Raw genomic sequence first — 57,671 nt, 5'->3', positions numbered from 1 at the left:
TTAATTATTTAAAGACGAATCGCGTGAACAAGAAGATTGAAAAGCTAACCGATCATGTGATTATTTGTGGCTTTGGCCGAAACGGAGAACAAGCGGCGCTGGAGCTCATGGATCATAATCAACATTTTGTTATTATCGAAAAACGCGATAATGTGATTGAGCGCATTCGCGAAGATCCCAATCTGCTATATGTTCGCGGCGACGCTACTCACGAGGATGATTTAAGGTTGGCTCGAATCGACCATGCACGTGCATTGATTGCCACAACACCAAATGATGCCGATAATGTGTTTGTCGTGTTAACCGCGCGAAGCATGAATCCTAACTTGTTGATCATTAGCCGTGCTTCGGAGATTGGTTCGGATATGAAGCTTCGCCGGGCAGGTGCAACCAATGTGATTATGCCCGAACGCATGGGAGGACAACGTATGGCTCGGTTGGTTACTCAGCCTGATGTAGTGGAGTTTGTTGAGTATGTTCTGCTTCAGCGAAATAAATCGGTAAGCCTCACAGAGGTTCCCTGTAGTAGGATGGCTGAGGAGTACGAAGGAAAAACCATTGCTGATTTACTAGTGGGAAATGTGACGGGAGCTACCATTGTGGGACTGAAGAATTTCGAAGGAAAATATGTCTTCAATCCGGGCCCCGGGCATATGCTCAATCGGGGCGATAAATTATTCGTTTTGGGTTCGCATGCGCAGGTAACCAAATTACAGGAATTTCTGGAGCAGGAGCCTGAATCGCTTTAGCGGTTGTTAGTCAAATGGTTTAAATGAAATATTCGCAAATAAAGATTACAGTTTTTCAATATTTTTCTTTACTTTTGGGGCTGATTTTTGCAAGTAATGTTACACTGTTGTTATCGCACTCGAATACTGCGGTGTAATAATTGTATCACAAGATTTATTTTAAGAAAATGTATTTAACATCAGAAAAGAAAACAGAGATTTTTGAAAAGCACGGTAAAAGTGCAACCAACACAGGTTCAACCGAAGGTCAGATTGCGTTATTCTCATACCGCATTAGTCACCTGACTGAGCACCTGAAAAAGAACCGCAAAGACTACAGTACACAGCGTGCACTGATTCGTCTGGTTGGTAAGCGCCGTTCATTACTCGATTATCTGAAAAGAAAAGATATTGAGCGTTATCGTGCGATTCTGAAAGAACTTAATCTTCGTAGATAAACGAACGACCTTAAAAGGCAATTTTCGAATTGCCTTTTTTGGTATTTTTAAAAAGCCCCACCCATTTGTTTTAAACTTATTAATTGTTTGAAGAAGAGATTATGTATAAAGCTATTGAAAAAACAATCGATCTCGGTGATGGAAGGTCCATCACCATCGAAACCGGAAAATTAGCAAAACAAGCAGACGGATCGGTTGTGGTTAAAATGGGTGATACAATGTTGTTAGCCACTGTTGTTTCGGCAAAGGAAGCTAAAGAAGACGTTGATTTCATGCCCTTGTCGGTTGACTACCGTGAAAAATTTTCTGCTGCGGGTCGTTTCCCTGGTGGTTTTCTAAAGCGTGAAGGACGTCCTTCGGATGACGAGATTTTAGTAGCTCGTCTGGTCGACCGCGCTCTGCGTCCCCTGTTTCCGGAAGATTATCATGCTGAAACGGCTATGATGATTTCCCTGATTTCAACAGGGAAAGATGAAATGCCGGACTCGTTAGCGGGATTGGCAGCCTCTGCAGCAATCGCTGTTTCCGATGTGCCTTTTGAGTGTCCTATCTCAGAGGTTCGTGTAGGTCGTGTTGATGGAAAACTTGTCATCAATCCTTCGTTGGAGCAGTTGGAAAAGGCTGATATCGATATTATGGTGGGGGCATCGTATGACAACATCATGATGGTAGAAGGTGAAATGGATGAGGTTTCCGAAGATGAAATGCTGGAAGCCATCAAATTTGCGCACGATGCCATTAAGCAACATTGTAAGGTTCAGGAAGAACTGGCTGCTGAGCTTGGGGTGGTAAAGCGTGAGTACTCACACGAAACAAACGACGAAGAGTTGCGTGAACTGGTTAAAAAGGAAACTTACCAGAAAGTATACGATGTAGCTCGGGCAACGATACAGAACAAACAGGAACGTTACGAAGCCTTCGATAAGGTTAAGGAAGAGTTTATTGAGAAATACAGTGAAGGAAAAGAGGAAGAAGAGGTTCCGCTTAGCTTGATTGGTCGTTATTTCCACGATGTGGAAAAAGAAGCTGTACGCCGGATGATCCTAGATGAGCAGATTCGTCTCGATGGTCGTAAAACCAATGAAATTCGTCCTATCTGGGGCGAGGTTAATTACCTGCCGGGAGCACACGGGTCCGCGATTTTCACTCGTGGTGAAACACAGTCGTTGACTAGTTTGACGCTGGGAACTAAAATGGATGAGAAGATTATCGACAATGTAACTGTTCAGGGACGCGAGCGTTTCTTGTTGCATTATAACTTCCCACCCTTTTCTGTTGGTGAACCACGTACACCAAGAGGTGTTTCACGCCGTGAAATTGGTCATGGTAATTTGGCTCACCGTGCTTTGAAAGGAATGATTCCGGAGGATTTCCCTTACATCATGCGTATTGTGTCCGATATTCTTGAATCGAATGGTTCGTCGTCGATGGCGACTGTTTGTGCGGGAACAATGGCCATGATGGATGCCGGTGTAAAAATGAAGCGCCCGGTTTCAGGAATAGCCATGGGATTGATTACCGATAAGGATTCAGATAAATTTGCTGTCCTTTCCGATATTCTGGGTGACGAGGATCACCTGGGAGATATGGACTTCAAGGTAACCGGAACAGAAAAAGGAATCACCGCTACCCAGATGGATATTAAAGTTGACGGACTTTCATATGAAGTGATGGCTCAGGCACTGCAGCAAGCCAAAGAAGGACGTGAACACATCCTGGGTAAGATTCTTGAAGTGATTGACGAACCTCGTGAAGATTACAAACCAAATGTACCACGAATCGTGACCATCACCATCCCGAAAGAGATGATTGGTCCGGTTATTGGTCCTGGAGGAAAAATCATTCAGCAGATTCAGGAAGATACCCAATCGACCATTGCAATTGAGGAAGTTGATGATTTGGGAATCGTTGAAATCAGTGCACCCAACCGCGAAGCAATTGATGCTGCGTTGGAGCGTGTGCGGGCAATTGTTGCTGTTCCTGAAGTAGGTGAAGTCTATAAAGGTAAAGTGAAGTCAATCGTTTCATTCGGAGCCTTTGTGGAAATTATGCCCGGTAAAGAAGGTTTGCTCCACGTTTCGGAATTTGATTGGAAACGTGTTGAGAATCCAGCCGATGTGCTGAAAGAAGGCGACGAAGTAGAAGTAAAACTACTTGAGGTTGACCAACGTACAGGTAAACTGAAACTTTCGAGAAAGGTATTGCTGCCTCGTCCGGAGCGTACCGGAAACGAGAACGATCGGGGTGGTCGAGGCGACAGAGGCGACCGCAGAGGTGGTGATCGTAATCGTGACCGTGGAGACCGTCGTCCGCCGCGTCGCGAAAACAATCGATAGATGTATATTCATACTATATTTAAGAGCCCGGGTGACCGGGCTTTTTTTATCTCTGCCAGTTTTTTCTATATTTAATCAATCTTTTTTAATACATGGAAACGAAAGAATCAGCGTGGCTGAATGAGACAGAGGAGCTTTTCCGTGAAAACCTGAAAGGTATTTCGGAAAAGGATATACGGTTTTACCGTTTGGAAGAATTTTGGCGCAATATCCAACGCCTGGATCAGTTTTCGAAAGATTGTCCGGTTTGCAGGGAAACGCATGCTAAGGTGAGGGAAACCGTTGCCGGCATGAATGATGCAGTGAAGCATCCGGGGAAGAGGAGGCGTAAATTCGACAGAGCGTTGTCCACACTGGCCTCACATATGACCGAGGAACACGGATTTCTTCCACCTTATTATTTTACCTACAGGTGGTCAGCGCTCGGTTTGCCAGCCGGTGCGTTGGTGGGAGCCTTGATTGATTTGGTGTTGTTTCATGGACAGAAATGGGGCTTCATTGTTGGAGGAACCATTATTGGAATGTTGATTGGATACGTGCTCGGAGGTCGGAAAGACAATAATATGAGAGCGAAAAAGAAGCTTCTTTGAGGATTTTTTTAGGGGAATAATCATTTTAACTAACTTTTTTATTCGTTTAAGTTGCAAATAATTAAACCTTTGTGTACTTTTTGTGTTTCTTTTTATACCAGACAGACATTAAATGTTTAGTAATTAAACTTAATACTTAACTTGTGAAAGGGACCATACTACTCGCAGGTCTGGCTTTTTTTGCCTTTTCCTGTACGAACAATCAGAAAATCAAATATCCTGTGGCGCACAAAGACAATGTTGTTGATGATTACTTTGGTCATAAAGTAAGTGACCCATATCGTTGGCTGGAAGATGATAATTCAGAAGAGACAGCCCAATGGGTAAAAGCAGAGAACAAAGTAACCAATGCTTTTCTCGCCAAAATTCCCTACCGGGATAATATTCGAAAGCAACTGACCAACCTCTGGAATTATCCCAAATATTCGGCTCCTTTCAAAAGGGCAGGTAAGTATTTTTATTACAAGAATGATGGATTGCAGAATCAAAGTGTACTCTATGTTCAGGATAATTTAAATGCTGAACCGAGGGTATTACTTGACCCAAATAAACTGTCTGATGACGGAACAGTAGCGCTTAGTGTTGCACGTGTTTCCAACGACGGAAAGTATCTCGCCTATTTTGTGGCCCGCTCAGGTTCCGATTGGAATGAAGGGTATGTTTTGGATATCAATACCGGAGAGAAGTTGTCTGATCATTTGCAGTGGATTAAGTTTTCTGGCATTGGATGGGATGGTGATGGTTTTTACTATTCCAGGTACGATAAACCTAAGGCGGGTGACGAGTTGAGTCAGTCCAACGAGTATCATAAGGTGTATTATCATAAGGTCGGCACACCTCAGTCGGATGATAAAATGGTATACGATACGCCGGAGCATCCCAAACGGCTATCAGATGTAAGTGTAACGAGAGACGAAAAAATTCAATATCTCACCGAGTACGAGGCGTCTATTGGTAACTCGCTTTATGTGAGGATGAATAATGAAAGGAATGGAAAGTGGAAGCCGGTTTATACTTCGTTTGACAAAGAGTTCCAGGTTATAGATGATGTGGATGGGCAGCTACTGGTGTTGACCAATTACAAAGCACCTCGATACCGGTTAGTTGCGGTAGACCCAAAACATCCGGAGGAAACTAACTGGAAGGAAATTATCCCTGAATCGGACGATGTGTTAAGCAATGCATCGGTCGTTGGAGGCAAAATATGCGCTTCCTATATGAAAGATGCCCATACCGTTCTGCAATTGTTCCAGCCCGACGGAAAACTAACCGGGAACATCGAGTTGCCAGAAATGGGAAGTGCATCGGTGCTGATTGGCGAGAAGAACGATAATGAAGCTTTCTACACGTTTGAATCATGGACGATGCCGAATACCATCTATCAATACGATGTGGCAACAGGCGAGTCGAAAGTATTCAGGCAGCCTGAGTTGAAATTCAACCCGAAAGAATTTGAAACCCGGCAGGTGTTTTACGCCAGCAAGGACGGAACCAAGGTTCCTATGTTCATTTTCATGAAGAAGGGAACGAAACTCGATGGAACGAATCCTGCGCTGTTATACGGGTACGGTGGATTCAATATTAGCCTGACGCCGTATTTCTCTCCGGCACGAATGGTGTTTCTGGAGCAAGGCGGTGTTTATGCTGTCGCGAATTTGCGAGGAGGAGGAGAATATGGCGAAACATGGCATGAAGCCGGCACCAAAATGCATAAACAAAATGTATTTGACGATTGTATCGCCGCAGCGGAATATCTGGTCGAAAAGAAATACACCGATACCAACCATCTGGCTTTGATGGGGGGATCGAATGGCGGCTTACTCGTTGGCGCTGTCATTAATCAGCGACCTGATTTATTCCGCGTTGCGATTCCGCAGGTGGGAGTGATGGACATGCTGCGTTATAATAAGTTTACCATTGGCTGGTCGTGGGCCGGTGATTATGGTACCAGCAGCGATAGCGAGAAGATGTTCAAGTACCTGTATGCTTACTCTCCGTATCATAATATCAAGAAAGGAGGACACTATCCGGCGATTCTCGCGTTGACAGCTGATCATGACGATCGGGTAGTGCCGGCGCATACCTTTAAATATATGGCGCGGATGCAGGAGTATAACGATGGTAAAAATCCAACGTTGGTTCGCATTGAGACCAAAGCGGGACACGGAGGTGGAAAACCAACGTCGAAGATAATAGACGAGTACACCGATATCTGGTCATTTGTGTTTTACGAAATGGGGGTTGAGCCAAAATTTAATTGACCCTTCGCAAATTATTGGATATCTTTCCCGGAATTTTTACCCCGGTTTTGTATGAATATAAGTTTTTTGGTCATAGAAGGTAATATAGGGTCGGGAAAGACCTCATTATCAAATCGGATAAGTCAGGATTTCCAGGCTAAACTGATTCTCGAGAAGTTTGCAGATAATCCGTTTCTGCCGAAATTCTATCAGGATCAGGAGCGGTATTCTTTCCCTCTTGAGTTATCCTTCCTGGCCGAACGATATAATCAGTTGAAGCGGGAGCTTTCTGATCGCGATCTTTTTCACCAGTTGACGGTGGCCGATTACTTTTTTATGAAATCGCTGATTTTCGCTCAGAATACACTCGCCGAAGATGAGTATCAGTTGTATCGTAAGTTCTTTGAAATCATATATGATAAACACCCCAAGCCTGACTTGTATGTGTATCTTCATCTTCCTGAGAATCGTCTGATTGAAAATATCAGGAAGAGAGGACGGGATTACGAGCAGGAAATCGACGAAAAATATCTCAAAAAAATTAGTGAAGGATATTTTCGCTTTTTCCGTCAGCAAAATGACTTCCCGATTGTTATTATTGATACCCGGAATATTGATTTCGTGGAGAGCCAGGCTGATTATGAAAAACTAATTGATGTTATTTTTCATAAGTCCTATAATTTGGGGGTAAACAGAGTGATATTATAATTAGATTCAATAATAAAAAAACGTTCTAAAGCTTTTCTTAATTAACAAAAGATTTTACTTTTGTGAAAAGTGTCGAACAATTGGTTTTGAAAATTAATAAAGGTTCATCATGAAGAAAATCAATTTTAAGGCTGTTGCTGTGTTCTTCGTTGGCGCGATGATGCTGTCAAGCTGTGCCAGTCTGCAGAAAATGAAGAAGAATGCCGATAAGATCAACTACACGGTTACTCCTGAAGTGCTTGTAGCAAAAGGTGGTAACGTTGATGTTGAGATTCAGGGTCGTATTCCTGAAAAGTACTTTAATAAGAAAGCTACCATTACAGCTACTCCAGTTCTGACTTATCAGGGCGGAGAAAAAGCGTATGCTCCTTACAAATTGCAGGGAGAAAAGGTTGAAGCTAACAACAAAGTGATTAGCTACAACAACGGTGGAACTTTCTCATATAAAGGTAGCGTACCTTATGTAGATGGAATGCGTAAATCTGATTTGGTTGTTCGCATCACCGCTTCACAAGGAGACCAGACTTTGGATTTCGATCCGGTTAAGATTGCTGACGGTGTAATTGCAACATCTACTTTGGTTAAAGACCAGCCCGCTTCAATCGTAGGTATTCAGAAAGAAAAGAATACTACTGGTGTTTATGACCCGACAATCGATAAATTTCAGCGTGTCGTACCCGATCAGTACAAAGCAGATTTGATGTATCTCATCAACAGTTCATATGTTCGCGGTTCTCAGTTGAAGAAGGAAGATATGGATAAGTTGAACCAGTATATTAAAGACGCATTTGAAGCAGATCGCAAAGATCTGAAAGGCGTTGAGGTTTCAGCTTATGCTTCTCCGGACGGACCTGAGAAGTTCAACACCAAGTTGGCTGAAAAACGTGAAGGTTCAGCTACCAAAGTTGTTGACAGAAAACTGAAAAAAGATAAAGTTGAAACTGAAGTTACCGGAAAATACACTCCGGAAGACTGGGAAGGTTTCAAAGAATTGATGCAGAAATCCAATATCCAGGATAAAGAAATGATTTTGCGTGTACTTTCAATGTACCAGGACCCGGAAGTTCGCGAGCGTGAGATTCGCAACCTGACTGGTCCGTTCCAGGAAATTGCAAAAACAATTCTTCCGAAACTGCGTCGTTCAAAAATTATTGCCAGTGTTGATTTGATTGGCAAGACCGATGAAGAAATAGCCAATCTGGCAGACACCGATCCTTCTAAACTCAACCAGGCAGAATTGCTTTATGCTGCTTCTCTTACTGAAGACCTAAACAAGCAGAAAGCAATTTACACCAGCTTCACTCGTCAGTTCCCGGAAGATTGGCGTGGATTCAACGACCTCGGTGTTGTTGAAATGAATCAGGGTAACACCAGCGACGCTCAGTCGAACTTCGAAAAGGCAGACCAGCTGGATCCGAAGAACCCAATCATTCAGAACAACCTAGGTGGAGTAGCACTGGTGAACGGAGATCTGGACAAAGCTCAGGAACTCTTCAGCGCAGCTAGCGGTGCCGGTCAGGAAGTGAACTACAACCTGGGTACAGTAAGTATTCTGAAAGGTGACTATGATGCTGCGGTTAAGTACTTCGGTGATGGAACTTGTGTCAACAAAGCTCTTGCTCAGATGCTTACCGGCGATAACAACGGAGCACTCCGCACATTGAACAACCTGAAGAGTGAGACCGCACTGGCTGATTATCTGAAAGCTATCATCGGTGCACGCACTGCCAAGACAACTTTGTTATACGATAGCCTGAAAGCTGCCGTTAGCAAAGATGCCAAGTACAAAGATATCGCGAAGGTTGATCTCGAATTCTCGAAGTACTTCAACGACGAGCAGTTCAAGTCAATCGTAGAGTAAGACTCAACTGAAAATATTTCAGAAACTATTCCGGAGTAGTGTGAAAACTACTTCGGAATAGAATTTCTGTATCTGCATTTTTACAATTCTACTCTGGTAAAACCTTTATTTCTTTCAAAGAAAAAAGTGGATTATCGTGCTTAGTGCACAATGAATCCACCCTGAGATTGTTGTATATGTTCGGTATATTATTTTATTTACCGACGCATTTTATTGCAGATATCCCATAATACGATACCTGCGCTCACCGAGATATTGAGTGAGTGCTTGGTCCCGTATTGTGGGATTTCTATGTTTTCATCGCACATGTCGATGATTTGTTGTTGTACACCTTTTACCTCATTGCCGAAAACAAGAGCTAATGGAGTGTCAGCATTCGCTTTAAAATCAGGCAATAAAGTGCTGTTCTCCACTTGTTCCACTCCGGCAATTCTATAGCCTTCATCTTTTAGTTTTTGAACAGCCTCTTCGGTGTGCTTAAAGTATTCCCAATCGATTGATTTTTCAGCACCTATAGCTGTTTTATGAATCTCTTTGTTTGGCGGCGTGGCTGTAATTCCGCAAAGAATGATTCTTTCAATACGAAGAGCATCCGAGGTGCGAAATACCGAGCCCACATTGTTTCCGCTCCTGATATTGTCTAAAACAACAGTTACCGGGAGCTTATCCGCCTCTTTAAACTCATCGACAGATAATCTCCCCAGTTCATTTGTTTTCAGCTTTCTCGTCATCTACCAATCTACTTTTTTCCGTCCCACAGGCATCGTCATACATCGGGCACCGCCTCCGCCCCGGCTCAGTTCCGAACCCGCAATGGTAATGACCGCTTTCTGCGATGCATGAATATCTGCTTTGTTTTCGATGATATCCTGAGCTTTAATGATGTCGTAACCGTTCTTGCTCATCTCCTCAATGGTGTAGTTATTTCGTTCGTAACCAATTACTTTCCCGGGTGCAATGGAGAAGAAGTTTGCTCCGCTGTGCCATTGTTCCCGTTCCATCGTCCAGTCATCCTTGGTTCCCCCGCACTGAATCGGTTTCATATCCATGCCCACTTCTTTCAACGCCTGTAGTAGGTCTTCGTGCAGTTTGATGCTGGTTACCTCGCCGTTATCGATGGTAATGTGAATGGTCTGGTATTTATTGTTTCCAAGAATCAGGGGCTCATAAACCATTACTTCATCCTTGTTCAGGAATGTAAAAGTCATATCGAGGTGTATGAATGATTCAGGCGTATGTGGCAATTCCTGGACAATGATATGCTTGGCGGATGTTTTCTTCTCTTTGATGGATTCAATCAAATAATCAATTCCTTGCGAAGTCGTACGAACACCCGTTCCGATCAGTATTACATCGTCTCTGGCAATTTCCACGTCACCGCCTTCGATGCTGGCCAACGGACTCGATGGAATGTTTTTAATGGGAACGATTGGGTTGATGGTCTTCACTCCGAAGAGCGGATGATCTTTGAAGATTGCCTCCATAATTAAGGCTTCGCGGTCGCGCACGGGGCTCGCCATTTTCCCAATCAAAACCTCGTCATAGACAGTCATTGAAGCATCGCGCGTGAATAAAAAGTTGTGTAGCGGGCGAAGGGCGAAGCGCTCTTTGCTCAGAAATTTAGTCAGGTTATCGCGTTTTAAAATAGAACCTTCAATCAACTGCCGGGCCAACTCTTCTTCCGGGAGGTCATACAAAGCTGATATTTCGCAAAAAGCATCTTCACGTTCGCAGATGCGATTGATAATTCGCTCTTTTGCATGCGAATTTTGAAGGGTTTGAGTCAGCAAATCTCTTACTTCAAAGGTGGTCGCAACCTTTTCCAAAACGCCCTTTAACTGAGCATATTCCTGTCTTGCAACCGATAAATTTAGTATGTCACTGTAAAGGGCACGCTCGGCATTTTGTGGAGTCATGTTTTCTACCTCCTGCCCGGGAGTGTGTAAAATAACTCCCTCTAATTGCCCGATTTCCGAGCTGACATTTACGTTAAATTTTTTCATTGACTTTATATAAATATTGTCTTGTCATTTGTATTAATGTGAGACAAATATAATTAATATGAGTGGACTGAATTTTGTGGGAAATATGTTTAGCAATGTCTTTTATTGTGTCATTTTCTTTTGTTGATTGTTATTTTTATACGGTAAAGAAGGAGGATGAGTTGAAAAAGTGGTTGTACATTTTCGTTTTTCTGTTCATTGGGGTAGCCGGACACAGTCAGGTGGTTTTAGTACCTCCTGAGTTGCCGGATTCACTTGCCGGAAGAGTCGATTCCATTCCTCATGTGGTACTCGATCCGATTCAGATTAAGCCACATAGCAGGAGGTATTACCGTAGGCAGCAACGGCGCTATAACCGGATGGTGCTAATTGTGAAGAAGGTTTACCCGATGGCTAAATTGGCTGCTAAGAAGCTTGAGGAGTACAACAAGGTGTATGTCACATTAAAGACTGACCGGCAGCGGAAAAAATATATCAAGCAGGTGCAGGAAGATTTGATGAATGAATACGGCGATGAGATAAAACATATGAAAATTTCGGAAGGGAGAGTTCTCATGAAGCTGATTGACCGTGAAACAGGGCATTCGTCGTATCAAATTATCAAGGAGTTCCGAGGCGGTTTTACCGCATTTTTCTGGCAGACGGTGGCCCGGATATTTGGTAACGATCTGAAGGTTCGTTATAACCCTTACGGGGAAGATTGGATGATTGAAAATATCGTGCAACAAATCAACCAGGGAACGATATGAGCAAACGTACATTCATCGCCATACATATCCGTCCTGAAGAGAAGTTGCTGACGTTCATACGCGAGCTGCATGGGAAATTGAGTAAAAGCAGAATAAACTGGGTAAATCCGGAGACAATGCATTTAACGTTGCGCTTCCTGGGAAATACTACAAAAGAACAAATTGGGAAAATTCTGAAAGAAGCCCCCGGCATATTTAATCAAAGGACACCTTTCGACGTGGTGCTGAAAGGATTCGGAAAGTTTGGTTCAACAGAAAATCCCAAGGTTTTGTGGATAGGCCTGGAGGGAAATGAAGCCCTGTCGGAACTCGCTGTAGAAACAGGACTGCTGGTACAGGGAGCCGGTTTTGAGGGGGAAGAGCGGGCTTTTCGTCCACACCTCACACTAGGTCGTGTTAAATGGCTCAAAGAGGCGGAAAATTTGAAGAAAATACTCGATGATTATCGAGAGGTAGTTTTTCACCGAATAGTCGTAAATGAAGTGGTTTTCTACGAAAGTATACTGAAACCTGCCGGCCCCGTTTACCGCCCGATCCAGAAATTCAGTCTGAAAGGCTGAAGTCTTTTATTTCCCTCTTCCTTGCAGAATATTAATGGCTGTGTAGATGATGATTTTGAAATCTACATACAAACTCATGTTTCGCAAATAAATGAGGTCGTATTGCAGGCGTTCAATCATCTGTGTCACATTTTCTGCGTACCCGTATTTCACCTGTCCCCAGCTGGTAATTCCCGGACGAATGCGTAACAAATGGCGATAATGGGGGGCCGATTCCTCAATCTTCCTGATATAAAAAGCGCGCTCAGGACGGGGACCAACCACAGACATCTCACCTTTCAACACATTGACAAATTGAGGTATTTCATCGGCATGCGATTTTCGGAGGAACCGGCCAAACGGAGTTATTCGTTCATCGTTGTGGCTGGATAAGTCGGGTCCGTTTTTCTCTGCATCATTGTACATGCTTCGGAATTTGTACATGATAAACGGTTTCCCATAGCGTCCGATGCGTTCCTGCCGGTAAAGAATAGGGCCCGGCGATGAGAACCTCACACCAATGATACAGCCAAGGGATAATGGAGATAAAACAATCAGTCCAATAATCGAAATAAAAATGTCGAGCAAACGCTTGATGTTCATCTGCCAGGCCGGCATAATTCCATTTGAAATCTGAATCAAGGGACTGGAATAAACCGTCGTCATCTTTACTGCTCCCGAAAGAATGTCATAAATATCGGGGATACCGCGAATGATGATGTTCCGACCCGCCAACCGGTTAATGATGTCGTTCAGTTTTTTATGGTCCGACGATTCGGTGGCAATAATGACCTCTTCGATTTTGTGTTGACTGATGATTTTCGGGATATCATCTAAGTGTCCCAAAACTTGTTCTTGTGGCACTTCAGTTTCGTCGTCTTCCTCATCTGTTGCAACGTATCCCACCACTTGATTCCCGGTAGGGACAGGTTGCGATTCCAACTCACGGGTAATACGGTGAGCAACTTCGTTGGTCCCTATAATCAAGGTTGGGAAGCCGATACGTCCGGTTTTGAACTGGTGTACCATGATGGTGGAAATGCTCAAACGGGGAACATATGTAAGTACAAATTGAATTCCCAGTAGTGCCAGAATATGCTTGTAGTAGAAAGTATAGTCGGGGATATAGTCGTCGAGCAGAAACATAAAAAAGATGAAAAGTGAGCCCAGTATTGCCGAAAAGATAGTTTGTCCCAACTCCAGCAGGCGCGACTTTCGCAGTACATCGTTGTAAAATCCCGAAATGGTATACAGGCCGAGCCAGAAGAGTGGAATTAAAATAATTCCTAGATAAAACTGGCGGGTAAAATCGATGGTATGGTTTTGCCCGAAGATTAAAGCCTCGGCATAATGTTTCCGGTACAAGTAAAATAATATCCAGGCGCACAGAGCGGCTAAATAGTCAGAGACAATATAACTGGCAAGGAACTTTCTCCTTTTCATTTGAGTGATGAGGTTAGGTTTCTATTGGTTTTGTGAATTTCGGGCTTTCAAATTACAAAACGCCTGGATTTAAAAAAACTTATGCAAATGAATACAAAATTTGACTAGATGGAAACGGATTTGAGCCTGAGTTGCTCTTTTATCCGGTCGAGCAGAAAAACAACTTCTTTCTCTTCCTCCAGTGAGTGAGTCGAAAAGTCCATGTTGTCAATGCTTACCAGGAAGTTATCGATTTGCTGAATCAGAAGTTCGTTGGCATCTGACCCGGAAAAAGAAAAGGTTCGGTTTTCGGGAATTAGTTCCAGGTGATTGGCCGAAAAATTAGCATCCATCAGGCCGCCGTTACGGAAAACAAGCAGCCGGGATGATTCGGCAGAGGCGAGGTTGCTAAAATTCATTGACGCCACCATTCCATCGGCGAAATCCAGATGGATATCGACAAAGTCTGTCGATATCGATAAAAAGTTACCTCCGGCTACCGCCATTTCGGTTATTTCGGTTGGATTTAATTTCAAAATAATCCGGATGAAGCAGCGGATGTGAGTAGAAAGATCTTCGTTCGACCGGGTCGAGGCGTATTCGCTTTTTACCATTCGGGGAAACTGGTTGAGCTGGAACAACTGCTTCGTCAGTGGTAAGTACAACTGGTCGGCTCGCACGACAATTTGGGTGCCGGCTTCGTGGGCCAGTTCGATTAACTGCTGCTGTTGTGTTATCGTCAGCTGGTCGATTGTTTCGATAAAGAGGTGACATGAGTTCCGAATGGCGAAGGTCAGGTATTCAAAATGGCAGAATTCCGGATCGAGAACGAACAGAACATCGGAGATCAGCGGGATTACGTCGCTCTCATATAGGCTGAAATGGGCATGTTCACTGGCATCCCACTTTTGATGATTATCAAAAACATACCAGTGTAATTTCTTCTTATCAGGTAATTTCCCGATAAGGTGTTTCGTTGATTGGGGGGGTAAAATAATTCCGGGTTTCAGCATATACACAAATGTACATAGGCTAAGTGTATGGAAGAATCCCTTGGCGGTCTTATTTATCAACCATTTTTGTTGAAAAACCCACAATTGAAAGGTATTTTTGTTGGCGAATTTGAAAAGCAAACGCCCCTTGGAAGATAATTACCGACATCGTGGTCTGCGACGAAAGCTGGTTAGCGAGATTCAATCGAAAGGAATAACGGATGCCAATGTGTTGGAATCCATCGGTAATGTACCTCGCCATCTGTTCATGGACAGCAGCTTTGTGCAGTTTGCCTACCGGGATAAAGCATTCCCGATAGGTAAGGGGCAAACTATTTCGCAGCCATATACGGTCGCTTTTCAAACGCAGTTGCTCGAAGTGAAAAAATTCGACAAGGTGTTAGAGGTCGGTACCGGTTCGGGTTACCAGGCCGCCGTACTTTGTGAGATGGGAGCTACGGTTTTTACCATCGAACGTCATCGGGAGCTCTACGAAAAGGTAAGAGCATTGTTACCCTCCATCGGCTACGAACCGATGTTTTTTCACGGAGACGGTTATGCCGGACTGCCAACCTATGGTCCATTTGACAAGATAATTGTTACGGCCGGAGCTCCCTATATTCCGGAAGCTCTGCTGGAACAATTAAAGGTCGGCGGACGTATGGTAATTCCGGTAGGCTCACAGCATCACCAGGAAATGAAGCTGGTGGTGAGGGTGTCGGAAACGGAGTACAGAACAGAAGATAAAGGAGGTTTTATTTTTGTCCCGCTCGTTGGCGGAAAATCAGGATAATACAAGAAAGCTATGATGGAAATTCGAAAGTTTACATTTAATCCGGTAGCGGTAAATACCTATGTGGTATGGGATGAAACAGGTGAGTGTGCCATAATTGATGCGGGGTGTTCGAAGCCTGCTGAAGAAGCAGCTCTTGCTGGTTTCATTGAGGAAAAAGAATTAAAGCCGGTCAAACTACTGAATACTCATGGCCATTTCGATCACGTGATTGGGAACGGTTTTGCTGCACGTCAGTGGGATTTGGAAGTGGAAATGCATAAAGACGACAATTCACTGGTCTCGAATGCGAAAGAGCAGGGAGGAATGTTTGGCATTGCGATGCACCAGCCTCCGAAACCAGCCAAATTCTTCGAAGAAGGTGATGAAATAACGTTTGGAAACACTACGTTGAAAGTCATCCATGTTCCGGGACATTCGCCGGGCGGCGTGGCATTTCACAATGCAAAAGAGAAAATATTGATTGCTGGTGATATCCTCTTTTATGGTTCTGTCGGTCGAACTGACCTTCCGGGAGGGGAGCACGAAGCGTTGATCACTGGCATCAAATCGAAATTACTGGGACTTGATCCGGCCACGAAAGTGTTTCCCGGACACGGACCGGAAACAACGATTGGAGACGAAATAAAAAACAATCCTTTTCTGCAGTAAAAACGGTTTGGGATTAAGGAAAAATATCATGTTTTCCTATTACGGAAGACCTTAAAATTGTGTCGGGATATAATAAACTAAAATTGACTAGCGATGGCAATCGATAAATTTGTCAACCGCCATATAGGACCCCGCGAGCATGACTTAGACGAGATGCTTCGGGTTATCGGCGTAAAATCAATGGACGAGCTGATCGATCAGACTGTTCCGTCCAATATTCGTTTGGAAGAATCGTTGAATTTGCCCAACGGTTTGACCGAACGGGCTTATTTCAAAAAAATAAGAAAACTGGCTGCCAAAAATAAGGTCTTCAATACCTACATCGGAATGGGGTACTACGACACAATAACCCCGGCAGTTATTCAGCGCAATATTCTCGAAAACCCGGTTTGGTACACTTCCTATACGCCTTACCAGGCAGAAGTTTCGCAGGGACGTCTCGAAGCATTGTTGAATTTCCAGACAATGGTTTGTGAAATGACAGCCATGGATTTGGCGAATGCTTCATTACTCGATGAAGCTACCGCTGCCGCGGAAGCCATGTCGATGATGTATGCTACCCGTAGTCGTGGAAAGCAGAAAGCCGGAGCGAATGTTTGTTTCGTCGATGAAAACGTCTGGCCGCAAACTCTCGATGTGTTGCAAACCCGTGCCGAGCCGCTGGGAATTGAATTGAAAGTTGGTGATTTTTCACGCGATAAGATTGAAGAGAATTGGTTTGGAGCCATCGTGCAATATCCCAATTTGAAAGGTGAAGTCGAGGATTATAGCAACTTCACCAGCCGCCTGCACGACAACGATTGTAAAATTGCGGTTGCGTCCGATCTGTTAGCGTTGGCTTTGATTACGCCTCCGGGTGAATGGGATGCCGATGTGGTGTTTGGTTCCGCTCAACGTTTTGGAGTTCCGATGGGATATGGTGGACCTTCTGCTGCTTTCTTTGCCATTAAGGAAGATTACAAACGTTATATGCCTGGCCGCATTATCGGCGTGTCGAAAGACGCTACCGGAAAGCTGGCCTTGCGAATGGCGCTGCAGACCCGTGAGCAGCATATCAAGCGTGAGCGCGCAACTTCAAATATCTGTACAGCACAGGCACTGCTGGCGACAATGGCCGGAATGTATGCTGTTTATCACGGACCGGAAGGCATTCGCGGTATTGCCGACAGAGCTCACAGCATTGGTGTTTTGCTGGCAGATGAGATTACCAAACTTGGATACAAGCAGGAAAATGCCAATTTCTTCGATACCATTCGTATTTCGCTTCCGCGACACGTGAAGAAAGAAGATATTGAGTGGCTTTCGCTTGATTTGGAGATGAACTTCCGTTATTTCGAATCAGGTGAAGTGGGCCTGAGTATTGATGAAACGACCAACCTGGAGGACATTAACTGGATTTTGGAAGTTTTTGCGAAGGCAGCTAACAAGCGGATTCCGGTTATCGAGGAGATTCCTGAGAATTCGAAGATTGATAAGAAATACAGTCGTAAATCGGAGTACCTGGGGCAGGACGTCTTCAACAAGTATCGCTCCGAAACCGAGATGGCACGTTACATCAAGCGGTTAGAGAAAAAAGATATTTCGCTGGTACATTCCATGATTTCGCTGGGCTCGTGTACCATGAAGCTGAATGCGGCTACTGAAATGATTCCGCTAAGCTGGATTGAGTTCAACGGAATCCATCCGTTTGTGCCGAAAAACCAGGCGATGGGTTACCACGAAATGATGGAAGAACTGCGTCGCGATTTGTCTGAAATTACTGGTTTCGATGATATTTCGCTGATGCCGAATTCGGGTGCTGCAGGCGAATACACCGGTTTGATGGTGATTCGTGAATACCATAAAAGTCGTGGAGAAAGTCATCGTAATGTGGTGTTGATTCCTTCTTCAGCACATGGAACCAACCCGGCCAGTGCAGTGATGGCAGGTATGAAAGTGGTGGTAGTTCCTTGCGATGAAAAAGGTAATATTGATCTGGAAGCTCTTCGGGCGAAAGCTGAAGAATACAAAGATAATCTGTCGGCCTTTATGGTCACTTACCCGTCAACGCACGGAGTTTTCGAGTCGGCGATTGTTGAAATGTGCGACATCATTCACAAAAATGGTGGTCAGGTGTACATGGACGGTGCCAACATGAACGCCCAGGTTGGATTGACCAATCCGAAGCGAATCGGTGCCGATGTTTGCCACCTGAACCTGCATAAAACTTTCGCCATTCCGCACGGTGGAGGTGGACCCGGTGTTGGCCCGATTGGTGTAGCTAAGCATCTGGTGGAATTCCTGCCTTCGCATCCGGTGATGAATAACGGACACGTAGGTTTGCATGCTGTTTCAGCGGCTCCGTGGGGAAGTGCTTCGGTGTTGCCCATCACGTACGGGTACATCAAAATGCTTGGGGCTGACGGCCTGACGCAGGCAACCAAAATTGCTATTTTGAATGCCAATTACATTGCTTCGCTGCTGAAAGACAATTACGGTATTTTGTATACCGGCGAAAAAGGTCGGGTGGCACACGAAATGATTTTGGAATGTCGTCACCTGAAGACCTCGGCTGGTGTTACCGAAGCCGATATTGCCAAGCGATTGATGGATTATGGATTCCACGCGCCCACGCTCTCATTTCCGGTACACGGAACACTGATGGTAGAACCGACAGAGAGTGAATCGAAAGAAGAGCTCGATCGTTTCGTCGAAGCCATGAACAGTATCTTCAGTGAGATTAAGGAGATTGAAGAAGGCAAAGCGGATGCAAATGATAACGTACTGAAGAATGCACCGCATACAGCTGAAGTATTGATGACCGATGACTGGAAGCACAGCTACTCTCGTGAAAAGGCAGCCTATGCACTCGAATGGCTAAGAGATAATAAATTCTGGGTGCCAGTCAGCCGGGTTGACGATGCTTATGGCGATCGGAACCTGATTTGTACCTGCGAACCACTGGAAAGTTATATGGAAGAATAAACTCATAAATCCGGGGAAACTTCCCCGGATTTATTTTGCTAACCTATGATAGTATTTCCTAACGCCAAAATAAACATCGGCCTGAATATTCTGCGAAAGCGGGACGACGGTTACCACGAACTGGAAACCGTATTCTATCCGTTGAAACTACAAGACGGTTTGGAGTTTATTGAGAACCATGCCGGAGAAGTTCGTTTCAGCAATAGTGGAATTGAAGTTGGTGGTGCCGCGGAGAATAACCTGGTGGTGAAAGCGTACCGAATGCTGGCGGCCGATTACTCGTTGCCGGGAGTCGATATTCATCTGCACAAAGCGATACCGTTTGGAGCAGGTCTAGGCGGTGGCTCCTCCGATGCTGCTTTTATGCTCAAAGGCCTGAATGACTTTTTCGGGCTGAATATCGCCTCAGGGACGTTGATGTCGTATGCAGCAAGGCTTGGTGCAGATTGCCCTTTCTTCCTTGAAAATATCCCCTCGTTTGCGTCCGGAATCGGAGAGAAGCTGGAGACTCTTCCGCTGAGTTTAGCGGGATGGCATCTGTTGCTGGTGAAACCTCCGGTTGAAGTAGGAACCAGGGAAGCCTATGCCGGAGTTCATCCCGGGATACCTGAAGTTCGTTTGAGAGAGGCCATCCGGCAGTCGGTCAATAACTGGCAGGAAAGCGTTGTCAACGATTTTGAAACCGGAATTTTTAGGCGTTTTCCCGAAATCGAAGCAGTTAAAGAAAAGCTGAAGGAGCGGGGAGCCGTTTACACCTCCATGTCGGGGAGTGGTTCGTCGGTTTTCGGATTATTCCGTGCTGAGCCTATGTGGCGTGATATCGATTTCCCGGAAGGGAGCTTTCTCTGGACGGAAGTATTCTAGTTTTTGTCTATAGGGGAGGTCAGCTGCGAATCGTTCCGGATGCGTTGCTTCGCGTCCGGCGTGAGTTGCTACAGGTCGGTCGTGCATTGCTTCAGGTGCGTGACGTGTTGCTACAGGTCCGTTATGGATTTCTTCGCGTCAGTCGTGTGTTGCTACATGTTGGTTATGCCTTGCTATCGATAGGATTGGCTGCTTTTGCCTGAAAACTTATCTGTCGTTGTGAAAGTGAGTGGTAAGAATTTTGAAAGGGGATTTATTCCCCGGAAGGGAAAAATAAAAAGCTGCCCCGATTGAGGCAGCTTTTGTTGTTTATTCGATGGTTACCATGATAACATCTTTGGCAATCCTGACACCTTCTTCGACGTGAATCTCTTTTATTTTTCCATCGAAGGGCATCTCGATTTTATTCTCCATTTTCATGGCTTCAAGAATCAGAAGGCATTCACCTTCTTTTACTTCTTGTCCGGGGGTTACACACATCTTTAAGACGGTTCCCGGAATATAGGAACGAATCTCATTCGGATTTGGGCGTTCCCATTTTTTTCGAGTTTCAAACTTCTTTGTGTAGAGTGTTTTATATTTGGCACTATTCACCACAAAGGTTTGATATTTTGGTGTACTTTCTTCCATTTTGAAAGGATTTGGTTAACAGAAAATCCCGTTTTAGAACGGAGGAATACCATGTTTCTTCGCCGGACGGGCATCCACTTTGTTGTCGGAAAGTGACAGCGAGTGAATCAATCGGGCACGGGTTTCAGCCGGCTCAATTACTTCGTCGATGTAGCCTTTGGCAGCGGCCACAAACGGGTTGGCGAATTTCTCTTTGTACTCTTCGATTTTCTGTTTCCGAACTTCGTCCGGATTTTCTGCTTCAGCAATTTCCTTACGGAAGACGATATTGGCAGCACCTTCTGGTCCCATCACAGCAATCTCGGCAGTTGGCCATGCGAAAACAAAGTCGGCACCCAGGTGGCGCGAGTTCATTGCAATGTAACCTCCACCATATGCTTTACGCAGAATAACGGTGATTTTCGGAACGGTCGCTTCGCTATAAGCATACAACAGTTTGGCTCCGTGGCGAATGACACCAGCGTGTTCCTGATCGACGCCAGGCAGGTAACCAGGCATGTCTTCGAGAGTGACAATCGGGATGTTAAATGAGTCGCAATAGCGGATAAAACGAGCGGCTTTATCGGAGCTGTCGCAATCGAGTACCCCGGCCAGGTATTTGGGCTGGTTGGCCACAAAACCCACAGTCTCGCCTTTGATACGTCCAAAACCGATAACGATGTTGCGAGCGAAATTCTCCATAATCTCGAGGAACTCGCTACTATCGCTTACCGCGCGAATGATATCGCGGATGTCATACGGACGCCTCGGATCGGACGGCACAATCTCTTCCACATTGAGTGAAGAGGTTGGTTCCTGTGGCGGGAATTTCCGTGCTTTCTGCGTATTATTCCACGGAATAAATGAAATCAGGCTTTTGATCTGGTCGAAGCATTGATCCTCGCTTTCGGCAAAGAAATGGGCATTACCGGTAATTTCGCTGTGTACCCGGGCTCCCCCAAGCTCCTCCATACTGATTTCTTCGCCAAGCACTGTTTTGATAACACTTGGTCCGGTGATAAACATCTTGGAGATGTTTTCCACTACAAATACGAAATCGGTTAAAGCGGGAGAATAAACGGCTCCACCGGCGCAAGGGCCGAGGATAACTGAAATCTGCGGAATAACGCCGGAAGCTTTGGTGTTCCGGTAGAAAATCTCACCGTAACCGGCGAGCGAGTTGACACCTTCCTGGATGCGGGCACCACCGGAGTCGTTGATACCGATGATCGGAACGCGCATTTTCAGGGCGTGGTCCATGATTTTGGTGATTTTACGGGCATGCATCAAACCGAGTGAACCACCGGCTACGGTGAAGTCCTGTGCATAAATACAAACAGGTTGATTGTAAATAGTACCTGTCCCGATGATAACACCATCGCCGTGCAACACCTTTTTGTCCATGTCGAAATCACGAGCAGTGTGCTCAACAAAAAGATCGTACTCGTGGAAAGAATCTTCGTCCAGAATAGACATGATTCTCTCACGGGCCGTCTTTTTACCCATGGCCACTTGTTTTTCGATGGCTTTTTCACCACCCCCCAACTGTACCTCTTGCTTACGTTTACGGAGGTCCAGGATGTTTCTTTTTAATGACATAGGTTACGATTTAAATTCAAGATCATCTTGAAAAGCCAGGATGATCACCTATAAAGTTCATCTACTTCGGGGGGCAAAATTATAAAAAAAATGCCGGGAAAGAGCACGAGCCAACATTAAATGACATCTCTATCTATTTAGATATCAAAAAATTGAATAACAGTTTTTATTGTTCGATTATTTGGATGCCCACCTGTATAAGAAGATAGCTATAATGGAATACAGGAGGTTGGGTATCCAGACCGCAATAAACGGATCCATCCCTCCCTTGGTGGCAAAAACGGTCGATACCTGGAGGAACATAATGTAAGAAAAGCTGAGTAACAGTCCGATACCCAGGTGGAGTCCCATTCCACCCCTGATTTTCCGCGAAGCGAGTGCTGCACCGATGATCGAGAGGATAAATGTGGAAAATGGTCCGGATGTTCGTTTATGTTTTTCGATTTCGTACTGCACGACATTGTCCACACCGCGCAACTTCAAATCCTCGATGTAATGATTCAACTCCCAGTAGTTCATGGTCTCTTCGAGGTTCTTTTGCCGGCCAAAATCTTCCGGTTTCATTCGGAGGGTGGTATCAATTACCGCACCCGATGTGATTTTCTCTGTCGGTCCGCTCAGGTCACGAATGTAGTAGTTGTGAATCACCCATTTTTTCTTGTCGCGGTCCCACTTCACATAATCGGAGATCAGTTTCGAAACCAGTTTGTGATCTTTGAATTTCTCGATAGAGAATTTATATCCTACATCGTTTTTATTGTTGTAGTTCCGCATGTAGATATAGAGTCCCGGTTCCAACTGCCTGTGGATGTTTCGGTCCTGGTTATTGTATTCTCCTTTCAGGTATTTATTGGTGAAATCGATACGAATAGTATTGGCTGGCGGAATGACAAAATTTCCCAATGTCCACGACATTAAAGCGATAATTCCTGCACCGATCATATAGGGGCGCATCAATCGTTTGTATGTTACTCCACTGGCGAGGATGGCAATAATTTCGGAGTTGTAAGCCATCTTCGAGGTAAAATAAATAACCGCGATGAAGGTGAACAGACTACTGAACAGGTTCGCAAAGTAGGGAATGAAATTCAGGTAAAAATCGAAAACAATTGCGCGCAGCGGAGCATGGCGACTGATAAACTCGTCGATGTGCTCGGAGATGTCAAAAACAATCGAGATACCAATAATCAGGGCAATTGCCAGGAAAAAGGTACCCAAAAACTTTTTGATGATGTATACGTCAATTTTTTTTAAATATGGTTTTGACAGTAGCTGCATGCGACTAAGCGTATTTTCTGCGAATTTAATAGTAAACTACAAACGACGACTCACTTTTTCCACCATTACATTCTTCCATTGTTTGAATGTTCCTGCCTTAATCTGTTCACGGGCTTCACCAACCAGCCAAAGGTAGAAGGCCAGGTTGTGGAGACTTCCGATTTGCGCACCCAGCATTTCTTTTGCCTGGAACAAGTGCCGCAAATAAGCCCGCGTGTAATGATGATCAACAAACGAGGTGCCATTCGGGTCGACCGGTGAAAAGTCGTTCTCCCATTTCTTATTCTTGATGTTGATAATGCCTTCGCTGGTGAATAACATTCCGTTTCGTCCGTTCCGGGTGGGCATCACGCAATCGAACATGTCCACGCCTCTGTCAATGGCTTCCAGAATATTGACCGGCGTACCGACTCCCATCAGGTAGCGGGGTTTGTCTTCCGGAAGAATTTCATTCACGACTTCAATGGTCGAATACATATCTTCCTCTTTTTCTCCTACCGAAAGACCGCCAATGGCATAACCGTCACGTTCAAACGAGATGACATGCTCAGCCGCTTTTCTTCTCAATTCCGGATAAATTCCACCCTGAACAATAGGGAAGAGCGTTTGGTCGTAGCCATATTTGGGGTCCGTTTTATCGAAACGTTTGATGCAACGTTCCAGCCAACGCTGGGTAAGCTCCAGCGACTTTTTGGCGTAATCGAAATCCGAATCTCCCGGAGGGCATTCGTCGAAAGCCATGATGATATCGGCACCAATGGTCCGTTGAATATCAACCACATTTTCCGGCGTAAACATATGTCGGGAACCATCGATGTGCGACTGAAATTTGGCTCCTTCTTCCGATAGTTTACGAATATCGCCCAGCGAGAAAACCTGGAAACCGCCGCTATCAGTCAGGATGGGACCGTCCCAGCCGTTGAATTTGTGCAAACCTCCAGCTTTTTCAATGGTATCCATGCCCGGACGAAGATACAGGTGGTAGGTGTTTCCCAGAATAATCTGGGCGTTTACATCATCTTTCAGATCCCGAAAATGGACGCCTTTTACCGAGCCAACCGTTCCGACAGGCATAAAAATCGGCGTTTCAATTTCGCCGTGAGCAGTATAAAGTTTTCCCGCACGGGCTTTGGTTCCCTGCAGTGTATATTGTAGTTCGAACTTCATTACCAAAAATTGTGACGCACAAAGATAATTATTATGGTGTAATATCCCCGGAGACCTTATGATTGAGATATGTGAAAAAAAATTAACGATATGTAGGTATTATACTCCGTCATTATCTATTTTTGGGAGACTCGGAAAACCAAAAGAATAATGCTGACAGATAATCTTACATTTAGTTTGGTGGAACTTATCGGAATGGCTGTTTTGGCAATAGGAACGCTTATTCAGTTGGTTTATCTGATTTCGCTCGCCTCATTGATCTTTCGAAAGAAGCAACAACCTTCGTCAGAGAAGCCTTCGGTTTCGCTGATTATTACTTCCCGGAACTATGCCGAAGAATTAAAGGAAACTTTGCCGCCTCTGCTGGAACAGAATTACCCGAATTACGAAGTCATAGTGGTTGACGATTGCTCGACCGATCATACGGATGCCGTGTTGAGGGTAATGAAAAGCAAGTATCTACAGTTGAAGACAACCATCGTGAAACAGGAAACTGATTTTGCCAATGCGCTGGCGTTGACAGTTGGTATTCGGGCTGCCACCAACGATTGGTTAATCTTCCTCGATCCGCAGGTGGTAGTTCCCGGCTCAGGCTGGCTCGATGCCTATTCTGCTTATCTCGAACCGGGAAAAGATATTGTGTTTGGATACGTTAATTACTCGCGTACTTCCGGTTATGGAAGATGGTGGACGCGTATTGAGAATTTCACGCTGGCACTTCGATACGGTCCGGCGTGGTTTTTCGGATTACCGATGCCTATTTCGAATATTAACCTGGCTTATCGCCGGAAATATTTCCTTGAAAAGCGGGGATTTGCCGCTCAACTGGATACACCTTTCGGTGAAAACGAAATGTTCGTCAACAAATTATCGCGTAAGAAGAATTCTGCAGTGGCCTTCGGTGCTGCCACTTCTGTGGGTATTTCAGGTCCGCTGATGTACTATGACTGGATGAACTTAAAAAAGAAACATTTGTTATTAAGAAGAAAATTTTCTGTATCCCAGCGGTTTTATTTATCGCTTGATATGGTAAGCAGGATTTTGACAGATGTTGCCTTGCTGGTTCTTCTGGTTATATCACCTTATCGGTTTTGGATTCTGGGCATATGGGCATTTCGGTTTTTGCTGGAATTTATCCTGATGATAGTTGCCTCGAATCGTTTGGGTGATAGAGGATTGGTGTTGCGAAGCTTTCTGTACAGAACCTGCCTGCCGCTGATTAATGGTTGGATGAGCTGGAGACAGCACATTGCGGCGGAGAGGAAGAAATGGAAATAAACCCCAATTTGTCAGAGAATGCACGTAGAGACCTTGAGCTTGTAAAGCTGGCAAGGGAAGGGGACGAGTATGCTTTTGCGCGGTTGATGAACCGTTATAAAGATGCTATTTATTTTATGTTGCTAAAAATGGTTAATAACCGCGCCGATGCGGAAGATTTAACCATCGAGGCTTTTGGAAAAGCTTTTACCAATCTTCATCAATATTCACCCAAGTTTGCTTTTAGTACCTGGTTGTTCCGGATTGCCTCAAACAATGGGATCGATTTTCTGCGTAAGCGAAGAGCCAATACGGTTCCGCTGGAGAATCCCGATACCGACCGGAAAGATTCGGAATACAATCCGAATTTCAAATCAGAAACACTTTCGCCCGAAGAAAAATATATTCGTCAGCAGCGTGCCAATATTCTTCGCCGGATGGTGAGTCGCCTGAAGCCGCGTTACCGCATGTTGGTCGAACTCCGATATTTCAAAGAGTATTCGTATGACGAAATAGCAAAAGAGTTAAATTTGCCCCTTGGAACCGTCAAAGTGCAGCTCTTTCGTGCCCGCGAAATGCTGTTTAACCTGTTGAAGAAAACCGAAATGGGTTCCGATAAAACGGGCAAATGAGCATCGCAATGGAGATTATTCAGAAGTACTTTCCCGATTTAACACAGGAGCAATACGACCGTTTTGCCCGGCTTGGAGCGCTTTACCGTGAATGGAACGAGAAAATTAACGTGATTTCCCGGAAGGATATTGACGAGCTTTATATCCACCACGTTTTGCATTCGATGGCCATTGCCAAAGTGATAAATTTTGTGCCGGGAACGCGCATCATGGACGTAGGCACAGGAGGCGGTTTTCCGGGAATACCATTGGCTATTTTATTTCCGGAAACGGAATTCTTATTGGTTGATTCGATTGGTAAGAAAATAAAAGTGGTGAATGAAGTAGCGGCAGCATTGGGATTAACGAACGTGAAAGGAGTTCATACCCGTGTTCAACAGGTGAAAGAGCCTTTCGATTTCGTGGTTAGCCGGGCCGTAACAGCTTTCCCGAAGTTTGTGGCGATGGTTCGGAAAAACATAGCCAAAGAGCAAAAAAACGCACGTCCCAACGGAATCATTTATCTCAAGGGTGGCGACTTTGCCGATGAAATAAAACCATTCCGACGGGACGTGGAACTATATTCGATTGCTGATTTTTTCAGCGAATCTTTCTTCGAGACCAAAAAAGTGGTCTGCCTTTCGCTTTAAGTTTTCCGGTTAATAAATAAACTGCCGGTTATTTCTGATGACATTGGTAATTGCCAGCTTCAATTTATCGGTTCCTTCATAAACCATATCGAGGTTGGATGGGAAAGGCATCGCTTTTACCTGGCATTTTTTCTTCGATTCTTCGCTGAGTGCCCCCAAATCACCAACAGCGCGAGCCCATGAATGATCGAAATCGAGGTTGGTGCCAATAGGTACTTTTCGAAGTAATTTCGACGGATTATTCTGCAGGTATTCTACCACGCCGTTCACCTGGCAGGTCTTATGCTGATGGGTTTCGATAACCGTACACTTCAACTCTTTGTATTTTTTGATTTTAATGTCATTGCCAAGGGAGTCTTTCATCACGTTGCCGCGGCTGTCAAGCGCATAGTTCCAGCCATCTTCCACCTTCTTTTGTTCGGTGTAATCTTTTTCTTCCGATTGGTCGGGAGAAATCTGGATATTGTTCAGATTGACATTGACGTAGTAGTCATACTGCATCTGCCGGTCCATATCGCGGAAATCATACTCCACCCAGTCACTGTTTAATCCACTGTTATCAATAGTCAGCAGATTGTCCATGAATTGGGGCGAAAACTTTAAGTGGGTATTGTTGATGGCCTGGACCAGAACACGGCTCATTCCCTTATCATGGGCTTCTGCCATTTTTTGATCGATATCGGTGTAATCTCCGGTGTACTCTTTCACTTTAGCGAATTCTTGATAAGCTTTCCGGAAAGATTCTTTGTCGCCGTTTTGCATCAGTTTGTTACCGTGAGCGTAAAGATAATCAGCCGCTTTTCTTTTCGATGCGATGAGTTTCTGGTCATAATCCACCAGCGGGTAATTGTAAACTTTCCCGTTGTAACGGAATGGCGTAACCGTATTTACCAGCGCCTGGCGGTTTTTCAAACGGCGGTAGATATCCACTGCTTCATCATAGTTTCGCGGACTCCCTTCCTGCTCGAGGAATTTAACCCGTTCCAGGTCTTGTTGGTTGGCCAGCTTATAAGCCCGGTCGATGGTTGCCATCAGTTCCGCTTTGCGGGGCGACTTGAGTAGTTTATGCACGGCTTTTCCAATCGCCGCATCGTAGTTTTGATTGGCCAGGTATTTCTTCGGCGATGCACAAGAGGTCACCAGCAGGACGAAGAACAGTAAATAATGCAAGTTTTTCATTGGGTGTTTTTTAAGCACGTTTTTAAGAATGTCTCTTTTCATACGGGAAAATCAAAAAACAATTTGTCAATTGAATTGTCTTGATTCGCCTGTATATAACATATAGTATGCCATAAAACTTAACGGGCGTAAAGATAAAATATTTTACAGGCCATTTTTGAAACATATCAGGGATGAAATTTGTCCCTCAAAATAATATATTTGCAGCGTCTGTCTGGCTGGAAATTATTGCCGGAGAAAAAGCTATAAAAAACCCGATTCGTTTGGAGCAAAGAAAAAAAGAGTTAATTTTGCAGTCCGAATTGGCAAGGAAGTACAAAAGAAATTAAACAGTAAAATATTTTCAGAGATGAAAAGAACATTTCAGCCGCATAACAGGAAAAGGAAAAACAAACATGGTTTCCGTGAAAGAATGGCGACTGTAAACGGTCGCAAAGTTCTTAAAGCTCGTCGTGCGAAAGGTCGGAAAAAACTGACTGTTTCAGATGAGCCGCGTCACAAGAGATAATGAACATTATTTTCGAGTACGATATACGGAAGGTAAGGAGCTAATACTCTTTACCTTTTGTTGTTTATGGCCGATGTTGGCCTGTTTTTTAGCGGACACCAAGGTATTTTTTTGTACTTTAGTCGCTGATTCCGGGAAATCCGGACGTATAATTCAGAAAAACTGGAAATCATGCAAAACAGTGATGTTTTCTCTCTGCTGAAGACCACCGTATCGAACAGCAGATTACTGGATATAGCTGGAAAAGCACTTAATGGAGAACGTATTACTTTCGATGAAGGAGTTACACTTTATCAGGAAGGCGAGATTCCTTTTTTGTCGATGTTATCCAATGCAGTGCGTCAGCGTATCAATGACGAATATGTCTATTTCAATCGCAACTTTCATATTGAGCCGACGAATATTTGCGAAAGCCACTGCTCATTTTGTTCCTATCGTCGTGACAATGGTGAAGAAGGAAGCTGGGAACACAGTTTGAACGATATTCGGCGCAAATCCGAAAGTTATGTAGGGAAAGATATTACGGAAGTACACATCGTGGGTGCTGTACACCCCAACCGCGATCTTTTCTATTATGCCGATTTAGTTCAAACGGTCAAGTCGGTATTGCCTGATATTCATATCAAAGGCTTCACAGCTGTTGAGGTGGATGCGATGATTAAGAAAGCAGGACTATCGTTGGAAGAAGGATTGCAGACCCTGAAAAAAGCCGGTTTGGATTCGATGCCGGGTGGTGGTGCTGAAATTTTTGATGAAAAGACGAGAGCCCGTATCTGCCCCGACAAAACCGATACAGCCGGTTGGTTGAAGATTCATGAAACGGCGCACAAGCTGGGAATTCCGAGTAATGCAACCATGCTTTACGGATTGATTGAAACTTACGAGCACCGCGTCGATCACATGAATCGTTTGAGGGAATTGCAGGACCAGACCCATGGCTTCAATACCTTTATTCCGTTGAAGTTCCGTCATTCCAATAATGCATTCTCGCATATTGCTGAATCGACAACATTGGAAGATTTGAAAAACTACGCGGTTGCCCGGATTTTCCTCGACAATATTCCACACCTGAAAGCCTACTGGCCGATGATTGGAAAATCGGTAGCTCAGTTGTCACTTGCTTTTGGTGTTGATGATTTGGACGGAACCATTGATGATTCGACAAAGATTTACTCGATGGCGGGTGCTGAAGAGCAGAATCCGTCTGCTTCGACCGATGAGTTGGTTAAAATGATTAAGACGGCTGGTAAAGTGCCTGTCGAACGCGATACGTTGTACAATATCGTTCGTCGTTTCGATTAATTGCACTGAGAATTTATCAGCAAAGAGATATTGAAACCGGAGCGTGAAATTTTCATCCAATGATGAAGATACACGCCTTCGGTTTTTTTGTGGGCAACAGGTGCGATAAATTTTTACTTTTCGACTTTAGGATTAATTTTGTTGCAAGGTCATATTCACCCTAGATAAGAAGATATGTCATTCCGAAAATTTCTGAAAAGCAAGGTTTTTTGGCTGAATGTAATTCTGGCCGTTGTGCTTACGCTTATTTTGCTGTGGTTGACGATGTATGCGCTGTCGAAGTATACGCATCACGGCGAAGCATTTCCAACTCCAAATCTTACCGGACTGGAGCAGACGGATTGGGAAAAAGTAGCCAAGAACAAAGATATTGACGTGGTTATTCGTGATTCGGTGTACCACACCGATTTCTCGCCGGGTTCGGTGATTGAGCAGATGCCCAGGAGTGGGCACTACATTAAGGCGGGACGCACGGTTTATGTAACCATTGCAGCGGTTAAGCCGGAAATGGTCCAACTGCCTAAGTTGACCGATGTTTCGTTACGGGAAGCCCGGGTATTGCTTCAATCTAAGAGTCTGAAATTAGGCGATGTGACCTTCAGCCCTTCGGAGTTCAATAATTTGGTGCTTGCGCAGAAGCTGCACGGTTCCAGTATTGATCCGGGTATTCTGGTTCCCCGGGGAACAGCTATCGATTTGGTTGTAGGAAAGACCATGGAGAATAAGCGGACGGTTGTACCCGATTTGACCGGATACACATATGATGAAGGGCGAAAAATTTTGCAGGATGTGTCTTTGACGGTTGGTGCTGTTATTTACAGCAAAGATGTCAAGACAGAGGAAGATTCGACGAATGCGGTCATTTGGCAGCAATCGCCGGAATTTAACAGGCACGAAGGTGTCGAAATTGGCCATTCGGTCGATCTGTGGCTGAAGCTTCCGGTTGACAGCCTTTCTTCGGGCGACGATAATAAATAAGGAGTTTTTGATGACAGAAAAGAATTTGCCGGTAGATGATCGGGACGAGCAGGATGACGATAATGAAATGTTTGAGCATTACCGGCTCACCGTCGATCCGGGGCAGAAGCCTTTGCGCATCGATAAATTTTTAGTCAACCGCATCGATACCGCTTCCCGCAGTCGGATTCAGTCAGCTGCCGAAGCCGGTAGTATTCTGGTGAATAATGTCTCTGTAAAAGCCAACTACAAGGTAAAGCCCGATGATGAGATTTCCATTGTGATGGATTACCCGCGTCGCGAGCTGAAAATTATTCCGGAAGATATTCCGCTCGACATCGTATACGAAGACGACGACTTGCTGGTGATTAATAAACCGGCCGGATTGGTGGTTCATCCCGGGCACGGAAATTATTCCGGAACACTGGTGAATGCATTGGCCTATCGCTACAAGGACTTGCCGCTTTACGGCGGCGACGATCCGCGCCCGGGACTGGTGCACCGCATCGATAAAAATACGACGGGATTGTTGGTTGTTGCCAAGACCGAAATGGCTAAGAATCATTTGGCAGCACAGTTTTTCAATAAGACAACCAAGCGAAAGTATAACGCCATTGTTTGGGGAAACCTGAAGGAGGACGAAGGAACAATTGAAGGTAACATCGGCCGTAGTTTGAAAAACCGGCAGGTGTTCACGGTTTTCCCGGAAGGAGATTATGGCAAGCCTGCCGTGACGCATTACAAAGTGATTGAAAAGCTTGGGTACGTCAACCTGGTCGAATGTGTACTGGAAACCGGACGCACGCATCAAATCAGGGTGCACATGCGCTACATTGGCCATCCGCTGTTCAACGATGACAATTATGGCGGCGATAAAATTTTGAAAGGAACCACCTTCACGAAATACAAGCAGTTTGTGGAAAACTGTTTCCAGCTTCTTCCCCGGCAGGCGCTGCACGCTAAAATGCTGGGATTTATACACCCGCGTACCGGTGAAGAAATGATTTTTGATTCGGAATTGCCTGAAGACATGACGCAGGTAATCGAAAAGTGGCGAACCTATATTTCAAACAGAAACCAGTTTTAATCGTAACCGGAATGACAAAGAGAAACATTGCAGTAGTGGTTGGCGGCGATTCGTCGGAGTATGTAGTTTCGATGAATAGTGGCGCCAATGTGATGAAATCAATCGATCGGGAGCACTTTACACCGTGGATGGTAAAAATGAGGAACGGTGTGTGGGAAGTGATTGACGGTGAAACGAAGATCGCCAATGTCGATAAGTCGGATTTCTCATTTTCGGTTGATGGTAAAAAGATTCAGCTTGAATATGCTTATATCATCATTCACGGTTCTCCGGGCGAGAATGGTATTCTGCAAGGTTATTTCGATCTGATTGGTATTCCGTACTCTTCGAGCGATACCGAATCGTCGGCGTTGACATTTAATAAATTCTATTGCAATAATTTTCTCCGGACATCGGGAATTGAAATGGCGCGTTCGTTTCATCTCGTGAAAGGAGATGACTATGATATTGATGTGATTCTGTCGGAATTGGGATTGCCCATTTTTGTAAAGCCAAATGCGGGTGGGTCCAGCTTTGGTATCACGAAAGTAAAAACGGCTGATGAGCTGAAGCCTGCTATCGAAAAAGCATTTGAAGAGGATGATGAAGTACTGGTCGATGAATTTATCTCGGGAACCGAGTTCACTTGTGGTCTGGTGAAAATCGGCGAAAAAAAGCTGGTTTTCCCGGCAACCGAAATTATTCCCAGGAACGAGTTCTTCAATTACGAATCGAAATATGTAGCCGGAATGGCCGAAGAGATTACTCCGGCCCGGATATCGGAAGAGGCGATGCTGGAAATTCAGGCGCTGTCGTCCCAGATTTATGACCTGTGTGGCTGCAACGGAATTGTTCGTATCGACTTCATCCGGCACGAGGGACGTTTCTATTTTCTCGAAGTAAATACCATTCCCGGCATGACCGGAACCAGCTTTATTCCACAGCAAGTAGAGGCCATGGAGCTCGATTTGAAAGAGTTATTAACAGAAATCATCGAAGAGGGAATTAATAAGGCTAAAGTGTAGTTATCAACTGAAATTGTTCACATCTTGTTGACAACTCTGTTTACAGGGTGTTTACGGTGTTGGTGATTTCTTGTGAGTAAATAGGTAACGTGCTGATAGAACGCACATGTACTGCCGATGGTGGATAAAATATCCCATATGACATGGTCGGAATCGTTATTTTTGAATCTTTGCAGACCCAAGAACGCACTAATTTTTAAGTTAAATGGCTGGCGAAAATTACAATAACCGCAATAAAAACAGAGGTAAGTTAACACTGGATCAACTCAACGCGCAATACGGTAAAATACCGCCGCAAGCGCTCGAGGTAGAGGAGGCCGTATTGGGAGCGCTCATGCTCGAGCGGGATGCTTACATTGCTGTGGCGGATATTTTGAAGCCCGAAAGTTTTTATAAGGAGGAGCATCAGAGAATTTTCAAAGCCATCCAGGATTTAAGTGCCAACGAAAAACCGGTCGACTTGCTCATGGTAACGCAGGAGCTGAAGAACCGGGAAGAGTTGGAAGAAGTTGGCGGCCCGCTTTACATTACGCAGCTGACCAGCAAAGTAGCCTCCGCGGCGCACATTGAGTTTCACGCTCGCATCATTGCGCAGAAGCACATCCAGCGTGAACTCATTCGTATTTCCACCGAAATCCAGACCAAGTCGTACGACGATACCATGGAACTGGAGGATTTGATCGATTATGCCGAAGGTTCTTTGTTCAAAGTAACCGAAGGTAGTATCACCAAGGAATCGCAGCCTATTAAGCCTATTTTGAGGGAAGCCATCGAACAGATTGAAGAGAACTCGAAGAAGGAAGAAGGACTGAGCGGTGTTCCTTCGGGCTTTACGCGTCTGGATAGGATGACTTCCGGTTGGCAGAAAACGGACCTGATGATTATTGCTGCTCGTCCGGCGATGGGAAAAACAGCTTTTGTCTTGTCGATGGCCCGTAACATGGCCGTTGATCACCATGTGCCTGTCGCTGTATTCTCATTGGAGATGTCGTCGATTCAGCTGGTGAATCGATTGATTGCTGCTGAAACGGAACTGGGTTCAGAAAAACTGAAGACCGGCCGGTTGGAAAACTGGGAATGGGAACAGCTGAACCGCAAAATAAAAAACTTAGAGGAAGCCTCACTTTTCATTGACGATACACCCGCACTTTCCATTTTCGAGTTCAGGGCAAAAGCCCGGCGTTTAAAGATGCAACACAACATCGGCATTATCATTGTCGACTATTTGCAGCTGATGACAGCCGGTTCGGAAGGAAGAGGAAGCCGAGAACAGGAGGTGAGTACGATTTCACGTAACCTGAAAGCGATAGCGAAAGAGGTGGATGTGCCTATTATCGCGTTGTCGCAGCTGAACCGTTCGGTTGAATCGCGCGATGGAAAACGTCCGCAGCTTTCCGACCTTCGTGAATCGGGTGCGATTGAGCAGGATGCGGATATGGTTATGTTTATTCACCGCCCGGAATATTACGGCATCACGGAAGACGAAAGTGGTAATTCCCTTATCGGGATGGCTGAAATTATCATCGCTAAGCATCGTAACGGCGCCGTGGGTGATGTTCATTTGGCATTTAAGAGCCATTTGGCGCGCTTTAGTGACCCCGATGAAGAAAGTCTAGGAACCATGCCTGAAGATTTGGGAAATGGGCAGGTTGGTGCTCGTTTTAGTTCAAAGATGAACGAAGACGACAATGGTCCGTTCGAAAAGAGTTTGGGCACACAAGGCTTCCCGGCTGCCGGCGGAGGTCTCGACGACGAGACACCTTTCTGAGAAGGACTTCTCAAAACAGGTTGAATATGAAGCGAATTTTCTCTCTGGTGACTCTACTGTTTATCTTGGTAGTAAAAGCACACGCAGCTTTTTTGCTGATTCCCATGGATGATCAGCAGAAAAATCACCTCAAAGCTTATGGCGTTGTTTATTGGGCTCTTCAGCAGGATGTGGAAGTGAAGTGGCTGTTGAATTACCGGGGAGGAAGTTTCCTGATGCCATCGAACCGGAATGTCCATGACGAGTGCCTGATTCGTGGCGTTAGCGTAGAGACGATTCCAGATGCGAAAGCTTCATCAATCCTTCAGTACATTGCACGTGAAGACGTGAACATGGATGCCGTTGCCATGCAGAAAGCGCCTAAAATTGCAGTCTATTCCCCTCCAAATAAGCAACCCTGGGATGATGCGGTAACCCTCGTGTTAAGCTATGCGGAAATTCCATACGATGTTGTTTACGATCAAGAAATTCTTGATGGGAAGTTAAAGAATTACGACTGGTTGCACCTTCATCACGAAGATTTCACCGGTGAGTTTGGGAAGTTCTACCGGAACTATCATAACATGCCATGGTACCAGGAGGAGGTACGTGTTAATCGCGAAATGGCGGAAAAAAACGGATTTCAGAAAGTTTCCAAGCTCAAGCTTAAGGTCGCAGAAATCATTAAAAATTTCGTCAAAAACGGCGGCTTTCTGTTTGCCATGTGTGCAGCAACCGATACCTACGACATTGCTCTGGCTGCCCACAACACCGATATTTGTGGGCCTATGTATGACGGCGACCCGGAAGATCCGGACATGGATAGCAAGTTGGACTTTGGCAACACGCTGGCTTTTCAGAATTTTCACATTGTCAAAGACCCCTACGCTTATGAGTTTTCCGATATTGACGTAACGGAAACCAGAAAAGTAAAGCCGGAAGACGATTATTTCACCTTGTTTGATTATTCAGCAAAGTGGGATCCCGTGCCAACGATGCTCACACAGGACCACACTCGGATTATTAAAGGTTTTATGGGGCAAACTACGGCGTTTAACGAGGATAAATTAAAAGCGAATATTCTCATCATGGGTGAAAATAAAGCAGCCCATGAGGCGCGTTATATTCACGGTGATTATGGAAAGGGTTTTTTCTCTTTTTACGGCGGCCACGATCCGGAAGATTACCGGCATTTAGTGGGCGATCCACCGACCGATTTAAGCCTTCATCCCAACTCACCCGGCTACCGGCTAATCTTAAATAATGTTTTATTTCCTGCCGCGCGTAAAAAGAAACATAAAACTTAGCAAACGCACTTCCTTCCCGTTAAAGTTGTAACGTTTGAGTTTTGTATTAGCCGCCTTATTGGCAAATTAACTCTTAAATTCCTCTCTTTTTTGTCGAGTACGCGTTGGAAATGAAAAAAAAATCACCTTGATAGAAATTTTTTTTCATCCTGATGAAAATATTATTCCATCGGGATGAAAGTAAATTTCCTTCCTGATGAAGCTGTTTGTCTGCTATAGCTGAGAAATTTATGTTGTGTGGAAAAATTGAATTTTTGAGAATAAAGTTCTAAATTCATTCATGATAAATTTATGTTCCACCAATAAAAATTTAGTTATGCTAAATTACAAACTAATCGAACGAGGGGTTCCCGGAAATCCCGAAGCTCCCAAGAAGCTATATGCTATGCCTGTTATAAACGGGAAAAAAGACATCCAGTCATTGAGTTCTGATATTATGGATATCTCTTCGTTAAGCAGGGGAGATATTAATAGTGTAATTATTAATTTGGTTGAAAGAATACCGAAGATTCTTCTTGACGGACAATCAGTCAGCTTAGGCGAGTTAGGAACGCTACGAATCAGTTTTAGTAGTGAGGGGGTCGAGTCGGAGGAGGATTTTTCGACCTCGAAAATTAAAAACGTGAAGGTCATCTTTACCCCGGGGAAGCTGATAAAAGAGGAGATAAAACGCGCACATTTTGCTGCTAAATAGACGTAGTTAAGTGCCTAAGAAAACCCCGCTGAAATTAATTTTCGGCGGGGTTTTTTATTTACCATATGGTGTCATACTATTTTAACGAGTACAAAAAAAAAGAGCAGGAATTCCGGAGATTTCCTGCTCATACTAAACCAGGGAATAAATTGGGAATAGCTGGAATAGTAAAATCTTTTGCTATTCAACCAGTCAATTAAAAGCCTGGGTTTAGATTAAAATCCCCCTTGCGGGGAATTGTATTTTACTTGAAGAACAGGAGCCCGGAGAGAGAGTGTGTGTGATTGTTGTATCTCTAATCTATGAGTATAGGTAGTATTAAAAACGGGCTCCTGTATATTCTCAGTATGTTTTAGTATTTATACTCAATTTCAATCGATGAGTCTTCCAAAACACCTTGCGGTTTGTTAACGGCAGTCACCATCAGGATGCCATACATGTAATCACCGGTACCACGTTTGGTGCGGAAGATGTATACATCACCTGCAGAAGCATTAGGAACAGATGTTACGGCTCCTGAGAAATCAGTTGCTTCAATGGCTGCCATGTCGGCATTCTTGTAATCCTCATCGCTGGCTTTAACCAATTGAGCATTGTTCAGTGCATTAAAACCGACTTCAACCGGACCACCCAGTATTGGATAAGCAGCTGTAAACTGTACATCCGCACTATCGCCGGCAGTCGCCGTATCAACGAGTCTTGCTTTCATCAGGTCGTATGCCTGGTTGCTGGTAGTATCCAGAGTGAAAGTTTCAACATTGGCAAGACTGTAAGGAGCAATCGGGACCGGGGCAACTGAAGAGGCTGTTTTGCTACCGGCTGTACCAGTTACTTTTACATAAAGCGTATCGCCTACCTGGTAATCAGTTCCTTTTACCTCAATTGAATCGCTTGTATTGAAAGGACCAGCCATCGCAGCATAAGTTCCATTCGCGCCGACTTTTGTTTCAACAGTAACTCCGTCGACTGATTCTGTTACCGGTTCAACGGCGAATTTCACATGAAAAACAGTGTCGGTACGGTGAGTCACATCAGGAACTTCAATCGAAATTGGATCAGCAACGGTAATTGTTTTATAACGAGTTATGTTTTTACCGTTGTATGAGCCTGAAAATTGCAGACTTGCTGAATAATCGATGCCTGATATGCCTAACTGGCTATTGGTGAGTGTCATCGAGCCGCTACCGTCAGTCAAATCAATAGTCCCAAGATCTTTTTGTGTATCTGAAAGGACATTGCCGTCTGCATCGGAGCTACTCAATAGAGTAACACTCAAAGAAGAAAGGTTCTTCTGCTGGTTTTCAATTGATACCGTGGCAGAATTGTCGAGGCTTGTTAAGCCATCACTTGAAATAAAGAACTCTGTGCCGAGATTCGTAAAATCTACTTTGTTAGCTTCATCTTGCTGACATGCCGTCATGAAAAGAGTGAAAGCTATTCCCACAGATAAGATTATATATTTTTTCATTTGATTCAAGATTAATATTGTTAGTATTTATCCCAGAAGATTTTCGTGGTCAGTAAGTCCCCTCCGATTGCAGATGCTGCAGCTTCGTAGTTGTCTTTGTTCAACGTCTGCTCGTTAATCGGGAAAGTAAACCTAACAGGAATTTGATCATAGCTGTCAATTGTCGGAGCCAGATTGAATATCGGGTAATCCAGACGACGCCATGTTGTATAACCTATCAAACCTCTTGTGTAGGAAGCTAACCAGGATTGAGTTCCAATTACTTCTTTCCAACTGCCCGTTGAGCTTACCGCTGAAGTATAGTTAACCGACGGCTTATCGAGGTATGCGGACGCTTCGGCGGCGGTTCCACCCCACCAAATGATAGAAGACTTAACTCCTTCGTTGTAATAGTCTTCGGCTGTTTTTCCTACGTTGTACCCCCTTGCGGCTGCTTCAGCCAGATAAAACTGAAGTTCTGTGTATGTCAGGATAAAGCCCGGGAAAGTAGGATCGAGCAACTTATCCGATACGTGAGAGTAGTTGTCGAAAGGAGAACTTTCCCCGTATGTACCTCCTACATAGCTGTCTCCGTTTTCCGAGAAATACAATGGCAGACGAGGGTCGTTCAGGTTGTTCATGATATCAACGATAGTGTTAGCCGGAACGAAATCGTGACGTCCACTCAATACGAGGTCCTCATAGAGGGTGTTCGTATTCGGGGTGTTAGTCAGGTATGGCATCAGGCAGTCATCGTCAGATGAGGTGAAAGCGTTCTGATAGGCGCTTTCAACAGTTGATTGAGCCAGAGATGGGTCTACATCGGCCAACGTGATACCTAACTTAACTTTGAGCGTATTGGCAAACTTCTTCCAGGAAGCCACATCACCACCGTAGTATAAGTCAGCTGAGCCGAAACTGTCACCGGAATCATCAAGACCTGCAATGTCAGCATCTACCCGCTTGATGAGGTCCTGATAGATACTCATTCCATCGTCATACTTTGGATGAATATTATTGATATCTAGTGCTTCAGAATAAGGAACACTTCCGAAGATATCAACCAGCCGCTCATAAGAGTAAGCCTGTAACAAATCAATAATGTAAAGTTTATTTTTTTGTACCGTTTTACCAGCGTCGGAAGAAGGTGTTTGAGCGGTTATTAGCTCTTTGGCGCGCTGCAGGTCACTCAATACACCATCATTCGATACTGCACCGGTATAATAGTAATAGAATGTCCAGTCTGCAATGGTACGGTTAACGATGTCGTAGTTGGCCTCGTCAGTATAAGTTGTTTCCGTCCAGTACTGCGCCCACAACTTCCATACGTTGTTGTTGACGTTTGTGCTGGAAATCTGGTCCGAGAGGGTCTTCTCTGCATTGGAGAAGAGCCATTCTCCCTGAACTTCCGACGGGTTCTTTGTGTCGGTGTTATATTCTTCAAATTTATCGGTACATGACGCGAGAAGTGCAATCACTACCAATAATAACCAATATCTGTTTTTCATAGTTGCGTCGATGTTTAGAATTGAACTTTTACACTAAAACCAATATTCCGGGTAGTGGGCATTACACCACTCTGCCATCCTTGAATATTACCGGCACCCTGGCCTGCTTCAGGATCGGCATGCGGAAGATTTTTGTGAATGATCCAAAGGTTCGAGCCTACAACGCTCAATGAAGCACCAGTAATAAAGGTGTTATTAAGCAATGTTTTCGGGAGGTTGTAGGTCAGCGATGCCGAACGCAGTTTCACGTAAGATGCATCATATACAAATTTACTATTCGGGTTTTTGGAGTATCCGAATACACGATAGTCATTACCTGGGACACGGATGTCGTTGGGTGTACCATCCTCTTTAACGCCAGGAAGAACTAGGCCTCCTCCGTTTGCAATTGTGTTGCGCACGGGGTTACCCAGATCGTTTGTAAAATCCGTTTCGGCGTAAAGGCCGGTAGCCATTCCGTACCATTGGTCAAGTGAGAAGACGCTACCACCTTGTTGTACATCAACAAGGAAGCTTAATGCAAAATTGCTATATGTCAGAGTGTTGCTTACACCGCCAGTCCAATCGGGATTCACATTACCGATTACGATATCTGAAGTGGAAGTTTTTTCGTAATAACCGTTTGAACCAACAACCGGTTGCCCGTCTTTGTAAACGAAGTCAGTACCCTGGATCGTTCCATAAGGTTCACCTACGCGGGCATTGATGGTGACACCACCTTGCAACGCTGCAATTTGGAGGTTGTCTACACCTTCGGCCAGAGAAATAACCTTGTTGTCGTTTTTCGACCAGTTTACATTAATATCCCAACGGAATTTGTTAGTAACAACAGGCGAAGCGTTCAATTGTAATTCAATACCTTTGTTTTGTACTTCACCGGCATTTACATATTTTCTTGAATATCCTGTTGCTAAAGAAATTGCAACGGGCATAATCTGGTCGACTGAGCGGTTGTCGTAGTAAGCAATATCAAACCCAAGTCGGTTGTTCCAGAAGTTCATTTCCAACCCGGCTTCCAAACTATTTGTTTTCTCCGGCTTCAGGTTTTCATTGTTTTTCGTATTCGGAACCGTTACCATTGGGTTACCGTTGAACGGAGAATTCTGTACGTAGGTATCTCTAATGCTAGCGAAAGGTGCACTGTTACCCACTTCTGCGTAGTTCAAACGAACTTTACCTAATGATAGCCAGTCGTTTTGTACCAAATTCGAGAAGATGAAACTACCTGAAACTGACGGATAATAATAAGCGTTGTTATTAATAGGAAGTGTTGATGACTGGTCTCTGCGGATAGCGGCGTCAAGGAACAACAAGTTGTCATAGCCTAATGAAGCCTGTGCAAATACACCATTCACCTGAACGATACTGTAAAGTTCATCCGGAGGCAACATAGGAGATGTACTGTTGCTCAATGCATATACATCAGGAACTGCTAATCCCCCGTTGGTTGAAGCATAAACCTGGTCAATCTTGGTTTTGCGAATGTTCATACCGAGCAGACCTGTCAGATTGAGTTTTTCTGTCAGATTCTTATTGAAATTGGCCATCAGGTCGATGTTGGTTTCGATGAACGAGCGATTCAGTCTTGAATAACCAGACGTTACATCAGGACGGCCAACGCCAAACTCACCGGCAACAGAACCCACGGCTTTTCTTTCTTCCTGCAGTTCGTCGTAAGTATCGACAGAAACACGACCAGTCAAGGTCATCCAGTCAGTGGCTGTCCAGTCTAGCTTTGTATAACCAATCAACCGATTACGCTTATCTTTTTCGTAGTTTTTGAATCTTACCCAGTAAGGGTTGTCCCAGTATTCGGGGGTGCCGCTGGTTGGAGAGTGGCGGTTCCAGGTAATATTTTGTCCAGTTTCTTTGAACAATCTTTCCTGTTCTTTAATATCAACGTTTACCTCAAACCACTGCCGGAAAGAAGTCAGGATGTTATCGGAATAACCGGTTGAGTTACGACCTTTGCCTTGGGTGTTAATGTAGTTGGCCATGGCAGTAACCTTCAGGTTATCGAGAATATTATACGTAGCATTGAAGTTGAAGTTGTTTTTCTTCAATTCACTGTTTGGCATAATACCGGTTTGGTCGAAGTTTGTGTATCCTAAGCGGAAAGTTGATTTATCGCCTCCACCACTAATGTCTATACTGTTCGATTTAGTGAGAGCGGTGTTGAAGAATGTATCCGGACCATTTTTAGCAGCAACCCAAGGGGTAGCCTTGCCGTAGTTCGGCGATTCCGGAACAAATGCATCATACTGATAAACCATCAAACTTGGGTCGAATTTTGTTCCCATCGATGCATCTTCGGTCGTAGGGACAACCAGGTCGGGAGTTCCATCTCCGTTAATGTCAGCTTCTGAAAGACCCGGATATTTTCCCCCGCTATAATAGGGGCCGTAACCAGCGCCGTAATTGTGCTGATATTTGGGAAACGTTGTTTTATCAATTGTTCCAACTGTGAGATTGGAGCTGATTGATACACCTACACCTTTTTTGTTTTTCTTACCTGATTTGGTGGTAATCATGATAACGCCGTTGGCTGCACGCGAACCGTAAAGTGCAGTTGCAGCAGCACCTTTCAGTACGCTAATCGAAGCGATATCATCGGGATTGATATCCGATGCGGCATTACCATAATCGTAGCCATTACGTCCTGTTTGTTGCCCCGAGTTGTTTGTCGTCGAATTATTAATCGGAATACCATCTACTACGAACAGTGCCTGGTTGTTACCGGTCAATGACGCATTACCACGAATAACAACGTTGGTAGAACCACCCATGTTACCGTTGGCTTTAATCTGTACACCGGCAGCACGACCTGAAAGCAGGTTGGCGAAGTTATCGGTCTTCACCGTGCTCAGATCATCACCGCTAACCTTCTGTACAGCGTATCCCAGAGATTTCTTCTCACGGGAAATACCGAGAGCGGTTACAACCACTTCGTCCACGGCAACGTTTTCCGGTTCCAGTTTAATTGTGTAAGTACTTTGAGAAGTAAGGGGAATTTCCTGTGATTTCATTCCCACAAAAGTGACAGTTAAGGCAGCCGCATTTTCCGGTACCTTCAATGTAAATTTTCCATCCATGTCGGTAATCGTACCTAAAGTGGTACCCTTAACAACAACAGATGCTCCAGGTATTGAACTTCCGTCTTCGCTGGAAGTCACAAGACCTGAAATTTCCCTGGTTTGTGCAAAAACGACCTGCAATCCAAGAAACCCAAGGAGAGCAAGTAACAGCGAAAATTTTTTCATAAAAATAGTTTTAACGTTTAACAGTAAGCATTAATTCCCAATTTTCAGGTGGTTATAAAAATTACAAGCATTTACGGACTAAGAATTACACACGCTCCAGATTTGTGAATCTGGCCTTACATGGCTTTAGAACCATGCCTCCCCCTTCATCCGGTATTTTACCGGGCATCAATCAATATTAAATTTTTCTCTTTCTGACCGACTCCGCCAAGTCGGTTACATTATGGTACACCTTCCTTCTAAATCATAACTAATATAAACGCATTAGTTAAAAAGTGTTACCGGATGCAAATATATTCAAATGAAATTTATATGCAACTTTTTAGATACTTTAGGAAAGTTCATGAGAGGGGTATTAAGAATGATTTTTAACCATGATTGAAGTCATTTCTTGCCTTTTTCAATTTGAAATTGTCAGAATGTGAGGATTTTTCATGTTGTACAGAATCATTCTAAAACATAAATCGCTATATTAATTTAGACACAATCTAAATAATATATAAACAGAGAAGTAATTTTTAATTAACATTCAGCTGCTGATTTTAGGGGGTGGGTTCGGCAAATGTGTGTTTACTTTTTGCGGGATGCTGTTAGGATGAGGGGGTGGTTGTTTGAAAATTTTGAATTTGGTGTTTGGTTCGTAAAAATGGAGTGGTCTCATGATGAAAAGACTGTATTTTGAAAAGAGTCAGTCTGGAAGTAGTCGGTTTTAATCTGAAATGAATACCAGCTTTAAATTGTTAACCATTTGCAGGGGTAATTAGAAAAATTGAAATAAAAAACAGGAGCCCGGAGAGATTGTGTGTGTGATTGTTGTATTCGAATTTAATCTATGAGTAACTAGCGGATTGGGCTCCTGTCATTTGTCGTATTTTTTAAAGACATAAAATCAGCTTTAAAGAGCGTTAGTGGCTTATGTGCTATATCGAATACACTTTCAATACGTAACCGAAAGTGGGAGATAAAAAACGTTTTAGCATCCAAAACTCACATAAACAAATATAGTCAATTTCGCTGGTGTTTATGCGTTTTGGGTAACAATCTTTTAGTATCTATCCCTAAAATGCTTTAAATCGTTGGTGACTGTGGCTTTTGGGTAGTACGATGAAAAAAATCAGAGGCACTGCCTGATTCAATACACAACATCCAATAATTCCGGAAGCTGATGAATAAAATAAGTGGAGGTGCGTCCGTTGGTCAGATGAATATATTCTGTCTTTTTATTCTCGATTTTTTGAGTCTGAGGCGATTCAAGTAGTTGAGCAAGGTTGTCTGAGAAATCATCGGACAGAAAGACTTGATCAATGCCAAATTCAAGCGCACCTTTTATATCGGCTTCCCATGAGTCTCCTATCATCAATGATTCCTGTTTGCGGGCATTGGTTGATTTCAGGGCATGTTCAAATATTTCGCGACTCGGTTTTGGGGCTCCGATTACTTCCGATATAAATATCTTGTCGAAAAAGTGGTCCAATTGACTGTTTGCCAGCTTTTGATGCTGGACTTCACGAAAGCCATTGGTAATGATGTGGATTTTGAATTTTTTATGCAAAGCTTCCAGAACTTCGCGGGCTCCTTCAACCAATTGAGTTTTCAGTGGCATCTGGGACAAATAAGCCTCGTTGATTTCAGCCCCTTTCCCCAGTTGAGGTAATCCATATTCCTGTAAAGAATCTTCAAACCTTTTGACCGTCAGCTTATCCTTGGTAATCTCCCGGTTTCGATACAATTCCCACAGATGGTGATTAATACGGAAATATACCTTGAAGTAATCTTCGAAACTATCAAGTTTTGTCAGTAAGCCCAATTGTTGAAAAGCACTCTCGAGAGCATCGTACGAGTTGGTTTCAAAATCCCATAGCGTATTATCCAGGTCGAAAAACAGGTGTTTGTATTGTTTCATGAAATCAAATATCGTGAGCGAGATGAATTAAATCATCCCATTACCTTCGTTTTTATTTTTGTCTTTGTTCTTCAGGGCGTGTTGCAAACCTTCCAGGACCACAACAATCTCGCCTTTTACCCCTTTTTCTGTAAAATGAGCGGTTACCTCGGCAATGGTGCCGCGTACATTTTCTTCGTGTATTTTTGAAAGCTCCCGCGAAACCGAAATTTGTCTCTCTTCTCCAAAATGCTCTGCAAATTGTTCCAGCATTTTCAACAGGCGGTGTGGTGACTCGTAAAAAATGATGGTGCGCTCTTCTGTTTCCAGTTCGGTCAATCTTTTTTGTCTACCCTTTTTCTGAGGGAGGAATCCTTCGAAACAAAACTTATCAGAGGGAAGACCTGAGTTAACAAGAGCCGGCACAAAAGCCGTTGCTCCGGGTAAGCATTCCACTTCGACTCCCATGTCCAGGCAACTGCGCACCAAAAGAAAACCGGGATCAGAAATACCGGGAGTTCCGGCATCTGAAATCAGGGCGATATTTTCGCCTGCCAGAATTCGTTCGGCAAAACGGCCGGCAGTTTTGTGTTCGTTGAATTTATGATGAGCAGTGACTTTATTTTCGATTTCGTAGTGTTTCAATAATTTTCCCGAAGTCCGGGTATCTTCTGCCAAAATCAGGTCCACTTCTTTCAGAATTCTCACGGCCCGGAAGGTGATGTCTTCCAGATTCCCGATAGGAGTGGGGATGAGGAATAATTTTCCCATAGTATTAGCTTAAAAAACGGCGTTTAACCAATGACAAAAACTTCTGACTGGTTTCCGTCTTACTCCATTTATAATTTGATTTCAGGAAATGGACAGCTTCCTGAATGTTCTCGGCCCGATCCAGCTTGTCGACAGCTTCGTTGAACTTGTCACTGTTGTTACCAAAAAGCTCTCTCACAAAAAGGAACCGGTCGTTCAGACTGATGCCTTCACGGATACTTCCCAGCGGTCGGTTTGTGAACGAATCTTCCTTGTAGTCTTCACCAATCAGGTCGTTTATCGAACGTTGTGCTGCCACCGATTCGCCTAAGGTTTTCTTGTTTTCCTGTTCAACTTCAAGCAACTCCATGTCTGGGTCTTCTTGCTGTTCTTCGGAAACCGGCTCCTCTTTTTCTTCAGCTGCAGTCTCTGCCTGTTCAGGTTCTTTGGGCTTTTTACTTTCTGGTTGCTTTTCGTCTTTTGTTATTTCTTCTTTTTTCACTTCCGGAGTAGCCTCTTCTTCTAATTCTAAAGTCTTTTCTTCAACCTTTTGGCGGTTTTCCGGTGAAGTTTTCACTGCGGAAGGTTCTGCTTTTTCCACAACTTTCGACTTCAGCAATTCCAGTTCTTTCACGACGTTTCGGGCCCGGGCCAGAACAATCTCCACTTCATCCGAAGTGAGCCCGGTATCTGTGTATAAATCAGCTGCCAGGTTATTTAATATTTTGATGTCATCCTTAATGATTTGCAACAATATTGAGGCTTCCATATGTACGATGATTTGCGATTCGTATTTGAGAAAGTAAAAGTATAAAAAAGTCAGGTCCTGCGTGTATCTTGTTCGTTATTAATCCTTAATCATCGGTGGTTAATTTTGCTTTGCTCGCCGTTGAAAAATGATTGAAAACATATTTCGTTCAATTGTGGGAAAAGAATCTCTGAGGTCGGTGACAATTTGGTTATTTTTACCTCATGTTTATCGAAACGAACCTAAATGCAAAAACAAAACATGGCTGTATCGAAGTGATTGCAGGGTCCATGTTTTCCGGTAAAACCGAGGAATTGATTCGCCGGTTACGCCGCGCCGAAATTGCCCGGCAGAAAGTGGAAATATTCAAACCGGCTGTTGATGTGCGCTATTCAGAGACTGACGTTGTTTCGCATGACGAAAATGCCATTCGTTCAACAGCCGTTGAGAACTCCTCGAACATTCTTTTGTTGTCAAGTAATGTAGATGTTGTGGGCATCGACGAGGCGCAGTTTTTCGATGAGGGGATTGTGGAAGTGTGTGTGAAACTGGCCGATCAGGGTGTCCGTGTGATTGCAGCAGGACTCGATATGGATTTTCGTGGCAAACCGTTCGGTCCCATGCCGGGGTTAATGGCTTGCGCCGAATATGTCACCAAGGTACATGCTATTTGCATGCGTTGTGGAAATTTAGCCCATTACAGCCACCGTTTGACGGATGCGGACAAGCTGGTGGTTTTGGGAGAGAAAGAAGCCTACGAACCGCTTTGTCGGTCATGCTACCGCGAAGCGACTAAATAAAGCTTTATGACAGCCTATTCCTTACAAAATGTATTGGAGATTACAGATGGAGAGTTGCACGGAGAAAAAAACGCGAAGCCAATCCGTTTTTTGTCATTCGATAGCCGCACCATTCTGGCCGGACCTGAAACGTTATTTTTTGCCCTGAAAGGGAATCTGCGGGACGGTCACCAATACGTAAGGGATGCGTACTTGCGGGGAGTCAGAGCTTTTATCGTTGAAGATATTCCGGAAGATTCGGAGTTGACAGACGCTTCTTTTATCCGTGTACCCAATTCGTTGGAAGCTCTTCAGAAATTGGCAACTTACCATCGAAACCGTTTTAATTATCCGGTTATTGGAATAACCGGAAGTAACGGCAAAACCATTGTGAAAGAGTGGCTGAGCGAGTTGATGGCCCCGGAGTACAAAATCATTCGCAGTCCGCGCAGCTATAATTCGCAAATCGGAAATCCACTTTCGGTCTGGTTGATGGACAAGCAATTCAATCTTTCCATATTCGAAGCGGGTATCTCCAGACCCGGCGAAATGGAGAAACTCGAAAAACTGTTGCATCCTGAATGGGGTGTTTTCACTCATCTGGGGCAGGCTCACCTCGAGAACTTCCGGAATCAGCGTCACTTGGTTCAGGAAAAACTGCAGCTTTTTAATCGCAGCAAGCATTTCGTTTTTTGCTCGGATTTCGATGAATTGCAAAAAGCGGTTGATGCTAAGAAGGCTGAAGGTTGGAGTGCTGAACTTTTTCGCTGGTCGCGTGAAGAGGAAAGTGCCGACTTGTATATCGGTAAAGAAGAAAGACAAAAGGACGGCTCGCAATTAAAAGCAATCTTCAACGAACGTGAAGTCGAAATTTTCCTTCCTTTTACCGACGATGCTTACGTAGAAGATGGTATTCATTGCTGGGCAACCATGCTGGCGAGGGGATACGAGCCGGGTAGTTTCGAGTCGCGGTTCGCGCGTTTGGCGCCGGTTGCTATGCGGCTGGAGCTGAAGAAAGGTCAGCATGGAGCTATCGTAATTGATGACTCGTATAACTCCGATACCGGTTCATTACTCAATGCGCTCGATTTTTTGAAGCAGCAGGCCGGGAATAGTGGTAAACGTAGTACCGTTATTTTATCAGATATTTTGCAGTCAGGCATTCCCGATGAACAACTTTATGGTCAAGTGGCAGAATATCTCGCTTTACGAAAGGTGGAGCGCTTCATCGGCATCGGCCCTAAGATCAGCCAACACCAGGAGCTTTTCCCGGTAGGTGACAAGGCATTTTATAATTCCACGGACGATTTTCTGCAACACCTGAATGGAAGGCATTTTCACGATGAGGTGATTTTGCTAAAAGGAGCACGGACATTCCGGTTCGATTTGATTTCGGACATGCTGCAGGAGAAAGTGCACCAAACAGTGCTCGAAATTAATATGTCAGCACTGGCACATAATCTGAAAGTTTACCGTCAAAAATTGAAGCCGGATACCCTCATCATGGCTATGGTAAAAGCCTTTTCCTATGGAACGGGTTCAACGGAAGTGGCTCGTGTATTGCAGTTTCACGGCGCAGACTATCTGGCGGTGGCAATTGCCGACGAGGGGGTAGCGCTTCGTAGGGAAGGCATCGAACTTCCCATTGTGGTGATGAACCCTGAAGAACACAGCTTCGATGCGATGATTGAAAACCGGCTGGAGCCGAATATTTACCGACTCGAATTATTGAAAGACTTTGAAGCGGCACTCCGACGAAATGCCATGCGTAATTTTCCCATCCACGTCAAGCTCGATACGGGTATGAAACGCTTGGGATTCGAAAGGGAAGAACATTTGAAAGAGTTGGTTGCTTTTGTGCAGTCTCGCGATACTATATATATACGTTCCGTGTTTTCGCACCTGGCTGTTTCTGATGAACCGGTCGAAGATGAATTCAGCGAGCAGCAGTTTCAGCGCTTTGATGCATTGAGCAAGATTGTTACTGACGGATTCGATTACAAAATATTAAAACACATCTTGAATTCAGCCGGAATAGAGCGTTTTTCCGAAAGGCAATACGATATGGTTCGGTTGGGGATTGGACTCTACGGTGTGAGTTCGTTTATACAAAATGAGCTACAAAATGTAGCAACGCTGAGAACCACTATTTCACAGATACGAACCGTGCAAGCTGGCGAAACAGTTGGCTATGGCCGAAAAGGTGTGGCAGATAAAGCAATGGAAATTGCTGTTTTGCCCATTGGTTATGCCGACGGCTTCAACCGTTTGTTGAGTAATGGTGCAGGATACGTCAGCATAAAAGGCCGAAAGGCGCCGGTCGTTGGGAATATTTGCATGGACATGTGCATGGTTGATGTAACCGGTATCGGTGTTCAGGAAGGCGACCGGGTGATTGTATTCGGTGAAGAAGTTCCGGTAAGTGAAGTGGCTGAAACTTTGCACACGATTCCATATGAGGTGTTAACTTCCGTCGGACAACGGGTGAAACGCGTGTACTTTGCAGAATAAAAAAGTCCGGCAGTCATTCGTATGACTCCGGACCGGCATTTCGATTAGATATGTGTCGAACTGATTTTGTTATCCCAGTTTACTGATGCGCTGCAATTGCTGCAGATCCAGTATTTTGATCTTCCGGCCATCAATCGCAATTACTTTTTCACCGGCAAAGGTCGAAAGTGTCCGAATCGCATTCGAAGTTGTCATATTCGAAAGGTTCGCAATGTCTTCACGCGACAGGTAAACCTTCAGCGTCATGCCGTCGTTTTCGAAACCATACTGGTTGCGAAGAAGCAATAATGACTCGGCCAAACGTCCCCGGATATGTTTCTGTGTGAGACTAACCGTTCGTTGGTTGGAAAAACCTAACTCACGGGCCAAATCTTTCATCAGTGCCAGCGAAAAATCGTGGTTGCGCAACAATACATTGTAAAGAATATCCGGAGGAATGGTGATGATGGCGGACTCTTCAATTGCCACTGCAGTTCCATTATGCATTTCATCGGCAAGTAAGGACCGGTATCCAATCAAACCGTTCTGTTTAACCATCCGGATGATTTGCTCGCGACCGCCAACCCCTTCCTTGAAAATTTTGATTTTACCTTCCTTCAGGTACTGCATTCCGGCAGGTTTGTCACCTTCTTTGAAGATATACTCATTTTTCTTGTAATAGGTTAAGGTCTGATGTTTCTCTACTTCTGCCTTCTCCTCGGGAGTCAGGAGATAAAATATTGTTTTGTTGTCTTCAAATTGACCTTCGAGGTCAAAGTTTGAACTAAACATATAATTCGGGCATTTATGTTATACAGCATCAAAGTTAAATAATTAATCCAAATATAAAATTAATTTGAAGGAATTGTAAACTCAGATTTAAGAGGTCTGAGGAAATGCCATATATAAAACCTTAATATTGTCAATAAGGGTACTTTGCGACCAGTGGCATTTTACGTCCAAAGCCGAATGCTTTAGAGGAAACCCGAAGGATTGGAGGCGTTTGGAATCGCTTGTATTCGTTTATGTTAACTTTTCGCACAGCCATGTGAACCGTGTCCTCTTCAAATCCCATTTCGATGATTTCTCTCGGGCTTTTGGCCAACTCGATATAGTTGAAAAGAATTTTATCCAAAATATCATAATCAGGTAACGAATCTGAATCTTTTTGATCAGGTCGTAATTCGGCCGACGGCGGCTTGATGATCGTATTTTCCGGAATCACTTCCCGCTCGCGATTCATAAAGCGAGCCATGGCAAATACATCCGATTTGTATACGTCGCCTAAAACCGAAAGGCCACCGTTCATGTCGCCATACAGCGTTCCGTAGCCAACGGCTGCTTCACTTTTATTGGATGTATTCAAAAGGATATGTCCGAACTTATTGGATATGGCCATCATTAGTGTTCCGCGGATGCGGGCTTGTATATTTTCTTCGGTTACATCGGGCTCTCGTCCTTCGAAAACCGGAGCCAGTGAATGATCGAAAGCGTCGACCATTTCGTGGATATTGACAATTTCATACTGAATTCCCAGATTTTCAGCCAGATCGCGGGCGTCGGTAATGGAATGCTCCGACGAATATTTAGAAGGCATTAGCAACACACGCACATTTTCAGGTCCAAGAGCCAAAACAGCCAGCACAACGGTAACAGCCGAATCGATTCCGCCGGAAAGTCCCAGGGTTGCCTGTTTGAAGCCCATTTTCCCGAAATAATCCCTGATACCTAAAACCAGTGCATCGTGAATTTTTTCAATCGGCTCGTATTCGCGTAAGGTGTCCTTCGAGTTGGTATTTTCTGTATCGATAATCCGAAAGTCCTCTTCGAAATAAGCCATTTCACTGACCACATCGCCATTGGCGTCGATAAAGAGTGACCCGCCATCAAAAATGATTTCGGTTTGCGCTCCCACCTGGTTGACGTAAACAATCGGGATATTGAAATCGCGGGCATTGTTTAGCAAAATGTCTTTGCGGAGTTTTTCCTGGTTGTAGGAGAACGGCGATGCAGAAAGGTTGATAACCAAATCAGGGTTTTGTTTGGCATACTCCTTCATCGGGGAAACCGCATACAGTTTTTCCCGTCCGAAAGCGCTTAGCACCGGTTGGTTGTACCACAAGTCCTCACAAATGGTCACCGCCAGCTTTTTGCCGTTCAGCTCGATCAATTCGAAATTACGGTTGGGCTCAAAATGGCGGTATTCATCAAAAACATCGTAGGTCGGCAGCAAAGTTTTGTGGTGCACGCTTTCAATCTTGCCGTCTTTCAGGAAAAAGGCACTATTGTACAGCATTTTTCCCTTCGGGCTCCGGTTGATACTTGGTCCGCCCACCAACGCTGCAATGCCGGTACAATGCCGGGCAATTTCTTCGATGGTTTTCTGCGAATGCTCGATAAATTCTTTTCGTTCGAGCAAATCGTGCGGGTAGTATCCCGTTACCGACAATTCAGAGAAAACGACCAGTTCGGCCCCCGCTTCACGGGCTTTTCCGATATGGCGGATGATTTTTTCCTTGTTATCCTGAAAATTACCAATGTGGTAATTGAGTTGAGCCAGCGCAATTTTCATTGTTTCAGCGTATGCTTAATGTCAGTTATCTAATTAAAAAATGAATCCGAGGCGAAACCGCAGCGTTTTGAGGTTGGTGTTGTCGTTGACAGACGGATTGGAGGTCACATCGGTGAAGCCGTTGTTGTAAACAACACCGGCTGTGAGGGCATTGTTCCCACCCAGATCGTGCTCGATACCAAAACCAATATTCAGGCCCATGCTGAACATTTTAATCTCATCATTGATGCTGGCGTCATTCAGTGTTCCGTCGCTGCTGGTACCCGATGATTTAATATTCAGCCAGTTTGTCAATCCGAATTGTGCGTAGATATTTAGCCGTCCAAAGTCTTTCGATCGAAGCTTAATAGCCAGGGGCATTTCAAGGTATTTCAAGCGATACTCGATTTGCGTTCCCGAAGGAAGCGATTCGCCGGCAAACGTAAAGTTCTGTCCGGTCTGGTAAATCAGGTTTCCTCCTGTCTGGTTCATCGTTAAACCGGTCGTCAGCGCATAACTTTCGTTCCCGAGAAAAATGTCGGCTTCAACACCATAATCGAATCCGAGGTGAGCCTGGTCGTTACTAACACTCTTCGAATCGGAGGTTAACCACGAAAATTGTGGGTTGGCAACGAATGTCAGGCGAAAAGGGCGCTGAGCATACGATGAGAGAACCATCATCGTTAAAATAGCGGTGAGTACAAGAGGTCTTTTCATTTTACGATAATCAAGATTACACAAATAATTTACTGTTGGTTTTTTATTTTTACACGAAGTTTGCAAAAAAGCAGTTTGTTTGAGCGACTTTTTGACAACTTCGGATAAGACACAAATCTCCGGTTTTTAAGTGAATTGAACAAAATTAATGATAATTCTAAATCGCACCAGATGAAGAAAGTTTTCCTGCTGTTAATTCCGGCTATTCTGATTGTTTTTACAGCCTGCCGGCAGAATCGGTTGAAAGTAGATGTTTCGAATATCGATGTTTCGGTAAAAATCAAACGATTGGATCAGGACTTATTTAAGGTGACTCCATTGAATGAGGATTCGTTGCTTCCCCAAATAAAAAAGGAGTACGGCGACTTCTTCAAACTTTATAACTATCGGATAATACGGCTGGGGAACCCGGATGATATTCAATACCCAAATTACCTGCAGACGTTTTTAACCGATCCGATGATTCAGAAAGCCAAAGCAGGGGTCGATTCAGTTTATCCTGATTTGTCGGGGCTGAAGAAGCAGTTGACAGGCGCGTTCAAACACTATAAGTATTATTTCCCCGATAAGAAAGTGCCGGATGTGTACACCTGCATTTCGGGCTTTAATCAATCGGTGGTGATGGCGCAGGGAGTTTTGGGGATTAGTCTGGACAATTACCTTGGTGCGAATAACTCGTTCTACAAAGAACTGGCGCTGCCTGATTACCGGAGAAAAAACATGCGCCCTGAGATGATAGCACCGGATGCGATGCGTGGTTGGGCCATGTCCGAATATCCCGAAAAATTATCTCAGAGCAAGCTCATCGATCACATGATTTATCATGGAAAGTTGATGTATTTTCTGGATGCGATGTTCCCGGATATGGAAGACAGTTTGAAGATTGGCTACCCGGAAAAAAAACTGGAATGGTGCAAGAAAAATGAAAGTTCGATGTGGACTTACCTGGTAGGGCATAAGTTACTTTTCTCGACCGAACGACTGGAAGTTCTGCATTACATTAACCCGGCGCCATATACTAATAGCTTCACGTCTGAATCTCCCGGAAGAACAGGTGTATGGCTGGGTTGGCAAATTGTCCGCAAGTACATGCGAAAGCACAAGGAAGTTACCCTGGAAGCCTTGATGAACGACACGAATTACAGTGAGATTCTGAACAGCTCGGGATACAATCCTGATTGACGACATAAAAAAGGCCCGGAAATTTCCGGGCCTTTTTCTTATATAACTTCTTTTAGAGTTCTTTGATTTTGATGTTGCGGAACCAAACATCGTCACCGTGATCCTGCAGACCAATGTAACCTTCGGTAGCCACGTTTGCCCAGTCGGGGTTTAATGCCGGGAATTTAGAGTCGGCCACCAGTTTGTTCCATTCCGGAGTCCAGAGGTGGTATTCAACAACGGTTTCGCCATTTTGCTTATGCACAATGGTACCCTTGTAACTGATAATTTCAATAGAGTTCCATTCGCCAGCCGGCTTGGCATTTTGCGGTTTGGCCGGAATCAGGTCGTACAGTGAACCAGCCTGACGGTTTCCGTCTTTACCCAATTTGGCATCGGGGTGACGCTCGTTGTCCAGAATTTGCATTTCAGGAGCAGTTTCCCAAATGTGATCTTTGGTTTCCTGTCCGAGATACATGATACCTGAGTTTCCACCTTCCGAAATTTTCCAGTCAAGCTTTAGGTCAAAGTTGCCGAACTTTTTATCATAAATGATGTCTCCGCCGTCAACTGCACCGGCTTCTCCACGACCGGAGCCGATGCAATGCAGTGTTCCGTCAGCAACTTCCCAACCTGCCGGGAAGTGATCTTTTTTATATCCGCGCCAGCCATCAGAGGTTTTTCCGTCGAACAACAGAACCCAACCGTCTTTCTTTTCTTGATCAGTTAACGTGTTGAGGGGAGCGGGTGCACTCTTTTCTACTTTTTCAGCAGTAGCTTTTTCGTCATTCGCTTTTTTCGATTGATTTTTACAGCCAGCAAAGGCGATGGTTGCAACCATCAGGAGCAAAACAATTTTTTTCATGAGTTGATGCTTTTGTTTGTTAGTGTTACGATTCAGTTTCTTCGCTAATTTAAAAATTTATTGATAAAAGGGATCGGTATTAAGGAACTTCTGCGGGTATTCATTAATACTTTTATCCCTTTGCTTGTTCGTTCAACAGGGCTGTACCAATAAAAGGTGTTTCGATGAACACTTCTCTGATACGCAATATTATATTATTGTCGGGGAATAAGTGTTTTATACTTGCAAGAAATTAGGTTCGGTCGAATGGTTGGTTGACAAGCCCAAGCTTGTAACCAATCACAAAAATAAGAAAAATTGAATGCATAAATTTTCTATACCCACGGTAATTCTATTAATTTGTTAGGCAAAATCGTTCTTAAAGCTGCAATTCATAACATTTCTTAATTACTATCATAAGGAATAAACTCCATCCAGCATGAGTAAAAAAGGAAAAAAGATTGGAATTCTGACGGCCGGTGGTGACTGCCCCGGGCTGAATGCTGCAATTCGCGGTGTAGGTAAAACTGCCATTGTAAAACACGGTATGGAAGTCTACGGATTTACTGCGGGTTACAGTGGGTTAATCAACAAGGAGTATTTTAAGCTCGACGAGCCCAAAGTGTCCGGAATCATTACCCTTGGCGGGACGATTTTAGGAACTTCCCGGGAGAAGCCCTATAAGCTGGAAAAAGGGGAAGAGTTCAATGATAAACCAGATTTGATCCGGCAAACGTATGAAGAGCTGGATCTCGATTGTGTGGTTTGTATCGGTGGTAATGGTACCATGAAAACCGCCAGCATGATGGCGAAAGAAGGTTTAAATGTCATCGGTATACCGAAAACCATTGACAACGATGTGTACGGAACGGATGTCACTTTCGGATTCGATTCTGCCGTTGGGATTGCTACTGAAGCCATCGACCGTTTGCACTCGACAGCCAACTCGCATCAACGTGCAATGGTTATCGAAGTAATGGGGCACCATGCCGGATGGATTGCATTGTACGCCGGAATGGCCGGTGGAGGTGACATCATCCTGATTCCGGAAATTGACTACCACATCGGCAAAGTGTGTAAAACCATCGAAGAACGTTTTGCTAAGGGAAAACCCTACTCGATTGTAGTGGTGGCCGAAGGAATTGATAAACCGAAAAAGATTTCGGCTGCGCGTTATGTTGTCGAAAATATTCAGACTTACACCGGCATCGAGGCGCGCGAAACCCGGCTGGGATATATCCAGCGAGGTGGAACGCCGTCGCCAATGGACCGAATTCTGGCAACTCAGTATGGAGCGTTTGCAACGGAACTGATTGCCGACGGAGCCTATAATAATATGGTCGCTGTTCGGAACAATGATTTAGCAGCTGTCCCGCTGGATGAGGTTGGCGGAAAATTGCGGTTAGTTGATCCGTCTGACCCACTGATTCTGAAAGGCCGGAATCTTGGAGTTTCGTTTGGAGACGAATAATTTATTCATCTTTTGATGGAAATGAAGATTGCCACGGTTCAGTTTGCGCCCGTTATAGGAGATACTGATGCGACGGTTGCCAGGCTTCGCTCTTTGTTGAAAGAGGCTGCAGCGGCCGATTTGGTCGTCCTTCCTGAACTGGCAAATTCAGGTTATGCATTTTCCTCACAGGAAGAAGCCTGGTCGCTTTCCGAATGCGTGGAAGAAAGCCATTTTCTTTCCTTCCTTACGGAAGAATGCAGGAAACACCAATTCGCGATTGCGACAGGATTTAACGAGCGATACGGTGACAAACTTTTCAATTCGGCTGTTTTACTCGATGCAGATGGTGTGATCGGTACGTACCGGAAAGCACATTTGTTTTTGAACGAGAAAGATATTTTTGAACCGGGAGACACAGGTTTTCCGGTTTTTTTGTTGGGTGAAGTGCGCGTGGGAATGCTAATTTGTTTCGACTGGGTTTTCCCCGAAGCCTGGAGAATCATGGGGCTGAAAGGAGCCGACATTGTTTGTCATCTCAGCAATTTGGTATTGCCCGGCCTGGCCCAAAGGACAGTTCCGGCACACGCCGTCACCAATCGGTATTTCGTCGCTTTAGCTAATCGAATCGGACAGGAGAGGGAGCTTACCTTTACGGGAAGCAGCCTGATTTGTGGAGTAAAAGGAGAAATACTAGCCGAAGCAGACGCTACTAAAGAGCAGGTGCTGATGACAACCATTGATCCGCTTCAGGCCCGTGACAAATCGTTGACAAATCGAAATAACTGGTTGCAGGACCGACGTCCGAAGTTGTACCGGGACGAAGGTCTGACAGACTAGTTTAGCTTATTCCTTTTTCTGCTGCGAGAAACGGGCCGCCAGGTAGGCCATGTGTCCAACAGAAGTTTCCAACGCTTTTTCGTCGATGTCGAAAGTGGGCGAGTGCAGTGATGCGGTTTCGCTGCTTCCGGGTTTCTTCACGCCAAAGCGGAAAAAGGCAACCGGAAATTGTTGCGAATAATAGGCAAAATCTTCGCAGGTCATTCGCAATCCCATGTCTTCTACTCTTTCTTTACCCAGATATTCGACGGCAAACTCGCGGGCCTGTTTGGTCACCTCGTGGTCGTTCATCAGCATGGGGTAGCCATGGTTGATTTGAAACTCACAGGTAGCTCCCATGCCTTCGGCTATTGCCTGGCCGATTTTTTGAATCCGTTCCTTCGCTTCGGC

Annotated in this window: 51 protein-coding genes (2 of these 51 only partly in view); 31 read left to right on the top strand and 20 right to left on the bottom strand. The window is 44.5% G+C overall.

The genetic code is table 11. The annotated features are described in order from the left end of the window. The 7 genes from GJU87_RS15895 to GJU87_RS15865 all read left to right on the top strand — a co-directional run. Positions 1 to 749, top strand: partial view of a TrkA family potassium uptake protein gene (locus tag GJU87_RS15895; protein WP_153640390.1) — the 3' portion only. Its footprint begins 286 nt before the window's first position; the window shows 749 of its 1,035 coding nt (coding positions 287-1,035); its start codon lies beyond the left edge, outside the window; its stop codon occupies positions 747 to 749. Positions 750 to 916: 167 nt separating this feature from the next. Then, on the top strand, positions 917 to 1,186 hold the full coding sequence (rpsO, locus tag GJU87_RS15890; protein WP_153640389.1) for a 30S ribosomal protein S15: 270 nt from the start codon (positions 917 to 919) through the stop codon (positions 1,184 to 1,186). A gap of 101 nt (positions 1,187 to 1,287) precedes the next feature. Beyond that, positions 1,288 to 3,522 (top strand): polyribonucleotide nucleotidyltransferase, encoded by a 2,235-nt coding sequence (pnp, locus tag GJU87_RS15885; protein ID WP_153640388.1) that lies wholly within the window; start codon positions 1,288 to 1,290, stop codon positions 3,520 to 3,522. Between the two features lie 92 nt (positions 3,523 to 3,614). Continuing rightward, positions 3,615 to 4,112, top strand: a complete 498-nt coding sequence (locus tag GJU87_RS15880; protein ID WP_153640387.1) for a hypothetical protein — start codon at positions 3,615 to 3,617, stop codon at positions 4,110 to 4,112. Between the two features lie 143 nt (positions 4,113 to 4,255). Next, positions 4,256 to 6,373 (top strand): prolyl oligopeptidase family protein, encoded by a 2,118-nt coding sequence (locus GJU87_RS15875; RefSeq protein WP_153640386.1) that lies wholly within the window; start codon positions 4,256 to 4,258, stop codon positions 6,371 to 6,373. 51 nt (positions 6,374 to 6,424) lie between these two features. After that, positions 6,425 to 7,060, top strand: coding sequence for a deoxynucleoside kinase (locus GJU87_RS15870; protein ID WP_153640385.1), 636 nt, complete (start codon positions 6,425 to 6,427; stop codon positions 7,058 to 7,060). Between the two features lie 109 nt (positions 7,061 to 7,169). Then, a complete protein-coding gene (locus tag GJU87_RS15865) occupies positions 7,170 to 8,921 on the top strand; it encodes a tetratricopeptide repeat protein (protein ID WP_153640384.1) in 1,752 nt (583 codons plus the stop codon). A gap of 197 nt (positions 8,922 to 9,118) precedes the next feature. On the opposite strand, the gene GJU87_RS15860 is transcribed toward GJU87_RS15865, so the two are convergent. Together GJU87_RS15860 and GJU87_RS15855 are read right to left on the bottom strand one after the other, a co-directional pair. Then, the gene (locus GJU87_RS15860) at positions 9,119 to 9,652 is read right to left on the bottom strand and encodes an RNA methyltransferase (RefSeq protein WP_153640383.1); all 534 of its coding nucleotides are present in this window, start codon (positions 9,650 to 9,652) and stop codon (positions 9,119 to 9,121) included. After that, the gene (locus tag GJU87_RS15855) at positions 9,653 to 10,924 is read right to left on the bottom strand and encodes an arginine deiminase family protein (protein WP_153640382.1); all 1,272 of its coding nucleotides are present in this window, start codon (positions 10,922 to 10,924) and stop codon (positions 9,653 to 9,655) included. It lies immediately after the preceding gene. Positions 10,925 to 11,019: 95 nt separating this feature from the next. Here GJU87_RS15855 and GJU87_RS15850 point away from each other — a divergent pair, with 95 nt between their 5' ends. Both GJU87_RS15850 and thpR read left to right on the top strand, forming a co-directional pair. Then, positions 11,020 to 11,673, top strand: a complete 654-nt coding sequence (locus GJU87_RS15850) for a DUF4294 domain-containing protein (protein ID WP_153640381.1) — start codon at positions 11,020 to 11,022, stop codon at positions 11,671 to 11,673. Then, the gene (gene thpR / locus GJU87_RS15845) at positions 11,670 to 12,233 is read left to right on the top strand and encodes an RNA 2',3'-cyclic phosphodiesterase (protein WP_153640380.1); all 564 of its coding nucleotides are present in this window, start codon (positions 11,670 to 11,672) and stop codon (positions 12,231 to 12,233) included. The genes GJU87_RS15850 and thpR overlap by 4 nt, the downstream gene beginning before the upstream one ends. Before the next feature lie 6 nt (positions 12,234 to 12,239). On the opposite strand, the gene GJU87_RS15840 is transcribed toward thpR, so the two are convergent. Both GJU87_RS15840 and GJU87_RS15835 read right to left on the bottom strand, forming a co-directional pair. Next, positions 12,240 to 13,655 (bottom strand): sugar transferase, encoded by a 1,416-nt coding sequence (locus GJU87_RS15840; RefSeq protein WP_153640379.1) that lies wholly within the window; start codon positions 13,653 to 13,655, stop codon positions 12,240 to 12,242. 104 nt (positions 13,656 to 13,759) lie between these two features. Then, positions 13,760 to 14,647, bottom strand: a complete 888-nt coding sequence (locus tag GJU87_RS15835) for a hypothetical protein (RefSeq protein WP_153640378.1) — start codon at positions 14,645 to 14,647, stop codon at positions 13,760 to 13,762. 127 nt (positions 14,648 to 14,774) lie between these two features. Here GJU87_RS15835 and GJU87_RS15830 point away from each other — a divergent pair, with 127 nt between their 5' ends. The 5 genes from GJU87_RS15830 to GJU87_RS15810 all read left to right on the top strand — a co-directional run bounded on the left by GJU87_RS15830 (position 14,775) and on the right by GJU87_RS15810 (position 20,101). Then, positions 14,775 to 15,419 (top strand): protein-L-isoaspartate(D-aspartate) O-methyltransferase, encoded by a 645-nt coding sequence (locus GJU87_RS15830; RefSeq protein WP_153640377.1) that lies wholly within the window; start codon positions 14,775 to 14,777, stop codon positions 15,417 to 15,419. Positions 15,420 to 15,431: 12 nt separating this feature from the next. Then, positions 15,432 to 16,070 (top strand): MBL fold metallo-hydrolase, encoded by a 639-nt coding sequence (locus GJU87_RS15825; RefSeq protein ID WP_153640376.1) that lies wholly within the window; start codon positions 15,432 to 15,434, stop codon positions 16,068 to 16,070. 93 nt (positions 16,071 to 16,163) lie between these two features. Further along, entirely contained in the window at positions 16,164 to 19,034 is a 2,871-nt protein-coding gene (gene gcvP, locus GJU87_RS15820) for an aminomethyl-transferring glycine dehydrogenase (RefSeq protein WP_153640375.1), read from the top strand. 45 nt (positions 19,035 to 19,079) lie between these two features. After that, positions 19,080 to 19,898: a 4-(cytidine 5'-diphospho)-2-C-methyl-D-erythritol kinase gene (gene ispE / locus GJU87_RS15815; protein WP_153640374.1), complete on the top strand. Its 819-nt coding sequence runs from the start codon at positions 19,080 to 19,082 to the stop codon at positions 19,896 to 19,898. Positions 19,899 to 19,942: 44 nt separating this feature from the next. Then, positions 19,943 to 20,101 (top strand): hypothetical protein, encoded by a 159-nt coding sequence (locus tag GJU87_RS15810; protein ID WP_153640373.1) that lies wholly within the window; start codon positions 19,943 to 19,945, stop codon positions 20,099 to 20,101. Between the two features lie 106 nt (positions 20,102 to 20,207). Here GJU87_RS15810 and GJU87_RS15805 read toward each other — a convergent pair whose 3' ends face one another. From GJU87_RS15805 to tgt, 4 genes are all read right to left on the bottom strand, one after another. Beyond that, positions 20,208 to 20,528: a biotin/lipoyl-containing protein gene (locus GJU87_RS15805; RefSeq protein ID WP_153640372.1), complete on the bottom strand. Its 321-nt coding sequence runs from the start codon at positions 20,526 to 20,528 to the stop codon at positions 20,208 to 20,210. Positions 20,529 to 20,561: 33 nt separating this feature from the next. Then, a complete protein-coding gene (locus GJU87_RS15800) occupies positions 20,562 to 22,106 on the bottom strand; it encodes an acyl-CoA carboxylase subunit beta (RefSeq protein WP_153640371.1) in 1,545 nt (514 codons plus the stop codon). 177 nt (positions 22,107 to 22,283) lie between these two features. Further along, on the bottom strand, positions 22,284 to 23,384 hold the full coding sequence (locus GJU87_RS15795) for an LptF/LptG family permease (RefSeq protein WP_153640370.1): 1,101 nt from the start codon (positions 23,382 to 23,384) through the stop codon (positions 22,284 to 22,286). Positions 23,385 to 23,420: 36 nt separating this feature from the next. Beyond that, complete coding sequence (tgt, locus tag GJU87_RS15790) at positions 23,421 to 24,551, bottom strand: tRNA guanosine(34) transglycosylase Tgt (protein WP_153640369.1); 1,131 nt, start codon at positions 24,549 to 24,551, stop codon at positions 23,421 to 23,423. A gap of 150 nt (positions 24,552 to 24,701) precedes the next feature. Between tgt and GJU87_RS15785 the strand changes: the two genes are divergently transcribed. Genes GJU87_RS15785 through rsmG form a run of 3 tightly spaced genes read left to right on the top strand, consistent with a single transcriptional unit; the run spans position 24,702 to position 27,069 of the window. Then, a complete protein-coding gene (locus GJU87_RS15785; protein ID WP_153640368.1) occupies positions 24,702 to 25,829 on the top strand; it encodes a glycosyltransferase in 1,128 nt (375 codons plus the stop codon). An 8-nt stretch (positions 25,830 to 25,837) separates the two neighbouring features. Next, a complete protein-coding gene (locus GJU87_RS15780) occupies positions 25,838 to 26,440 on the top strand; it encodes an RNA polymerase sigma factor (protein ID WP_228492022.1) in 603 nt (200 codons plus the stop codon). Continuing rightward, the gene (gene rsmG, locus GJU87_RS15775; RefSeq protein ID WP_228492021.1) at positions 26,437 to 27,069 is read left to right on the top strand and encodes a 16S rRNA (guanine(527)-N(7))-methyltransferase RsmG; all 633 of its coding nucleotides are present in this window, start codon (positions 26,437 to 26,439) and stop codon (positions 27,067 to 27,069) included. The genes GJU87_RS15780 and rsmG overlap by 4 nt, the downstream gene beginning before the upstream one ends. 9 nt (positions 27,070 to 27,078) lie before the next feature. On the opposite strand, the gene GJU87_RS15770 is transcribed toward rsmG, so the two are convergent. Continuing rightward, a complete protein-coding gene (locus tag GJU87_RS15770; protein WP_153640366.1) occupies positions 27,079 to 28,248 on the bottom strand; it encodes a hypothetical protein in 1,170 nt (389 codons plus the stop codon). Between the two features lie 173 nt (positions 28,249 to 28,421). On the opposite strand from GJU87_RS15770, the gene GJU87_RS15765 reads away from it, so the two are divergent. The 9 genes from GJU87_RS15765 to GJU87_RS15725 all read left to right on the top strand — a co-directional run bounded on the left by GJU87_RS15765 (position 28,422) and on the right by GJU87_RS15725 (position 36,854). Continuing rightward, entirely contained in the window at positions 28,422 to 28,577 is a 156-nt protein-coding gene (locus GJU87_RS15765; protein ID WP_153637024.1) for a hypothetical protein, read from the top strand. A 20-nt stretch (positions 28,578 to 28,597) separates the two neighbouring features. After that, a complete protein-coding gene (gene rpmH, locus GJU87_RS15760) occupies positions 28,598 to 28,756 on the top strand; it encodes a 50S ribosomal protein L34 (protein ID WP_106540482.1) in 159 nt (52 codons plus the stop codon). A 171-nt stretch (positions 28,757 to 28,927) separates the two neighbouring features. Next, positions 28,928 to 30,058: an aminofutalosine synthase MqnE gene (gene mqnE, locus GJU87_RS15755; RefSeq protein WP_153640365.1), complete on the top strand. Its 1,131-nt coding sequence runs from the start codon at positions 28,928 to 28,930 to the stop codon at positions 30,056 to 30,058. Between the two features lie 174 nt (positions 30,059 to 30,232). Beyond that, positions 30,233 to 31,036, top strand: a complete 804-nt coding sequence (locus tag GJU87_RS15750) for a PASTA domain-containing protein (RefSeq protein ID WP_153640364.1) — start codon at positions 30,233 to 30,235, stop codon at positions 31,034 to 31,036. A 10-nt stretch (positions 31,037 to 31,046) separates the two neighbouring features. After that, positions 31,047 to 32,102, top strand: a complete 1,056-nt coding sequence (locus tag GJU87_RS15745) for an RluA family pseudouridine synthase (protein WP_153640363.1) — start codon at positions 31,047 to 31,049, stop codon at positions 32,100 to 32,102. Between the two features lie 11 nt (positions 32,103 to 32,113). Beyond that, positions 32,114 to 33,106 (top strand): D-alanine--D-alanine ligase, encoded by a 993-nt coding sequence (locus GJU87_RS15740; protein WP_153640362.1) that lies wholly within the window; start codon positions 32,114 to 32,116, stop codon positions 33,104 to 33,106. Positions 33,107 to 33,311: 205 nt separating this feature from the next. Further along, complete coding sequence (dnaB, locus tag GJU87_RS15735; protein ID WP_153640361.1) at positions 33,312 to 34,874, top strand: replicative DNA helicase; 1,563 nt, start codon at positions 33,312 to 33,314, stop codon at positions 34,872 to 34,874. Between the two features lie 26 nt (positions 34,875 to 34,900). Then, the gene (locus GJU87_RS15730) at positions 34,901 to 36,160 is read left to right on the top strand and encodes an asparagine synthetase B (protein WP_153640360.1); all 1,260 of its coding nucleotides are present in this window, start codon (positions 34,901 to 34,903) and stop codon (positions 36,158 to 36,160) included. A 316-nt stretch (positions 36,161 to 36,476) separates the two neighbouring features. Next, positions 36,477 to 36,854 carry an HU family DNA-binding protein gene (locus tag GJU87_RS15725; protein WP_153640359.1) on the top strand — a complete coding sequence of 126 codons (378 nt, stop codon included), beginning with the start codon at positions 36,477 to 36,479 and terminating at the stop codon, positions 36,852 to 36,854. Between the two features lie 352 nt (positions 36,855 to 37,206). Here GJU87_RS15725 and GJU87_RS15720 read toward each other — a convergent pair whose 3' ends face one another. The 6 genes from GJU87_RS15720 to GJU87_RS15695 all read right to left on the bottom strand — a co-directional run bounded on the left by GJU87_RS15720 (position 37,207) and on the right by GJU87_RS15695 (position 46,470). Further along, on the bottom strand, positions 37,207 to 38,322 hold the full coding sequence (locus GJU87_RS15720) for a hypothetical protein (RefSeq protein ID WP_153640358.1): 1,116 nt from the start codon (positions 38,320 to 38,322) through the stop codon (positions 37,207 to 37,209). Between the two features lie 20 nt (positions 38,323 to 38,342). Further along, a complete protein-coding gene (locus tag GJU87_RS15715) occupies positions 38,343 to 39,809 on the bottom strand; it encodes a SusD/RagB family nutrient-binding outer membrane lipoprotein (protein ID WP_153640357.1) in 1,467 nt (488 codons plus the stop codon). A 14-nt stretch (positions 39,810 to 39,823) separates the two neighbouring features. Continuing rightward, complete coding sequence (locus GJU87_RS15710) at positions 39,824 to 43,069, bottom strand: SusC/RagA family TonB-linked outer membrane protein (protein ID WP_153640356.1); 3,246 nt, start codon at positions 43,067 to 43,069, stop codon at positions 39,824 to 39,826. A 1,132-nt stretch (positions 43,070 to 44,201) separates the two neighbouring features. Beyond that, entirely contained in the window at positions 44,202 to 44,972 is a 771-nt protein-coding gene (locus GJU87_RS15705; RefSeq protein ID WP_153640355.1) for a YjjG family noncanonical pyrimidine nucleotidase, read from the bottom strand. Positions 44,973 to 44,999: 27 nt separating this feature from the next. Further along, complete coding sequence (gene rsmI / locus GJU87_RS15700) at positions 45,000 to 45,722, bottom strand: 16S rRNA (cytidine(1402)-2'-O)-methyltransferase (RefSeq protein WP_153640354.1); 723 nt, start codon at positions 45,720 to 45,722, stop codon at positions 45,000 to 45,002. 4 nt (positions 45,723 to 45,726) lie between these two features. Further along, complete coding sequence (locus GJU87_RS15695; RefSeq protein WP_153640353.1) at positions 45,727 to 46,470, bottom strand: hypothetical protein; 744 nt, start codon at positions 46,468 to 46,470, stop codon at positions 45,727 to 45,729. A 203-nt stretch (positions 46,471 to 46,673) separates the two neighbouring features. On the opposite strand from GJU87_RS15695, the gene GJU87_RS15690 reads away from it, so the two are divergent. Both GJU87_RS15690 and GJU87_RS15685 read left to right on the top strand, forming a co-directional pair. Then, complete coding sequence (locus tag GJU87_RS15690; protein ID WP_153640352.1) at positions 46,674 to 47,249, top strand: thymidine kinase; 576 nt, start codon at positions 46,674 to 46,676, stop codon at positions 47,247 to 47,249. A 6-nt stretch (positions 47,250 to 47,255) separates the two neighbouring features. Further along, complete coding sequence (locus tag GJU87_RS15685) at positions 47,256 to 49,739, top strand: bifunctional UDP-N-acetylmuramoyl-tripeptide:D-alanyl-D-alanine ligase/alanine racemase (protein WP_153640351.1); 2,484 nt, start codon at positions 47,256 to 47,258, stop codon at positions 49,737 to 49,739. Between the two features lie 69 nt (positions 49,740 to 49,808). On the opposite strand, the gene GJU87_RS15680 is transcribed toward GJU87_RS15685, so the two are convergent. The 3 genes from GJU87_RS15680 to GJU87_RS15670 form a co-directional block, all read right to left on the bottom strand. Continuing rightward, positions 49,809 to 50,510 carry a Crp/Fnr family transcriptional regulator gene (locus GJU87_RS15680; RefSeq protein ID WP_025863260.1) on the bottom strand — a complete coding sequence of 234 codons (702 nt, stop codon included), beginning with the start codon at positions 50,508 to 50,510 and terminating at the stop codon, positions 49,809 to 49,811. A 130-nt stretch (positions 50,511 to 50,640) separates the two neighbouring features. Then, entirely contained in the window at positions 50,641 to 52,290 is a 1,650-nt protein-coding gene (locus tag GJU87_RS15675; RefSeq protein ID WP_153640350.1) for an NAD+ synthase, read from the bottom strand. A gap of 33 nt (positions 52,291 to 52,323) precedes the next feature. Next, positions 52,324 to 52,986 (bottom strand): porin family protein, encoded by a 663-nt coding sequence (locus GJU87_RS15670; RefSeq protein WP_153640349.1) that lies wholly within the window; start codon positions 52,984 to 52,986, stop codon positions 52,324 to 52,326. Between the two features lie 171 nt (positions 52,987 to 53,157). Between GJU87_RS15670 and gldB the strand changes: the two genes are divergently transcribed. After that, positions 53,158 to 54,168: a gliding motility lipoprotein GldB gene (gene gldB, locus GJU87_RS15665; protein ID WP_153640348.1), complete on the top strand. Its 1,011-nt coding sequence runs from the start codon at positions 53,158 to 53,160 to the stop codon at positions 54,166 to 54,168. 52 nt (positions 54,169 to 54,220) lie between these two features. Here the strand turns inward: gldB and GJU87_RS15660 are convergent, their stop codons facing one another. Next, complete coding sequence (locus GJU87_RS15660) at positions 54,221 to 55,012, bottom strand: DUF1080 domain-containing protein (RefSeq protein WP_153640347.1); 792 nt, start codon at positions 55,010 to 55,012, stop codon at positions 54,221 to 54,223. 418 nt (positions 55,013 to 55,430) lie between these two features. On the opposite strand from GJU87_RS15660, the gene GJU87_RS15655 reads away from it, so the two are divergent. Next, a complete protein-coding gene (locus GJU87_RS15655) occupies positions 55,431 to 56,462 on the top strand; it encodes an ATP-dependent 6-phosphofructokinase (RefSeq protein WP_153640346.1) in 1,032 nt (343 codons plus the stop codon). Between the two features lie 15 nt (positions 56,463 to 56,477). Next, complete coding sequence (locus GJU87_RS15650; protein ID WP_228492020.1) at positions 56,478 to 57,281, top strand: nitrilase-related carbon-nitrogen hydrolase; 804 nt, start codon at positions 56,478 to 56,480, stop codon at positions 57,279 to 57,281. A 6-nt stretch (positions 57,282 to 57,287) separates the two neighbouring features. Here the strand turns inward: GJU87_RS15650 and GJU87_RS15645 are convergent, their stop codons facing one another. Further along, positions 57,288 to 57,671: the 3' end of a M20 family metallopeptidase gene (locus tag GJU87_RS15645; RefSeq protein WP_153640345.1), read on the bottom strand. 819 nt of this gene lie beyond the right edge of the window; 384 of the gene's 1,203 nt are visible here — the last part of the coding sequence; the start codon falls outside the window, past its right edge — the gene reads right to left on this strand; it ends in the stop codon at positions 57,288 to 57,290.

Source organism: Prolixibacter sp. NT017, from assembly GCF_009617875.1.
Taxonomy (GTDB): Bacteria; Bacteroidota; Bacteroidia; order Bacteroidales; family Prolixibacteraceae; genus Prolixibacter.
This window is presented reverse-complemented; position numbering and strand designations above follow the sequence as displayed.

Bases quoted from the DNA above. Each gene is read 5' to 3' on its own strand.
- rpsO (WP_153640389.1), top strand. From the start codon at position 917: ATGTATTTAACATCAGAAAAGAAAACAGAGATTTTTGAAAAGCACGGT.
- pnp (WP_153640388.1), top strand. From the start codon at position 1,288: ATGTATAAAGCTATTGAAAAAACAATCGATCTCGGTGATGGAAGGTCC.
- GJU87_RS15880 (WP_153640387.1), top strand. From the start codon at position 3,615: ATGGAAACGAAAGAATCAGCGTGGCTGAATGAGACAGAGGAGCTTTTC.
- GJU87_RS15870 (WP_153640385.1), top strand. From the start codon at position 6,425: ATGAATATAAGTTTTTTGGTCATAGAAGGTAATATAGGGTCGGGAAAG.
- GJU87_RS15865 (WP_153640384.1), top strand. From the start codon at position 7,170: ATGAAGAAAATCAATTTTAAGGCTGTTGCTGTGTTCTTCGTTGGCGCG.
- GJU87_RS15860 (WP_153640383.1), bottom strand. From the start codon at position 9,652: ATGACGAGAAAGCTGAAAACAAATGAACTGGGGAGATTATCTGTCGAT.
- GJU87_RS15855 (WP_153640382.1), bottom strand. From the start codon at position 10,924: ATGAAAAAATTTAACGTAAATGTCAGCTCGGAAATCGGGCAATTAGAG.
- GJU87_RS15850 (WP_153640381.1), top strand. From the start codon at position 11,020: ATGTCTTTTATTGTGTCATTTTCTTTTGTTGATTGTTATTTTTATACG.
- thpR (WP_153640380.1), top strand. From the start codon at position 11,670: ATGAGCAAACGTACATTCATCGCCATACATATCCGTCCTGAAGAGAAG.
- GJU87_RS15840 (WP_153640379.1), bottom strand. From the start codon at position 13,655: ATGAAAAGGAGAAAGTTCCTTGCCAGTTATATTGTCTCTGACTATTTA.
- GJU87_RS15835 (WP_153640378.1), bottom strand. From the start codon at position 14,647: ATGCTGAAACCCGGAATTATTTTACCCCCCCAATCAACGAAACACCTT.
- GJU87_RS15825 (WP_153640376.1), top strand. From the start codon at position 15,432: ATGATGGAAATTCGAAAGTTTACATTTAATCCGGTAGCGGTAAATACC.
- gcvP (WP_153640375.1), top strand. From the start codon at position 16,164: ATGGCAATCGATAAATTTGTCAACCGCCATATAGGACCCCGCGAGCAT.
- ispE (WP_153640374.1), top strand. From the start codon at position 19,080: ATGATAGTATTTCCTAACGCCAAAATAAACATCGGCCTGAATATTCTG.
- GJU87_RS15805 (WP_153640372.1), bottom strand. From the start codon at position 20,528: ATGGAAGAAAGTACACCAAAATATCAAACCTTTGTGGTGAATAGTGCC.
- GJU87_RS15800 (WP_153640371.1), bottom strand. From the start codon at position 22,106: ATGTCATTAAAAAGAAACATCCTGGACCTCCGTAAACGTAAGCAAGAG.
- GJU87_RS15795 (WP_153640370.1), bottom strand. From the start codon at position 23,384: ATGCAGCTACTGTCAAAACCATATTTAAAAAAAATTGACGTATACATC.
- tgt (WP_153640369.1), bottom strand. From the start codon at position 24,551: ATGAAGTTCGAACTACAATATACACTGCAGGGAACCAAAGCCCGTGCG.
- GJU87_RS15785 (WP_153640368.1), top strand. From the start codon at position 24,702: ATGCTGACAGATAATCTTACATTTAGTTTGGTGGAACTTATCGGAATG.
- rsmG (WP_228492021.1), top strand. From the start codon at position 26,437: ATGAGCATCGCAATGGAGATTATTCAGAAGTACTTTCCCGATTTAACA.
- GJU87_RS15770 (WP_153640366.1), bottom strand. From the start codon at position 28,248: ATGAAAAACTTGCATTATTTACTGTTCTTCGTCCTGCTGGTGACCTCT.
- GJU87_RS15765 (WP_153637024.1), top strand. From the start codon at position 28,422: ATGAAATTTGTCCCTCAAAATAATATATTTGCAGCGTCTGTCTGGCTG.
- rpmH (WP_106540482.1), top strand. From the start codon at position 28,598: ATGAAAAGAACATTTCAGCCGCATAACAGGAAAAGGAAAAACAAACAT.
- mqnE (WP_153640365.1), top strand. From the start codon at position 28,928: ATGCAAAACAGTGATGTTTTCTCTCTGCTGAAGACCACCGTATCGAAC.
- GJU87_RS15750 (WP_153640364.1), top strand. From the start codon at position 30,233: ATGTCATTCCGAAAATTTCTGAAAAGCAAGGTTTTTTGGCTGAATGTA.
- GJU87_RS15745 (WP_153640363.1), top strand. From the start codon at position 31,047: ATGACAGAAAAGAATTTGCCGGTAGATGATCGGGACGAGCAGGATGAC.
- GJU87_RS15740 (WP_153640362.1), top strand. From the start codon at position 32,114: ATGACAAAGAGAAACATTGCAGTAGTGGTTGGCGGCGATTCGTCGGAG.
- dnaB (WP_153640361.1), top strand. From the start codon at position 33,312: ATGGCTGGCGAAAATTACAATAACCGCAATAAAAACAGAGGTAAGTTA.
- GJU87_RS15730 (WP_153640360.1), top strand. From the start codon at position 34,901: ATGAAGCGAATTTTCTCTCTGGTGACTCTACTGTTTATCTTGGTAGTA.
- GJU87_RS15725 (WP_153640359.1), top strand. From the start codon at position 36,477: ATGCTAAATTACAAACTAATCGAACGAGGGGTTCCCGGAAATCCCGAA.
- GJU87_RS15720 (WP_153640358.1), bottom strand. From the start codon at position 38,322: ATGAAAAAATATATAATCTTATCTGTGGGAATAGCTTTCACTCTTTTC.
- GJU87_RS15715 (WP_153640357.1), bottom strand. From the start codon at position 39,809: ATGAAAAACAGATATTGGTTATTATTGGTAGTGATTGCACTTCTCGCG.
- GJU87_RS15710 (WP_153640356.1), bottom strand. From the start codon at position 43,069: ATGAAAAAATTTTCGCTGTTACTTGCTCTCCTTGGGTTTCTTGGATTG.
- GJU87_RS15705 (WP_153640355.1), bottom strand. From the start codon at position 44,972: ATGAAACAATACAAACACCTGTTTTTCGACCTGGATAATACGCTATGG.
- rsmI (WP_153640354.1), bottom strand. From the start codon at position 45,722: ATGGGAAAATTATTCCTCATCCCCACTCCTATCGGGAATCTGGAAGAC.
- GJU87_RS15695 (WP_153640353.1), bottom strand. From the start codon at position 46,470: ATGGAAGCCTCAATATTGTTGCAAATCATTAAGGATGACATCAAAATA.
- GJU87_RS15690 (WP_153640352.1), top strand. From the start codon at position 46,674: ATGTTTATCGAAACGAACCTAAATGCAAAAACAAAACATGGCTGTATC.
- GJU87_RS15685 (WP_153640351.1), top strand. From the start codon at position 47,256: ATGACAGCCTATTCCTTACAAAATGTATTGGAGATTACAGATGGAGAG.
- GJU87_RS15680 (WP_025863260.1), bottom strand. From the start codon at position 50,510: ATGTTTAGTTCAAACTTTGACCTCGAAGGTCAATTTGAAGACAACAAA.
- GJU87_RS15675 (WP_153640350.1), bottom strand. From the start codon at position 52,290: ATGAAAATTGCGCTGGCTCAACTCAATTACCACATTGGTAATTTTCAG.
- GJU87_RS15670 (WP_153640349.1), bottom strand. From the start codon at position 52,986: ATGAAAAGACCTCTTGTACTCACCGCTATTTTAACGATGATGGTTCTC.
- gldB (WP_153640348.1), top strand. From the start codon at position 53,158: ATGAAGAAAGTTTTCCTGCTGTTAATTCCGGCTATTCTGATTGTTTTT.
- GJU87_RS15660 (WP_153640347.1), bottom strand. From the start codon at position 55,012: ATGAAAAAAATTGTTTTGCTCCTGATGGTTGCAACCATCGCCTTTGCT.
- GJU87_RS15655 (WP_153640346.1), top strand. From the start codon at position 55,431: ATGAGTAAAAAAGGAAAAAAGATTGGAATTCTGACGGCCGGTGGTGAC.
- GJU87_RS15650 (WP_228492020.1), top strand. From the start codon at position 56,478: ATGGAAATGAAGATTGCCACGGTTCAGTTTGCGCCCGTTATAGGAGAT.